The sequence below is a fragment of the uncultured Marixanthomonas sp. genome, from assembly GCF_963974425.1.
GTDB lineage: Bacteria > Bacteroidota > Bacteroidia > Flavobacteriales > Flavobacteriaceae > Marixanthomonas.
Genome location: NZ_CAXBCK010000021.1, coordinates 1 through 57671 on the forward strand (window position 1 = coordinate 1; position 57671 = coordinate 57671).

51 protein-coding genes, 1 pseudogene and 1 riboswitch (1 of these 53 running past the window's edge) are annotated in these 57671 nt (G+C 36.1%); of the genes and pseudogenes, 35 read left to right on the plus strand and 17 right to left on the minus strand.

What is annotated here, in order from left to right; genetic code table 11:
• On the minus strand, positions 1-975 hold a 975-nt coding region (locus AACZ92_RS07655; protein ID WP_339699283.1), incomplete at its 3' end, for a M23 family metallopeptidase.
• Positions 976-1095: 120 nt separating this feature from the next.
• Between AACZ92_RS07655 and alaS the strand changes: the two genes are divergently transcribed.
• The 4 genes from alaS (at position 1096) to AACZ92_RS07675 (ending at position 7785) form a co-directional block, all read left to right on the plus strand.
• Entirely contained in the window at positions 1096-3705 is a 2610-nt protein-coding gene (gene alaS, locus AACZ92_RS07660) for an alanine--tRNA ligase (protein WP_339699285.1), read from the plus strand.
• An 87-nt stretch (positions 3706-3792) separates the two neighbouring features.
• Positions 3793-4740: a GSCFA domain-containing protein gene (locus tag AACZ92_RS07665; protein WP_339699287.1), complete on the plus strand. Its 948-nt coding sequence runs from the start codon at positions 3793-3795 to the stop codon at positions 4738-4740.
• A gap of 239 nt (positions 4741-4979) precedes the next feature.
• Positions 4980-6524 (plus strand): choice-of-anchor J domain-containing protein, encoded by a 1545-nt coding sequence (locus AACZ92_RS07670; protein ID WP_339699289.1) that lies wholly within the window; start codon positions 4980-4982, stop codon positions 6522-6524.
• 352 nt (positions 6525-6876) lie between these two features.
• A complete protein-coding gene (locus tag AACZ92_RS07675) occupies positions 6877-7785 on the plus strand; it encodes a DUF302 domain-containing protein (RefSeq protein ID WP_339699292.1) in 909 nt (302 codons plus the stop codon).
• A gap of 56 nt (positions 7786-7841) precedes the next feature.
• On the opposite strand, the gene metK is transcribed toward AACZ92_RS07675, so the two are convergent.
• Entirely contained in the window at positions 7842-9095 is a 1254-nt protein-coding gene (gene metK, locus AACZ92_RS07680) for a methionine adenosyltransferase (RefSeq protein ID WP_339699294.1), read from the minus strand.
• Between the two features lie 287 nt (positions 9096-9382).
• A riboswitch (SAM riboswitch) is annotated at positions 9383-9503 on the plus strand.
• Between the two features lie 117 nt (positions 9504-9620).
• Between metK and AACZ92_RS07685 the strand changes: the two genes are divergently transcribed.
• The 14 genes and pseudogenes from AACZ92_RS07685 (at position 9621) to AACZ92_RS07750 (ending at position 25363) form a co-directional block, all read left to right on the plus strand.
• On the plus strand, positions 9621-10913 hold the full coding sequence (locus AACZ92_RS07685; RefSeq protein WP_339699297.1) for an O-acetylhomoserine aminocarboxypropyltransferase/cysteine synthase family protein: 1293 nt from the start codon (positions 9621-9623) through the stop codon (positions 10911-10913).
• 60 nt (positions 10914-10973) lie between these two features.
• Positions 10974-13101, plus strand: a pseudogene (locus AACZ92_RS07690) (alpha/beta fold hydrolase).
• Positions 13102-13112: 11 nt separating this feature from the next.
• Positions 13113-13532, plus strand: coding sequence for an OsmC family protein (locus tag AACZ92_RS07695; protein WP_339699300.1), 420 nt, complete (start codon positions 13113-13115; stop codon positions 13530-13532).
• A complete protein-coding gene (locus AACZ92_RS07700; protein WP_339699303.1) occupies positions 13529-14701 on the plus strand; it encodes an aminotransferase class I/II-fold pyridoxal phosphate-dependent enzyme in 1173 nt (390 codons plus the stop codon). The genes AACZ92_RS07695 and AACZ92_RS07700 overlap by 4 nt, the downstream gene beginning before the upstream one ends.
• On the plus strand, positions 14698-15714 hold the full coding sequence (locus tag AACZ92_RS07705) for a homocysteine S-methyltransferase family protein (RefSeq protein ID WP_339699305.1): 1017 nt from the start codon (positions 14698-14700) through the stop codon (positions 15712-15714). Before AACZ92_RS07700 ends, AACZ92_RS07705 begins: the two co-directional genes overlap by 4 nt.
• 2 nt (positions 15715-15716) lie before the next feature.
• A complete protein-coding gene (gene metH / locus AACZ92_RS07710; protein ID WP_339699308.1) occupies positions 15717-18419 on the plus strand; it encodes a methionine synthase in 2703 nt (900 codons plus the stop codon).
• The gene (metF, locus tag AACZ92_RS07715) at positions 18416-19372 is read left to right on the plus strand and encodes a methylenetetrahydrofolate reductase [NAD(P)H] (protein ID WP_339699311.1); all 957 of its coding nucleotides are present in this window, start codon (positions 18416-18418) and stop codon (positions 19370-19372) included. Before metH ends, metF begins: the two co-directional genes overlap by 4 nt.
• Before the next feature lie 62 nt (positions 19373-19434).
• Positions 19435-19851, plus strand: coding sequence for an Rrf2 family transcriptional regulator (locus AACZ92_RS07720; RefSeq protein ID WP_339699427.1), 417 nt, complete (start codon positions 19435-19437; stop codon positions 19849-19851).
• Positions 19852-19921: 70 nt separating this feature from the next.
• Positions 19922-20554: a phosphoadenosine phosphosulfate reductase family protein gene (locus AACZ92_RS07725; RefSeq protein ID WP_339699314.1), complete on the plus strand. Its 633-nt coding sequence runs from the start codon at positions 19922-19924 to the stop codon at positions 20552-20554.
• A gap of 69 nt (positions 20555-20623) precedes the next feature.
• Entirely contained in the window at positions 20624-21565 is a 942-nt protein-coding gene (locus AACZ92_RS07730) for a pyridoxal-phosphate dependent enzyme (protein WP_339699317.1), read from the plus strand.
• A 29-nt stretch (positions 21566-21594) separates the two neighbouring features.
• On the plus strand, positions 21595-22689 hold the full coding sequence (locus AACZ92_RS07735) for an acyloxyacyl hydrolase (RefSeq protein ID WP_339699320.1): 1095 nt from the start codon (positions 21595-21597) through the stop codon (positions 22687-22689).
• 3 nt (positions 22690-22692) lie between these two features.
• Positions 22693-23448: a head GIN domain-containing protein gene (locus AACZ92_RS07740; RefSeq protein ID WP_339699323.1), complete on the plus strand. Its 756-nt coding sequence runs from the start codon at positions 22693-22695 to the stop codon at positions 23446-23448.
• Between the two features lie 26 nt (positions 23449-23474).
• Positions 23475-24584, plus strand: a complete 1110-nt coding sequence (locus tag AACZ92_RS07745) for an acyloxyacyl hydrolase (protein ID WP_339699326.1) — start codon at positions 23475-23477, stop codon at positions 24582-24584.
• Between the two features lie 23 nt (positions 24585-24607).
• Positions 24608-25363, plus strand: a complete 756-nt coding sequence (locus AACZ92_RS07750; protein ID WP_339699329.1) for a head GIN domain-containing protein — start codon at positions 24608-24610, stop codon at positions 25361-25363.
• Here the strand turns inward: AACZ92_RS07750 and gldA are convergent.
• The gene (gene gldA, locus AACZ92_RS07755; RefSeq protein ID WP_339699331.1) at positions 25344-26249 is read right to left on the minus strand and encodes a gliding motility-associated ABC transporter ATP-binding subunit GldA; all 906 of its coding nucleotides are present in this window, start codon (positions 26247-26249) and stop codon (positions 25344-25346) included. The two genes, AACZ92_RS07750 and gldA, sit on opposite strands and share 20 nt — an antisense overlap.
• A 233-nt stretch (positions 26250-26482) precedes the next feature.
• Here gldA and AACZ92_RS07760 point away from each other — a divergent pair, with 233 nt between their 5' ends.
• Both AACZ92_RS07760 and rsgA read left to right on the plus strand, forming a co-directional pair.
• Positions 26483-27568, plus strand: a complete 1086-nt coding sequence (locus tag AACZ92_RS07760; protein ID WP_339699334.1) for a bifunctional 3-deoxy-7-phosphoheptulonate synthase/chorismate mutase type II — start codon at positions 26483-26485, stop codon at positions 27566-27568.
• 30 nt (positions 27569-27598) lie between these two features.
• A complete protein-coding gene (gene rsgA / locus AACZ92_RS07765) occupies positions 27599-28549 on the plus strand; it encodes a ribosome small subunit-dependent GTPase A (protein ID WP_339699337.1) in 951 nt (316 codons plus the stop codon).
• A 10-nt stretch (positions 28550-28559) separates the two neighbouring features.
• Here the strand turns inward: rsgA and AACZ92_RS07770 are convergent, their stop codons facing one another.
• Positions 28560-29537 carry a polyprenyl synthetase family protein gene (locus AACZ92_RS07770; protein WP_339699340.1) on the minus strand — a complete coding sequence of 326 codons (978 nt, stop codon included), beginning with the start codon at positions 29535-29537 and terminating at the stop codon, positions 28560-28562.
• A gap of 96 nt (positions 29538-29633) precedes the next feature.
• On the opposite strand from AACZ92_RS07770, the gene AACZ92_RS07775 reads away from it, so the two are divergent.
• Together AACZ92_RS07775 and AACZ92_RS07780 are read left to right on the plus strand one after the other, a co-directional pair.
• The gene (locus AACZ92_RS07775; protein ID WP_339699343.1) at positions 29634-30515 is read left to right on the plus strand and encodes a choice-of-anchor J domain-containing protein; all 882 of its coding nucleotides are present in this window, start codon (positions 29634-29636) and stop codon (positions 30513-30515) included.
• A gap of 72 nt (positions 30516-30587) precedes the next feature.
• Complete coding sequence (locus tag AACZ92_RS07780; protein WP_339699346.1) at positions 30588-31937, plus strand: aryl-sulfate sulfotransferase; 1350 nt, start codon at positions 30588-30590, stop codon at positions 31935-31937.
• A 5-nt stretch (positions 31938-31942) separates the two neighbouring features.
• Here the strand turns inward: AACZ92_RS07780 and rlmN are convergent, their stop codons facing one another.
• The 9 genes from rlmN to dtd form a co-directional block, all read right to left on the minus strand.
• Positions 31943-32983: a 23S rRNA (adenine(2503)-C(2))-methyltransferase RlmN gene (rlmN, locus tag AACZ92_RS07785; protein WP_339699349.1), complete on the minus strand. Its 1041-nt coding sequence runs from the start codon at positions 32981-32983 to the stop codon at positions 31943-31945.
• A gap of 126 nt (positions 32984-33109) precedes the next feature.
• Positions 33110-34771: a T9SS type A sorting domain-containing protein gene (locus AACZ92_RS07790; RefSeq protein WP_339699352.1), complete on the minus strand. Its 1662-nt coding sequence runs from the start codon at positions 34769-34771 to the stop codon at positions 33110-33112.
• A gap of 140 nt (positions 34772-34911) precedes the next feature.
• Entirely contained in the window at positions 34912-35961 is a 1050-nt protein-coding gene (queA, locus tag AACZ92_RS07795) for a tRNA preQ1(34) S-adenosylmethionine ribosyltransferase-isomerase QueA (protein WP_339699430.1), read from the minus strand.
• A gap of 82 nt (positions 35962-36043) precedes the next feature.
• Entirely contained in the window at positions 36044-37276 is a 1233-nt protein-coding gene (locus AACZ92_RS07800; protein ID WP_339699355.1) for a 3-phosphoshikimate 1-carboxyvinyltransferase, read from the minus strand.
• Positions 37277-37286: 10 nt separating this feature from the next.
• Positions 37287-37514 carry a hypothetical protein gene (locus tag AACZ92_RS07805; protein ID WP_339699358.1) on the minus strand — a complete coding sequence of 76 codons (228 nt, stop codon included), beginning with the start codon at positions 37512-37514 and terminating at the stop codon, positions 37287-37289.
• The gene (locus AACZ92_RS07810; protein WP_117158832.1) at positions 37514-37840 is read right to left on the minus strand and encodes a nucleotide pyrophosphohydrolase; all 327 of its coding nucleotides are present in this window, start codon (positions 37838-37840) and stop codon (positions 37514-37516) included. Before AACZ92_RS07810 ends, AACZ92_RS07805 begins: the two co-directional genes overlap by 1 nt.
• A gap of 184 nt (positions 37841-38024) precedes the next feature.
• Complete coding sequence (locus AACZ92_RS07815; RefSeq protein WP_339699360.1) at positions 38025-40049, minus strand: transglutaminase; 2025 nt, start codon at positions 40047-40049, stop codon at positions 38025-38027.
• Positions 40050-40065: 16 nt separating this feature from the next.
• A complete protein-coding gene (locus AACZ92_RS07820) occupies positions 40066-41973 on the minus strand; it encodes a DUF3857 domain-containing protein (RefSeq protein ID WP_339699362.1) in 1908 nt (635 codons plus the stop codon).
• Between the two features lie 36 nt (positions 41974-42009).
• Positions 42010-42462, minus strand: a complete 453-nt coding sequence (gene dtd, locus AACZ92_RS07825; protein WP_339699365.1) for a D-aminoacyl-tRNA deacylase — start codon at positions 42460-42462, stop codon at positions 42010-42012.
• Positions 42463-42769: 307 nt separating this feature from the next.
• On the opposite strand from dtd, the gene AACZ92_RS07830 reads away from it, so the two are divergent.
• The 4 genes from AACZ92_RS07830 (at position 42770) to dnaG (ending at position 47384) form a co-directional block, all read left to right on the plus strand.
• The gene (locus tag AACZ92_RS07830) at positions 42770-43336 is read left to right on the plus strand and encodes a sigma-70 family RNA polymerase sigma factor (RefSeq protein WP_339699368.1); all 567 of its coding nucleotides are present in this window, start codon (positions 42770-42772) and stop codon (positions 43334-43336) included.
• Complete coding sequence (locus tag AACZ92_RS07835) at positions 43323-44108, plus strand: hypothetical protein (protein WP_339699371.1); 786 nt, start codon at positions 43323-43325, stop codon at positions 44106-44108. Before AACZ92_RS07830 ends, AACZ92_RS07835 begins: the two co-directional genes overlap by 14 nt.
• A gap of 82 nt (positions 44109-44190) precedes the next feature.
• Complete coding sequence (locus AACZ92_RS07840; protein ID WP_339699374.1) at positions 44191-45252, plus strand: hypothetical protein; 1062 nt, start codon at positions 44191-44193, stop codon at positions 45250-45252.
• 170 nt (positions 45253-45422) lie between these two features.
• Positions 45423-47384, plus strand: coding sequence for a DNA primase (gene dnaG / locus AACZ92_RS07845; protein WP_339699377.1), 1962 nt, complete (start codon positions 45423-45425; stop codon positions 47382-47384).
• Here dnaG and AACZ92_RS07850 read toward each other — a convergent pair whose 3' ends face one another.
• Both AACZ92_RS07850 and nadE read right to left on the minus strand, forming a co-directional pair.
• The gene (locus AACZ92_RS07850; protein WP_339699380.1) at positions 47385-48020 is read right to left on the minus strand and encodes a response regulator transcription factor; all 636 of its coding nucleotides are present in this window, start codon (positions 48018-48020) and stop codon (positions 47385-47387) included.
• 146 nt (positions 48021-48166) lie between these two features.
• Complete coding sequence (nadE, locus tag AACZ92_RS07855) at positions 48167-48961, minus strand: NAD(+) synthase (protein WP_339699383.1); 795 nt, start codon at positions 48959-48961, stop codon at positions 48167-48169.
• Positions 48962-49113: 152 nt separating this feature from the next.
• Here nadE and gldB point away from each other — a divergent pair, with 152 nt between their 5' ends.
• The 3 genes from gldB to AACZ92_RS07870 are packed head-to-tail and all read left to right on the plus strand — an operon-like array spanning position 49114 to position 50770.
• Positions 49114-50070 carry a gliding motility lipoprotein GldB gene (gldB, locus tag AACZ92_RS07860; protein ID WP_339699386.1) on the plus strand — a complete coding sequence of 319 codons (957 nt, stop codon included), beginning with the start codon at positions 49114-49116 and terminating at the stop codon, positions 50068-50070.
• Entirely contained in the window at positions 50070-50405 is a 336-nt protein-coding gene (gldC, locus tag AACZ92_RS07865; RefSeq protein ID WP_339699389.1) for a gliding motility protein GldC, read from the plus strand. Before gldB ends, gldC begins: the two co-directional genes overlap by 1 nt.
• Positions 50405-50770, plus strand: a complete 366-nt coding sequence (locus tag AACZ92_RS07870) for a GTPase (protein ID WP_339699392.1) — start codon at positions 50405-50407, stop codon at positions 50768-50770. Before gldC ends, AACZ92_RS07870 begins: the two co-directional genes overlap by 1 nt.
• Here the strand turns inward: AACZ92_RS07870 and yihA are convergent.
• Positions 50745-51350 (minus strand): ribosome biogenesis GTP-binding protein YihA/YsxC, encoded by a 606-nt coding sequence (yihA, locus tag AACZ92_RS07875; protein WP_339699396.1) that lies wholly within the window; start codon positions 51348-51350, stop codon positions 50745-50747. The two genes, AACZ92_RS07870 and yihA, sit on opposite strands and share 26 nt — an antisense overlap.
• Before the next feature lie 5 nt (positions 51351-51355).
• Positions 51356-52120: an alpha/beta hydrolase gene (locus AACZ92_RS07880; RefSeq protein WP_339699398.1), complete on the minus strand. Its 765-nt coding sequence runs from the start codon at positions 52118-52120 to the stop codon at positions 51356-51358.
• Between the two features lie 315 nt (positions 52121-52435).
• Here AACZ92_RS07880 and mraZ point away from each other — a divergent pair, with 315 nt between their 5' ends.
• The 6 genes in view from mraZ to mraY are tightly spaced (at most 4 nt apart) and all read left to right on the plus strand, a layout consistent with a single transcriptional unit that may run on beyond the window.
• A complete protein-coding gene (mraZ, locus tag AACZ92_RS07885; protein ID WP_339699401.1) occupies positions 52436-52909 on the plus strand; it encodes a division/cell wall cluster transcriptional repressor MraZ in 474 nt (157 codons plus the stop codon).
• Entirely contained in the window at positions 52896-53792 is an 897-nt protein-coding gene (gene rsmH, locus AACZ92_RS07890) for a 16S rRNA (cytosine(1402)-N(4))-methyltransferase RsmH (protein ID WP_339699404.1), read from the plus strand. Before mraZ ends, rsmH begins: the two co-directional genes overlap by 14 nt.
• On the plus strand, positions 53792-54109 hold the full coding sequence (locus AACZ92_RS07895) for an FtsL-like putative cell division protein (protein ID WP_339699407.1): 318 nt from the start codon (positions 53792-53794) through the stop codon (positions 54107-54109). Before rsmH ends, AACZ92_RS07895 begins: the two co-directional genes overlap by 1 nt.
• 4 nt (positions 54110-54113) lie before the next feature.
• Positions 54114-56114, plus strand: coding sequence for a penicillin-binding protein (locus AACZ92_RS07900; RefSeq protein ID WP_339699410.1), 2001 nt, complete (start codon positions 54114-54116; stop codon positions 56112-56114).
• Positions 56111-57574, plus strand: coding sequence for a UDP-N-acetylmuramoyl-L-alanyl-D-glutamate--2,6-diaminopimelate ligase (locus AACZ92_RS07905; protein ID WP_339699413.1), 1464 nt, complete (start codon positions 56111-56113; stop codon positions 57572-57574). The genes AACZ92_RS07900 and AACZ92_RS07905 overlap by 4 nt, the downstream gene beginning before the upstream one ends.
• A 2-nt stretch (positions 57575-57576) precedes the next feature.
• Positions 57577-57671 carry the beginning of a phospho-N-acetylmuramoyl-pentapeptide-transferase gene (gene mraY, locus AACZ92_RS07910; protein WP_339699416.1) on the plus strand. The gene runs 1141 nt beyond the window's last position, so 95 of the gene's 1236 nt are visible here — the first part of the coding sequence; it begins with the start codon at positions 57577-57579; its stop codon lies beyond the right edge, outside the window.

Genomic DNA, 57671 nt, shown 5'->3' on the forward strand with positions numbered 1-57671 from the left:
GCTTATCCTGTTTTTGTCTTGCTGTGCTTGTTTTTGCATTTCTGCAAATTCTTCAGGTGTCAAGTTTCCGTAGTAAAAGTTAATAGGGTTTATACGTTCGTCATCTTTAAAAACTTCATAATGAAGGTGTGGTGCTTCAGAACGCCCAGTACTTCCTACAAAACCTATTAAATCACCTCTTTTTACTCGTTGACCTTTTCTAACATTGTATTTGTAGAGATGTGCATAAAGACTTACATAGCCATAACCATGATCTATACGTATGTGATTGCCATAACCCGTAGCAGCATTGTCGGCACGACTTACCACTCCATCACCAGATGCATAGACAGGTGTGCCTCTAGGCGAGGTAAAGTCCATTCCGTAATGAAACTTTCGGGCTTTAGTAAAGGGGTCGGTACGATACCCGTAGCCTGAAGCCATACGGGTAAGGTCTTCGTTTTTTACAGGTTGAATGGCAGGAATAGCAGCCAGTAACTTTTCTTTTTCTTCGGCAAGCTGCGATACTTCGTCCAAAGATCGCGATTGCACCACAATCTGCTTGGTCAATATATCTAGTCGTTCGCTAGTGTTGATTATTAGTTTTGAGTTATCAAACCCTTCTAAGTTTTTATAACGGTTTATTCCACCAAATCCAGCTTTTCGCTGCTCTTCTGGGATCGGATTGGCTTCAAAATAAACACGATAGAGATTGTTGTCGCGTTCGGCAACTTCAGAAAGTACGTTTTCAGCCTCGGACATTTTTTTGTTCAGCAGCTCGTATTGCAACTCCATATTAGCCAATTCCCGCTTTAAGGTTTTCTCTTTGGGTGTTTCTACATACGGTAAATTTATATACACTAAAAACACTAAAAAACCCGCCAATAAAGTACCAAGAAGGCTTAGTAGTACTATACCAAGCTTACGGCCTTTCTTTTTTTCAATTTTACGATAGGAGAGGGTTTCACTATCGTAGTAATATTTAACCTTAGACATACGTTAAAAAATCCTATTTTTGCGGTTGATGGGCAGCGCTAACCATTGGATAACGATTTACAAATATAGAAATTGTTTTGCGTTTTGCCTTAATCACTAATTTTGAATAAAATATAACGCATGAAATCTAAGGAAATACGATCCGCATTTTTTGAATTCTTTAAATCGAAACAACATACAGTTGTTCCCTCAGCCCCTATGGTTATTAAGGACGACCCTACCTTAATGTTTACCAATGCGGGAATGAATCAATTTAAAGAGTTTTTCCTCGGAAACAGTGATCCTAAAAATACTCGGGTTACCGATACCCAAAAATGCCTTCGCGTTAGTGGAAAACACAACGATCTGGAAGAAGTAGGGATGGATACCTACCACCATACTATGTTTGAAATGGTTGGTAATTGGAGCTTTGGCGATTATTTTAAAGAAGAAGCGATTGCTTGGTCTTGGGAATTATTAACAGATGTTTTTAAAATAGATAAAGACAAACTCTATGTAACTATTTTTGAAGGTGACAAATCTGAAGGATTAGCTAGAGATACTGAAGCCTACAACTTTTGGAAACAACATATAGCCGAAGACCGTATTTTAAACGGAAATAAGAATGATAATTTCTGGGAGATGGGCGAGCAAGGTCCATGTGGTCCTTGTAGCGAAATACACGTCGATATTCGTTCTGATGAAGAGAAAGCGAAAGTATCTGGAGCCGAGTTAGTGAATGCAGATCACCCACAAGTGGTAGAAATCTGGAACTTGGTTTTTATGCAATTTAACCGAAAAGCTAATGGTAGTCTAGAAAAACTACCTGCACAGCACGTAGATACAGGAATGGGTTTTGAGCGCCTATGTATGGTGCTTCAAGAAAAACAGAGTAATTACGACACCGATGTATTTACACCGTTAATTCGCGAAATAGAAGCTATTACCAATACCAAGTATGGTAAAGATGAAGAAAAGGATATAGCCATTCGAGTTATTTCAGATCACGTTCGTGCCGTGGCTTTTTCTATTGCAGACGGGCAGTTGCCTTCTAATACAGGAGCAGGCTATGTAATACGTCGTATTTTAAGACGCGCCATTCGGTATGGGTTTACATTTTTGAATAAAAAAGAACCGTTTATCTATAAATTAACGGATACGTTGGTAAAGCAAATGGGTGACACATTCCCAGAGCTCGTTTCTGAAAAAAACTTAATAATCAATGTAATTCGTGAAGAAGAACAATCTTTTCTACGCACCCTAGATCAAGGATTAGTCTTGCTAGAGAATGTAATTTCAAACGCTTCTAGTATAACCATTTCAGGTAAAAAAGCTTTTGAGTTATATGACACCTACGGTTTTCCTATTGATTTAACCGCCTTAATTTTAAGAGAGCGTGGGTACAATTTAGATGAAAAAGAGTTCGAATCTGAATTGAAAAAACAAAAAGACCGTTCTAGAGCTGCTACAAAAGTGGAAACTGGCGATTGGGTTGTTTTGCGTGAAGATGATGTGGAAGAATTTGTAGGGTATGATACCTTAGAAACACAAGTTAAAATTACACGCTACCGTAAAGTTGAGAGCAAAAAAGAAGGTGAAATGTATCAATTGGTCTTCAATTTAACTCCATTTTATGCTGAAGGTGGAGGACAAGTAGGAGATAAGGGATATTTAGAAGCGCCAAATGGCGAAGTAGTTTATATTGTAGATACCAAAAAGGAAAACAATTTAATAATTCACTTTGCGAAAAATTTACCACGTAATACCGAAGATACTTTTAAGGCGGTTGTAGATGTAAAACAACGAAACCGTACGGCTTCTAACCATACAGCAACCCACCTTTTACATCAAGCACTTAGAACAGTATTAGGTGATCACGTAGCTCAAAAAGGCTCGATGGTACATAGTAGAAACCTGCGTTTTGATTTTTCACATTTCAGTAAAGTAACAGATGAAGAATTAAAACAAGTTGAAGATTTTGTAAATGCTCGAATTAATGAAAATCTTGCTTTACAAGAGCAGCGAGGCGTACCTTATAATCAGGCGATAGACGAAGGTGCAGTAGCATTGTTTGGCGAAAAGTATGGCGATGCGGTGCGTACTATCCGTTTTGGAAATTCAATGGAGCTTTGTGGCGGTACGCACGTACCTAATACAGGTAATATTTGGCATTTTATAATAACATCAGAAGGAGCGGTCGCAAGTGGAATAAGAAGAATTGAAGCGATAACAGGGGATGCTGCTAAAAACTACTTTGTAGATAGAAGTAATGATTTTGCTGAAATTAAGAAGACATTGAACGCTCAAAACCCTGTTAAGGCAGTAAGTAATTTACAAGAAGAAAATGCTGCACTTCAAAAACAGGTTCAAGAATTATTAAAAGATAAAGCCAAAAACTTAAAAGGCGATCTAAAAAATGAGCTTGAAACCGTAAACGGTATTAACTTTTTAGCGAAAGAAGTAGATTTAGACGCTTCTGGAATGAAAGATTTAGCTTTTGAAATGGGTGGCGAGATAGATAACCTTTTCATTTTATTCGGATCAAAACAAAACGGGAAAGCATTACTTACGTGTTATATTTCAAAAGAATTAGCTGCTGATAAAAGCTTAAATGCAGGACAAATAGTACGCGAACTTGGAAAACACATTCAAGGTGGCGGTGGCGGACAGCCTTTTTTCGCAACAGCTGGGGGTAAAAATCCAGATGGGATTGATGAAGCTTTATCTGCTGCTAAGCAGTACCTCAAATAAGGTTCGCAAAGACTTTGATTAAGTAAGCACTAGGCAGTTGCAGTGAGCAGTACTGCCAATTGTTACTGAAAACTGATTACTTAAAAAATGAAATTACAAACACAAATAGCACTAACCCCGCAACAGAATCAGATAGATTATACATCTAAAAACCTGTTGATGGGGTCTTGTTTTACTGAGAACATTGGAAGGAAACTCCAATATTATAAATTTCAGAACCTTCAAAATCCGTTTGGGATTGTATTTCATCCAGTTGCGATTGAAAAGCTAGTGACACGAGCCATTAATGAAGATTTATTTACTGAAACAGATGTGTTTCAACATAATGAGCAGTGGCATTGTTTTGAGGTGCATTCAAAGCTATCAACGAATAATAGAGATGCTTTTATTTCAAATTTGAATGATAGCTTAAAAAATTTAAAAACCTACCTTGAGCAAGCTTCCCATATTATTTTAACCTTCGGGACAGCTTGGGTCTATCGGTTTATAGAAAGTGATTCGATTGTAGCCAATTGTCATAAAATTCCGCAGAAAAAGTTTTTAAAAGAACTGCTTTCTGTTGAAGAAGTTTCTGCCGCAATAGAAAATACTCTTACACTTGTTAAAACTGTAAACTTTAAGGCTACGATTATTTCTACCGTTTCGCCAGTTCGGCACATTAAAGACGGTTTTGTAGAAAATATGCAGAGCAAAGCACATTTACTTTCTGGTTTACACGAGGCTATTTCTGGAGAAAAACAAGCTTTTTATTTTCCTTCTTTTGAAATTATGATGGACGAACTGCGCGACTATCGTTTTTATGAAGAAGATATGCTTCACCCAAATAACCTGGCTGTTTCCATTATTTGGAAACGCTTTAAAGAAGTTTGGATTGCTTCAGAAGCCGAAGACCTTCAAAAGGAAATTGAAACCATTCAAAATGGATTAAAACATAGAGCTTTTAATCCTTCGGGTGAGGCGCACCAAAAATTTCAGATTAATCTTCAGAAGAAAATAGAAAAACTTCAAACAGAATTCCCTTTTATTAAATTCTAGGTTAGAAATACCAATCTGAGACATCTAACAAGCACTAGACAGTTAATATTAATTTTTGATATTATTTTATGGGCTTTAATTCGGTTTTTAGTTAAAAATTGAGGTTTTATAGAGGTTTTTTTACACTTAAAAAAGAAGTCTCTAATGAAAATAGTTAAACTAATTTTCTTTATCTATTGGCATAATGATTATAGGTAGTTTTGAGAGGATGAAAAGTATTTAACTCAAAAAAAAAGAAAATGAAAAAAACTATTACACTACTTCTAACCCTTATGTTGATTATTCAAGCTAATGCTCAGATTTTTAGTTCAGGATTTGAAAACAATAATGGTACACCCTTATCTGAATACACCACAATTAATAATGATGGTTTATCAGTGCCCATTTTTGCACCAGTTCAAGACTTTAATACTGAAGCTTGGATTCAATTTTATGACGGTTACGATAATAAAATTGCCTTTAGTACTTCATGGTATGACCAACCTGGACAATCTGATGACTGGCTAATTACACCTACAATAGATATTCCAAACTCTGGAGAGCCTACCCTTTATTGGAAAGCAAAATCGTACGATATTCAATTATTAGAGGACTATGAAGTTAGAGTTTCAACCACAGGAAATGATATGGCAGACTTTACAGATGTCATTTTAAGTGTTGAAGGGGAGCAACCTTTTGACTATAACTCAAGATCTTTAGATCTATCTGCATACAAAGGGCAAACTATTTATTTAGCTTTTGTTAATGTTACTTTCGATGGTTTCTTTTTGGCGTTGGACGATTTGTATATAAGTGAATCTGCAAACTGTGCTTTACCAGATGTTACTGGAGTTACAAGTAGCGATGTTACTGAAAATAGCTTTACTGTTTCTTGGACGGCCACTACAGATATATCAATGTACGATACAGGTCTTACCACATTTACAGAGTCTGTTTCATCTACAGGAGCACAAACTGAATTGACCAAAAGCTATACTGATTTAACACCAGGAACTAGATATCAATTCTTCTTAAAAAATGCAGATTGTGGTTCTGGTTGGGCTACACCTACATCAATTTGGACGGCAGCACTTCCTCCATATTCTTACGATTTTGAATTTACCGAAGAAAATTATGGTGAGTATGATTCTGACGGGTGGTCATCAAACACTTGGATTAATGGAAGTGGTGAAGGTGCACAAAATGAAACAGGGTATGTGTTTAATAATACGAGTACCTCTTTCGCAAAAGACGACTGGATATATTCTTACCCTATAAAAGTAAATGCAGGGGAAAGAGTAGAAATTCGCTATTACTCTCAATTAGGAACAGAAGAAGCAGATGATGCAACATTAAATATTGCAGCTGCTACTGCACCAAATAAAGATTCAAACATACAAGAATTGAGCAGTCACACTGTTTCTGGTGGGGATTACGTGGAGTACACTTCAGAGTTTATCGCTTCTGAGGCAGGAGTATATTATTTTGGATTTGGAAATGTAACTCCTATTGTTTCTGAAAGTTCAGCTTTACGATTAGATAATATACGTATTACTTCAGAACCACTATCTGTGGAGGATAATACAGCTTCAGTAACGACTATTTACCCTAACCCTGTAAAAGATCGTTTATTTGTAAACTCTGAAGAAGCTATTCTTGATATTCAGGTTTACACAATAGGTGGAAAATTGATTTCGGAATACTCAAATACAAATGAAATTGATTTCTCATCTTATTCTAATGGTATCTATTTAGTTAAACTGGTAACTGAAAATGGAACTTCAGTTAAGAAGGTAATTAAATAACGCCTTCTAAAATTTATAGCCAAGCAGCTATATTTTATCTAAACCTTCAAGTAAAGAGTTTAAAGCTTTTATTTGAAGGTTTTTTTTATGGTACAAAGAATATACAGTTACTTCTTCTACCTGGCAATAGTACGTCAACGAACGTATTTTATTCAATATCATAATAACAAGTACACAATAAAATAGAAGCTGTACAAAAAGCCAAACGATATAATATTATTCAAGTTTTCAATAAATAGTTAGATGTTCACGTTATCTACGTAGTGATAAATTCTTGTTAAGGGTAGACATATATCTTAACAAGATTGTTCATTTTTGTATTTTAACCCAAATAACAAATTAAAACTTGAATATGAAAAAGCTTTTAATACTTGCTTTAGCGATTACAACTTTTGCGTGCAGTAATGATGATAACAATGCGCAGGTGATTAATAACCCACAAACTCCGGGGCTTGCCTATGCAGTGAGTGAATCTGATTTTACAACAACCTACAGTTTACTGCGAAGTGAATTACAGGCAAATCCTAATATATCAATAATAGCAGAGGTAAACCATACAGCCAATGCACAAAATATCGATAAAGATTTACGAAATACACGTGTTATTTTCTTCGGAAATCCCACGTTGGGAACCCCACTAATGCAGGAAAACCAATTAGCTGGGTTAGATTTACCTCAAAAAATGTTAGTCTATCAAGATAATGACAATAATGTTTTTGTTTCATACAACGGAACGGAGTATTTAGCTGCAAGACACTCGGGTGTTGGCGGGGCTCAAACACTACAACAAATTAAAAGCGCCCTTGCTAATTTTACTGAAGATGCTACTAATGGTTCAGTTTCAGAAAACTCCAGTAGTGGAATTACCAATAAGCAAGGAATTATAACATTAGTAAGTAACAATGATTTTAATACTACTTATAATAACCTAAGAAATGCAGTTGTTGATAATGCTGCTCTTACTCTTTTTGCAGAATTAAATCATCAAGAAAATGCACCTAATGAAGGAGATCTAAATCCTACACGGGTAATTATCTTCGGAAATCCAGAGTTGGGAACTCCTCTAATGCAAAACGCACAAACTACAGCGATTGATTTGCCTCAAAAAATGCTAGTTTGGGAGAAAGAGGATGGAACTGTGAATATTTCCTATAATGATTCTGATTTTCTACAAGAAAGACATGGAATTACTAATAACGATGGACGTTTAGATCAAATTAAAAGTGCATTAAATAACTTGGCAATAGACGCAGCAAATTAATTAAAGAGAATAGCTATAAAATAAAAGCGGCTTCGTTTAGAAGCCGCTTTTTATTTTTAGAGATTAAATGCTTTTCTCACAGTATCCACATAATCCAGTTTCTCCCAGGTAAAAAGCTCTACTTCTTTCTTGATAGTTCCTTTGTAAGGACTTTCAAAAATTTTGGTTACTGTTTCTGGAATACGTCCCATATGTCCATAAGCAGCGGTTTCCACATAAATTGGATTACGTAATTTTAAACGTTTTTCAATAGCTGCAGGGCGCATATCGAAAATTTCAGCTACTTTTTTAGCAATTTCACCATCGGTTAAATCAATTTTAGAAGTACCGTGTGTATTGACTAATATTGAGGTAGGTTTTACCACACCAATAGCATAACTTACTTGAATTAATACTTCTTCAGCAACGCCAGCAGCTACCAAGTTTTTAACAATATGTCTTGCCGCGTAGGCAGCACTTCGGTCAACTTTACTTGGGTCTTTACCACTAAAAGCACCCCCACCATGTGCACCTTTACCGCCATACGTATCAACAATTATTTTTCTACCCGTTAAACCAGTGTCTCCGTGAGGACCACCAATTACAAACTTTCCAGTCGGGTTTATGTGGTAAATAATATCATCATTGAACAGTTTTTGAACATACTCAGGTAGTTTTGCTTTTACCTTCGGAATTAAAACTTCAATAATATCCTTTTTAATTTTGTTCAACATCTTTTCATCTTCATCAAAATCATCGTGCTGAGTTGATAAAACAATAGAAACTATTTTTTGCGGAACATTGTCGTCGCTATATTCAATAGTTACTTGACTTTTTGAATCAGGACGCAAATATGGAATTTCGGTTCCATCACGGCGCAATTTTGCTAATTCAATAAGAATCGTATGCGAAATTTCAAGTGCTAACGGCATATAATGCTCCGTTTCATTGGTAGCATAACCAAACATCATTCCTTGGTCACCAGCACCTTGCTCTTCTTTGTCTTCGCGATCAACTCCTTGATTAATATCTTGTGATTGCTCGTGAATCAATGAAATTACGCCACAAGAATCACCGCTAAATTGATAGGCTCCTTTTGTGTAACCAATTTTATTGATTATATCCCTTGCAATATGTTGTACATCTAGGTAGGTGTCACTTTTCACCTCTCCGGCAAGTACTACCTGTCCTGTTGTTACCAAGGTTTCACAGGCTACTTTCGATTCGGGATCGAAGGCTAAAAAATGATCTAATAATGCGTCGCTAATTTGATCTGCAACTTTATCTGGGTGTCCTTCAGAAACACTTTCTGAAGTAAATAAGTACGCCATAAAGGTCTTTTTAAATTTTTATATACTGAAGATTTGACGAACGCGTCGAAGGAAGTTTACACTGCCTTTAGCATTTTTTAATCTGAAATGTTCTAAGTGAAAATAGTATTCAGAAAAACATTCAGAAGAGGTTGCAATCAGTCAAATCTTTCCTCTTTCAGCGGACAAAGATAGTATTAAAAATAGATTTTTAAAAAGAAGCAATTTCAAAATAAAGTTAAATTAATTTGGAATATCAAAAAATGTTTAGCAATCTTTGTACTCACAAAGTTCAAATCTTTATTGAAATGTTATCAAGAAAGGCTGAGGGAATAGACCCTATGAAGCCTTAGCAACCCTTTCACTTGAAAGAAGGTGCTACATTCTACAAAAATGTCCAAATATTGGAAATTTTTTGATAGATAACGACAAGACAATTTTTTAAAATTGTTTACTCACTTCTTAATAACATTTTTCTTATAAAGTACGCCAATAGGCGCATTTTGACTTTTGGTTTAATTTATCATTAACTAAAAAAAAAGAAAAATGAGTACACAAAAATTAGCAACACAATCGTTGCACGCAGGACACGACGTAACGGCGAATGGAGGAACCCGAGCGGTGCCTATTTACCAATCTACCAGTTACGTTTTTAAAAACAGCGACCACGCTGCCAATTTGTTCAACCTTTCGGAACCTGGGTTTATTTATACCCGAATTAACAACCCCACGAACCATATTCTGGAGCAGCGTTTAGCGGTATTGGAAGGAGGAATTGCAGCCGTAACAACCGCTTCGGGAACTTCGGCAATTGCTACAACATTGCTCACGTTATTGCGGGCTGGAGACCATATTGTAGCATCTAGTAGTTTGTATGGCGGAACGTATAATTTACTGAATGTTACCCTGCCAAGATTGGGTATTACAACTACATTCGTAGATGCAAATGATACTGAAAATTTCAACAAAGCGGTTCAAGAAAATACCCGAGCGATTTTTGTTGAATCGTTAGGAAACCCAAAATTGGATGTATTGGATATTGAAGCTATTTCTGAAATTTCGAAAGCGAATAAAATCCCGCTACTAGTTGATAACACAGTCGCTACCCCAGCTTTGCTAAACCCAATTAAGTACGGAGCCAATATTGTAATTCATTCGCTTACCAAATACATCAACGGAAATGGGACTGCTTTAGGCGGAGCAATCATCGATGCGGGAACGTTTGATTGGACCAACGGAAAATTCCCTGAATTCACCGAACCATCACCTGGATATCACGGTTTAGTTTATTCTGAAGCATTGGAAGAAGCTGCATTTATCGCCAAGGTTAGAATTGAAGGATTACGAGATTTCGGTGCGGCATTGAGCCCATATAACGCGTTTCAAATTTTACAAGGTCTGGAAACCTTGGAAATCCGAATTAAAAAACATAGTGAAAATGCGTTAGAGCTTGCTAAATGGCTTCAGAATAGGGAAGAAGTAGCTTGGGTAAATTATCCTGGACTTTCAGAAAGTAACTACTTCAACCTTGCTCAAAAGTATCTACCAAACGGTCAAAGTGGGGTAGTTACTTTTGGTTTAACAGGTGGTTTTGATGCTGCTAAAAAGTTTGTAGATGCCACTGAACTATTCTCTTTGTTGGCCAATATAGGCGATACCAAATCTTTGATTATTCATCCAGCGAGTACAACACATCAACAGTTGAGCGATGAGCAGCAAGAAACTACAGGTGTTACCAAAGATTTAATACGGCTTTCAGTAGGGTTAGAAGCGTTTGATGATCTTACTGATGATTTAGAACAAGCTTTTAAAGCGATTACCAAAACAGTCTTAGTTTAATTTTAGTTATAGAAAACGGCAGTGAGATATGCCATTCCACTGCCGTTTTAAAATAATCTTATGAAATTACAAACTTTACATATAAACTATACAACTCAAAACGAAGCTTTTTCGGGCATAATACCTATAAGTTTTGAGCTTTTCGGACCTCGTTTAAGCGAAGCACCTATTATTTTGGTAAACCATGCATTAACTGGAAATAGTTCAGTTACCGAGGAAAACGGCTGGTGGAATCAGCTTATTGGCGATGAAAAGTGTATCGATACAAAGCATTATACAGTTCTTGCTTTTAATATTCATGGAAATGGTTACGACGGATTTCTACTTGAAAACCCTGAAGCATTTTCAGTATACGATGTTGCAAAGCTTTTTTTACATGCAATCAATCAATTGAAAATTGAAAAGATACGTGCTGTTATTGGAGGTTCGCTTGGCGGAAGTATAGCTTGGCAAATGGCGGTGCTGCGACCTAATCTGTTTGAAAATATCATCCCGATAGCTACCGATTGGAAAGCGACCGACTGGTTATTGGCAAATTGCCGAGTTCAAAAACAGATTTTAGAACATTCTGAAAATCCTGTTCACGATGCAAGGATTCATGCTATGACGTTGTATAGAACCCCGGAATCCTTTAAACAGAAATTTAATCGTAGTCTGAACGAAAAGTTAAATGTATTCAATGTTGAAAGTTGGCTATTGCATCATGGTGAAAAGTTGAAAAACCGATTTCAGTTAGAGGCTTATAAAACGATGAACCATTTGTTAACCACCGTTAACATTGCAAAAGAAACGGGAAATTTCCTTTCTGCAGTAAAAAACATAAAAGGGAATGTTCATTTAATAGGCGTTGACACGGACCTTTTCTTCACAAATAAAGAAATTAAAGACACGTATCAAATCTATAAAACCATAAAAAGCAATGTTTATTATCACGAAATAAATTCGATACACGGGCACGATGCTTTTTTAATTGAATTTGAACAGTTACAAACCATTTTAGAACCCATTTTTCAGAAAAAGAACACAAATTATGAGTACCATAACGATAGACAAAAGAATAGAAGAGAAGTCACTTCAGTTAATTGATTTGGAAAATATCAAAAAGAAAAAAGTGAATGTGGTGATCTTCGGTCACGGCAACGTGGGCGCACGCTTGGTCGATCAAATTATTAAGTCGCAAAAGGAAATTTCAAGAAGGCGCGATTTAGACTTGACCATTTTTGCGGTGGCAAACTCTAAAACGATATTATTTGATAAAAAAGGTGTAAAAGCAAATTGGCTGGAAGAAAAAAAAGAGAAAGGAACACCTTATACCGTTACTGATGTAATAAAATTTTCAGAAGAACATAATCTGGAAAACTTGATTGCAATTGATAATACGGCAGATTCAAACTTTGTTTTTAATTACGAAGCATTAGTGGAAGGTGGTTTCAGTTTGGTTTCTTCCAATAAAATAGGAAACACCATCGATCTGGATTTTTATAAAAACCTACGAAAAACCCTTTCAGAAAAAAAGAAAGAATATTTATACGAAACAAATGTAGGCGCCGGCCTTCCGTTAATAGATACTATAAAATTATTGCATCTTTCCGGAGAGAATATTACGCGTATTAAAGGTGTGTTTTCAGGTTCTTTAAGTTACATTTTTAATGAATTTTCAGAAGGAGAAAAAACCTTTAGCGAGGTGTTGAAAGAAGCTATAAACAATGGTTTTACTGAGCCTGACCCAAGAGAAGATTTATGTGGAAATGACGTAGGTCGAAAACTTCTCATTCTAGCCCGAGAACTAGATTTGCACAACGAATTGGAAGATATTTCTATTCAAAACTTGATATCCAAACCCTTAAGAAGTATTTCAAAGTCAGCCTTTTTTAATCAATTGCAAGAGTTGGATGTTCCCTTTCATATAAAGCGAAAAAACTTGGCGAAAAACCATGTTTTGCGGTACATTGGTGACTTACACGGAGATTTATCAAAAGAAGATGGAGCTATTCTAAACGTTAATCTGGTGCCTGTTCCTAAAAACAGTGCATTGGGGCAATTAAAAGGAAGCGATTCCATTTTTGAAATCTACACTGAAAGTTACGGTAAAAACCCAATTGTAATCCAAGGGGCTGGAGCTGGAGCGGCCGTCACGGCCAGAGGTGTATTTGGTGATATTCTTCGTTTAAGCGATAAATTAAACTAAAACGAAAAATTATGAAAGTAACATTGAACAGAGTAAACGACAATTATCATTTTGAAGGAAAAGGCGCATCGGGACTTCCGGTACATATTGACAATAAAACTGGTGATGAAGTGCATGGTTCTAGCCCGATGGAGTTATTGTTGATGGGCGTTGGCGGATGTAGTGCGATTGATATTGTCTTAATCTTGAAAAAACAAAGACAAGAAATAACGTCTTATAACATGGAAGTAGAAGGGAAGCGTAAGGACCTAAAAAGCGCGAAACCTTTTGAAGCCATTCACACCACTATTTATTTAGAAGGGACCATTGATGAAGAAAAAACCAAACGTGCCGCGGCTTTAAGCTTTGAAAAATACTGTTCTGTTTCCTTAACATTAGAAGGAAATGTAGCCATAACGTACGATATAATTTTGAACGGAAAAAAACTATGACACATTTTGAAACCGACGCTATTAGAACACAATTGGAGCGCTCTCAGTTTAAAGAGCACTCTAATCCATTGTATGTAACGTCAAGCTTTGTATTTGATGATGCTGAAGATATGCGTGCCTCGTTTGCTGAAGAAAAACAGCGGAATATCTATAGCCGGTTTACAAATCCTAATACCTCAGAATTTGTAGAGAAAATCTGTAAAATGGAAAAAGCCGAAGCAGGCTACGCCTTTGCCACAGGTATGTCTGCTGTTTTTTCAACGTTTGCCGCTTTATTGAATAGTGGTGACCATATTGTTTCGTGCCGAAGTGTCTTTGGTTCAACACACAGTTTATTCACCAAGTTTTTACCCAAATGGAATATTGAAACTACTTTTTTTAAAACAGATGAAGTAGATTCGATAGAAAACTGTATTCAAGAAAACACTAAAATATTATATGCTGAAACACCAACCAATCCGGCAGTTGCTATTTTAGATTTAGAAAAACTAGGGGCCATTGCCAAAAAGCACAACCTGATTTTAATTATCGATAATTGCTTTGCAACGCCATACTTACAGCAACCTATTGAATTTGGAGCCGATTTAGTGATTCATTCCGCTACAAAATTAATTGATGGACAAGGTCGTGTATTGGGCGGTGTTACCGTAGGTCGGGCCGATTTGATTAGGGAAATTTATTTGTTTTCGAGAAATTCAGGTCCGGCATTATCACCCTTTAATGCCTGGGTGCTTTCAAAAAGTTTGGAAACCCTTGCCGTGCGGGTCGATAAACATTGCGATAATGCATTTCAACTGGCTGCTTTTTTAGAAAATCATTCTGCCGTGCAATCCGTTTGGTATCCTTTTCTTCCATCGCATCCACAATATGAAATTGCAAAAAAGCAAATGAAAAAAGGTGGAACCATTGTAAGTATCGAATTAAAAGGCGGTATTGACGTTGGCAGACAGTTTTTAAATAATTTGAAAATGTGCTCGCTCTCGGCCAACTTGGGCGATACCCGAACCATAGCGACGCACCCCGCTTCAACAACACATAGTAAACTTTCTGAAGAAGACAGACAAGAAACCGGTATAACCAATGGTCTGGTTCGCATTTCAGTAGGGTTGGAACATATAACAGATATTATTTCAGATATAGAACAAGCACTTCAAAAAATCAAGTTATGAGCACGTTGGTAAAAGCATTAGAAGACCGTATTTTAATATTAGATGGTGCCATGGGTACAATGCTTCAGCAGTATAATTTTTCTGAAGAAGATTTCCGTGGCGAGCGGTTTAAAGATTTTCATATTTCAGTAAAAGGAAATAACGATTTACTGTCATTGACCCAGCCTCAAGCCATTGCCGAAATACATAGAAAGTACTTTGAAGCCGGAGCCGATATCGTGGAAACCAATACATTTTCATCAACCACTATAGCCATGGCCGATTATGAAATGGAAGATTTGGTATATGAATTAAATTATGAGGCTGCTAAAATTGCCAAAACCGTAGCCGATGAAATTACAAAAGCGAACCCTGATAAACCCAGATTTGTAGCTGGTTCTATTGGGCCAACCAACAAAACGGCAAGCATGTCACCCGATGTAAACGACCCTGGTTTTAGGGCGATTTCTTTTGACGAACTTCGAGTTGCCTACAAACAGCAAACCGAGGGCTTATTAGATGGAGGAGCAGATATTCTCTTGGTCGAAACGGTATTTGATACGCTAAATGCTAAAGCAGCTTTATTTGCTATTGAAGAAGTAAAAAACGAACGAAATATCGACGTTCCCATTATGGTAAGTGGAACGATAACCGATGCTTCGGGACGAACCTTGTCTGGACAAACTGCTGAAGCATTTTTAATATCCATTTCGCATATCCCTTTATTGAGCGTTGGTTTTAATTGTGCGTTAGGGGCTGAGCAATTATTGCCTCATCTGGAAGTGATTTCAAAACAAACCGGTGCGGCAACTTCCGCCCATCCCAATGCAGGACTACCGAATGCTTTTGGGGAATACGACCAAAGTCCCGAGGAAATGGCTTCATACATCAAAGAATATTTAGATAAAAAGCTGGTCAATATTGTTGGCGGGTGTTGTGGTACCACGCCCGAACATATTAAAGCAATTGCAACCGTAGCTTCAACATATCAACCAAGACCTTTCAGTAATGTGAATAACCTACAAACAGCTTAATTATGGAGGGAATCGCTACAAAGCTTATTACAAAACAGTTGAAACTTTCTGGGTTAGAACCTTTGGTAATCACACCAGAAAGTAATTTTATCAATGTAGGAGAACGAACCAATGTGGCCGGATCGCGTAAATTTTTACGATTGATCAATGAAGATAAATATGATGAAGCGTTAACCATTGCCAGACATCAAGTAGAAGGCGGCGCACAAATTATCGATGTGAATATGGACGATGGTCTCATAGATGGGGTGCAGGCGATGGTCAAATTCCTCAATCTTGTTATGGCAGAACCCGATATTGCGAAGGTTCCTATAATGATCGATAGTTCAAAATGGGAGATTATTGAAGCCGGACTGCAAGTGGTGCAAGGCAAATGTATCGTGAATTCCATTAGCTTAAAAGAGGGCGAAAAAACCTTTATTGAACAAGCAACGTTAATAAAACGCTACGGCGCCGCAGTAATTATTATGGCTTTTGATGAAAAAGGGCAAGCAGACACTTACGAACGGCGCATTGAAATTGCAAGACGTTCGTATGAACTGCTGGTGAATATTGTTCAATTTCCGGCAGAAGACATCATCTTTGATTTAAACATTTTTCCTGTCGCCACCGGAATGGACGAACACAGAAAAAATGCCATTCATTTTATTGAAGCAACACGTTGGGTAAAACAAAACCTGCCACATTGTAGCATTAGTGGAGGTGTGAGCAATGTTTCATTTAGTTTTAGAGGGAATAATCCCGTACGAGAAGCCATGCACTCTGTGTTTCTATATCACGCCATCGATGCTGGAATGAACATTGGTATTGTAAACCCTACCTTGTTGGAAGTGTACGATAATATTCCAAAAGATTTGTTACAGCGTGTAGAAGATGTCATTCTCGACAGGCGTGATGATGCCACTGAACGGTTATTGAGTTTTGCTGAAACGGTGAAAGGAGCATCCAAAAAACAAGAAGTTGATCTTTCTTGGCGGGAGCAATCACTTCAGGAAAAAATTACCCACGCCTTAGTAAAAGGAATTGACACTTATATTGTAACGGATGTAGAAGAAGCTCGAAAAATTGTGTCCAAACCAATTAAAGTAATTGAAGGCCATTTAATGACGGGGATGAATGTAGTGGGCGATCTTTTTGGCAGCGGAAAAATGTTTTTGCCTCAAGTGGTAAAGTCCGCGCGGGTAATGAAAAAAGCCGTTGCGTACTTGTTGCCGTTTATTGAAGAAGAAAAAGATGGTACGAATGACTACGCAAAAGGTAAAATTTTATTGGCCACAGTTAAAGGCGATGTACACGACATTGGCAAAAATATTGTTGGTGTAGTCTTGGCTTGTAACAATTATGAGATTATAGACTTGGGTGTTATGGTACCGCCCGATAAAATTATAAGCGAAGCTAAAAAACACAACGTAGATGCTATTGGTTTAAGTGGTCTCATTACACCTTCATTGGACGAAATGGCTTTTCTGGCTTCAGAAATGCAGCGACAAAACTTTACCGTTCCATTACTTATTGGCGGAGCCACCACGAGCAGGATACACACCGCTGTAAAGATTGATACCCAATATGAAAATGCTGTGATTCATGTAAATGATGCGTCTAGGGCGATAACCGTGGTGGGCGATTTGTTGCAAAAGGAAACAGCTATAGATTATAAAAACAATTTAAAAACTGAATATGCTTCTTTTAGGGAAGCGTTTCTGAAACGTCAAAAAACGAAAACGTATCTTCCTGTAGATGAAATAAGGAAGAATAAATTTAAAATAGATTGGAACACTTCTGAAATTGTAAAACCTAAAGAATTGGGCGTACAGACACTAGAAAATTTTGATCTTTCCAAGCTTGAAATGTATATAGATTGGACGCCTTTTTTCCGAAGTTGGGATTTACACGGCAAATTTCCGGCAATTTTAAAAGATGAGCTAGTCGGTGTTCAAGCCACTGAATTGTATAATGATGCACAAGAAATGCTTCAGAAAATCTTTTGTGAAAAGATACTAGAAGGCAAAGCTATTTTTGGTCTGTTTGAAGCCAATACGATCAATGACGATGATATTCAAGTTAGTTATTCTTCCGAAGGAAAAAAAGAAACTACGTACTTTAGAACGCTTCGTCAACAAAGTAAAAAAGCCAAAGGAAGACCAAACATTGCGTTGGCAGATTTTATAGCCCCTAAAGAAAGTGAAAGACAGGATTACGTAGGCTGCTTCTGTGTTTCAGCTGGGTTTGGTGCACACGAAGAAGCAGAAAAATATAGAAAAGATTTAGACGATTACAACGCTATTATGATAAAGGCATTGGCCGATCGTCTTGCCGAAGCGTTTGCTGAATATTTACACGAGAAAGTTCGGAAAGAACATTGGGGATATTCAAAAAACGAAACCTTAACCAATGAAGAGTTGATTAAAGAAACCTATAAAGGCATTCGTCCTGCACCGGGTTATCCAGCGTGCCCCGATCATTTGGAAAAAGAAACCATCTGGCAACTTTTAAAAGTAGAAGAAACGATAGGCGTCCAACTTACCGAAAGTTTGGCGATGTGGCCTGCAGCATCGGTATCCGGCTATTATTTTGCCAACCCTGAAGCACGGTATTTTGGAGTGGGGAAAATCAAAAACGATCAAGTAAACGATTTTGCAAAGCGGAAAAATATTCCAGTTGAAAAAGCTGAAAACTGGTTAAAATCGAATAGAGCAGACTCATGAAAGTAACAGAACACATAGAAAACAAAAACGGAAACACACAGTTTTCATTTGAAATATTACCGCCATTAAAAGGTAGAAATATACAGTCGGTTTTTAATAGTATTGATCCGCTAATGGAATTTAAACCACCATTTATAGATGTAACCTATCATCGAGAAGAATATGTTTATAAAGAAATGGAAAACGGATTATTGCAAAAAAAGATAGTCCGAAAACGTCCTGGTACGGTTGGTATTTGCGCTGCGATTCAAAATAAATATAAAGTAGATGCTATCCCCCATGTATTGTGTGGCGGGTTTACCAAAGAGGATACAGAGAACTTTTTAATCGATTTGGACTTTTTAGGAATAGACAACGTCATGGCTCTAAGAGGTGATGCGGTGAAATCTGAAGTATATTTTAAACCCGAAAAAGACGGACATTGTTATGCCGAAGGACTTGTAGATCAAGTTATACAGTTAAATAAAGGGAGGTACTTAGACGGTGAAACGGTAAACCAATCAAAAACTGATTTTTGTGTAGGCGTTGCAGGGTATCCTGAAAAACATATGGAGGCCCCAAGTCTACAAAGTGATATTGCCTATTTAAAGAAAAAAATAGAGAAAGGGGCATCCTACATTGTTACACAACTGTTTTTTGACAATGCAAAGTTTTTTGAATTTGTAGCAGCTTGCCGAAAAAATGGAATTACTGTCCCTATTATTCCAGGGTTGAAACCTATTTCAACAAAAAAACAACTTACTATATTGCCACATCGGTTTCATGTTGATTTACCAGAAGCACTTACAAAACAAATATTAAAATGCAAGGACAATAAAGCTGTGCGTCAGGTAGGTGTAGAATGGTGCATTGCCCAAAGTAAGGAGTTAATTAAAAGCGATATTCCTTTTTTGCACTATTATTCAATGGGAAAAAGTGATAATATTAGAAAAATCGCTTCAAATCTTTTTTAAAAATCTATGTGTACAATATAAATTATGATAATTTTATAGTTTTTTATTATATTTCATATAAAATGTTATCTCGAAAAACCAAATACGGAATTAAAGCTCTTACCTTTCTTGCAAAGCGTGAAGAAGATGAACCTGTGCCTATTTCTGTAATTGCTGAATCAGAAAATATTTCTCAAAAATTTCTGGAAAGTATATTGCTTAGTATGCGTAAGGCTGGTTTTTTAGGTTCTAAAAAAGGAAAAGGTGGCGGTTATTATCTACTGAAAGAAGCAGCTGAAATAAAAGTTGCGGAAGTTTACAGAATATTGGAAGGCCCAATCGCAATGGTGCCTTGTGTGAGTTTGAATTTCTATGAAAAGTGTGATGACTGCCCTGATGAAGATACATGTTCGGTACATAAATTAATGATTCAAGTACGGGACAACACCCTGAAAATTTTCGAAAACACCACCGTTGAGGATATTATTATAAGAGCATAATGGTGCTTAATTATAAATTAAAAAGCTTTATATTTGTAAAATCTACTAATCCCATAGGGTAAAAAGGATTATGAAAAATATTTCTTCAAAAAACATACAATTTTTTAATCAAAATTTACGGTACGAACAACCTTCGGAAATTATAAATTTTGCATTACAATTTTCCGAAAACCCTTGGCTTACTACTAGTTTTGGCCCTTATTCTGCAGCCTTGTTGTATGCCGTAATACAGCAACAAAAAGATTTACAAGTTGTTTGGTGCGATACGGGTTATAATACAAATGCCACATATAATCATGCTAATTCTTTAATTGAAAGTTTGCACTTAAACATTGAAATTTTCACCCCGAAGTATACCACCGCGTTTATAGAGAGTATGATTGGCGAACCTACCATTGATAATCCAAAACATGAATTTTTTTCAGAAAAGGTGAAGTTAGAACCCTTTCAAGAAGCATTGGTAAAATACAAACCAGATGTTTGGTTTACCAACCTTAGAAAACATCAAACGGATTATCGAAAATCGATTGATATCTTAAGTTTTACCGAAGATGGTATTTTAAAAGTATGTCCTTTTTATCATTTTACAGATGCTCAGATGTTAGACTATATGAAGAAACATAATCTTCCAGCAGAATTTGATTATTACGATCCTGTAAAAGCACTTGAAAATAGAGAGTGCGGCATTCATTTACAAGGTTAACTTCAAAGTGGTTTCTAGAGGTGATTCTGAAAAAAATATGCTATTTTCCCTTTTCAGAAATACTATCATATGATTCCATCTAAAGAAGAAGTTGTTGCTACCTACACTAGAGTCAAACCTTTTGTTCACCAAACGCCTGTACTCACATCATCTTTATTAAACAAATTAGCTGAAGCCAAACTGTATTTTAAGTGTGAAAACTTTCAGAAAACGGGTGCTTTTAAAATGCGTGGTGCTATTAACGCTATTCAGCAATTGTCTGAAGCTCAAAAGCAGGCAGGTGTAGTGACACATTCCTCTGGAAATTTTGCACAAGCGTTATCTTTGGCGGCGAAAAACTTGAACGTAAAAGCCTATATCGTTATGCCTTCAAACGCTCCACAAGTTAAGAAAGATGCGGTGCTGGAATATGGGGGGATAATCACCGAATCTGAACCAACCCTAGACGCCCGTGAAAAGGAAGCAAACCGAATTCAAAAAGAAACAGGAGCGACCTTTATTCATCCTTCTAACAACACAGATGTAATTTTAGGACAGGGCACCGCGGCGATGGAGCTGTTGAGTAAACATCAAGATTTAGATTACATCCTTACTCCAGTAGGTGGCGGCGGATTGATTGCTGGAACAGCATTGGCTGCTCATTACGGAGCTGAAAAATGCCGAGTAATAGGCGGTGAACCATACGAAGCTGACGATGCGTGGCGTTCATTGCAAACCGGAAAAATTGAAACCAATGAAACCGCAAACACTGTTGCTGATGGTTTACGTACTAACTTAGGTGACAAAAACTTTCACATTATCAATAAATTGGTTACTGAAATTATACGTGTTGAAGAAACGGAAATAATAAATGCTATGCGTTTAATTTGGGAGCGTATGAAAATAGTAGTAGAACCTTCCTCGGCAGTTCCACTGGCTGCGGTGCTTCGGAAGAAAATAATTTTTGAAAATAAAAAAATTGGTATAATTATCTCTGGCGGAAATGTAGATTTAAAAAACCTACCCTTTTAAAACTGAAAAATTGCGTTACTTTGCCGTCGATGAATAAAAACCTACTTATAGCGTTTCTTTTTACCCCACTTTTTCTCTTTTCACAAGAAGAAACACGTCCGGGCTTTTTTATAGATGCCAATTATTTTTACGGCACCATTGTTCGGCACAATAAGGATATTGCTCACTTAGTGACAAATCACCCTCAGGGGGTTATTTTAGGGTACAATAAAAAAACATTTGGTTCAAAACGCTGGCATCGGGAATACAATTATCCCGATTGGGGTTTGTCTTTTGTGCACCAGAATCCAGGTAATGAAACACTTGGTGAAAATTACGGTCTCTATGGTCACTTTAATTTCTACTTTTTAAAACGAAACATTGTTTTTAGGATAGGGCAAGGGATTGCCTACAATACCAATCCGTTTGATTTAGAAACGAATTTTAAAAATAATGCCTACGGAAGTGATTTTTTAAGCTCAACCTATTTATTGCTTAATTACAACAAACAAAATATATTTAAAAATATTGGGTTACAGGCAGGTTTGGCATTAGTACATTATTCTAACGGAAATTTTAGAGCTCCCAATTCTAGTACCAATTCATTTACATTCAATCTTGGATTGCAATATGAATTTAAAACAGAAGACCCTGAATATATAACTGATGTTATAGGTGAAAAGGTTACAGAACCGATAAAGTTTAACCTCGTGTTACGAAGTGGAATTAATGAAAGTGATTATGTAGGGTTAGGTCAACATCCTTTTTTAGTGGTTTCTACTTTTTTGGACAAGAGGATAAGTTATAAAAGTAAATTTCAAGTAGGGGCAGACGTGTTTTTTTCAGAATTTTTAGAAAAACAAATAGATTATTTAGTGGCTTCTCAACTTGATAGGTCTTTAACTGGCGAGGAAGATTATAAGCGTGTTGGTGTTTTTGTAGGTCACGAACTTACATTAAATAAATTGGCCGTTGTTTCTCAGTTTGGCTATTATGCCTATTATCCATACGATTTTGAAGGAAGAACATACATTAGGGCAGGTTTAAAATATTATCTCACAGACTCTATTTTTGGAGCAACTACTTTAAAATCGCACGGCGCCAAAGTAGAAGGAGTTGAATTTGGAATCGGATTTAGAATATAAACAATGAAAAAATCAATTTATATAATCTTTCTGTATCTGCTAGTGGTTTCTTGCAATTCGGAGAATGCTCCAGGTTGCTTTCAAACTGTTGGTGACATTGTCACTGAAGAGTTTTCTGTAGACGATTTCAGTAAAATAAGGATAGAAACCGATGTCGCTCTACAACTAAAACAAGGGACTACTCAACAAGTATTAATTAAGACCGGGGAAAACTTACTTTCCGATATTTCCGTAAGTATAGAAAATAAAACGTTGGTGATACGAAATAACAACACTTGCAATTTGGTACGCGATTATGACAATGTTCAAGCTATTGTAACCACGCCAAATATTTCAGAAATAAGAAACGCTTCGTCTCGCGATGTTTCTAGTGAAGGAGTATTGGTTTTTCCAAAGCTTACGCTAACTAGTAATAGCTCAGGAAGTATAGAGGATGTTCGTAAAAGTGGTGATTTCTATCTAAATCTTAAATGTGAAGATTTTGTAGTTTCGGCAAACGGGCAAAGTGTTTTTTATATTTCAGGAACTACACAGCAAGCAAATTTGGTATTTAGTGATGAATTTCCAAGATTTGAAGGTGAAGATTTTAGCATTGATACTTTGAAAATTAGACAGAGAAGTGCCAATAAAATGATAGTCAGTCCTATAGATAAAATATCGGGAGTTATCCAAGGCACGGGTGACGTTATTTCGGTAAACAGGCCTTCAGAAATAGATGTAGAAGAGTTGTTCACAGGTCGTTTAATCTTTAAGGATTAATGTATATTTATGCCTTGTCTGAAAATATGAAACAACAACTTTCCGTACTTATAGTTATTCTGTTTACCTTCAGTGTCTTTTCACAAGAAAAAGAACAAAACCCCTTCTCTTTAGAAGCAGATTACTTTTACGGTAGTATTTTAGAGCACAATCCCGATATCTCACATTTAATTACAGGGCATCCAAGAGGTTTTATTCTATCTTATAATAGAAAAACCTACGGATTTAATGAATGGGAACGCCGTTATCAGTATCCGGATTGGGGTTTTACTTTAGCTTATCAAAACTTAAAAAATGAATATTTAGGCGAAAACATTGGCTTGTATGGTCATTACAATTGGTATTTTTTTAATAGAAACCTTGTCATACGTTTGGGCCAAGGTATTGCTTACGCAAGCGATCCATATGATCCAGAAACTAACTTTATTAATAACGCTTATGGAACGCGTTTTTTAAGTAGCACGTTTTTAAAAGCCAATTATGTTCAAGAAAACGTGTATAAAGGAATTGGATTCCAGGCAGGGTTTGGTATAATCCATTACTCTAATGCTAATTTACGAGCACCAAATAATAGTACAAATACATGGGCATTTAATGTTGGACTTAGCTATTTGTTCGATCACGAAAAATTTCCGGAGTATATTGTAAAAGACGATCCACCAAGCTCTTCCCACGCCGAAAAGCTAAAGTATAATTTTGTATTCCGCTTTGGTTGGAATGAAAGCGATGTCGTGGGCCAAGGGCAGTATCCATTTTATGTGGCTTCGGCATTTGTAGATAAGCGCATTAACTATAAAAGTACATTGCAAGCAGGTGTAGATGTATTCTTTGCTGATTTTTTTAAAGAATTAATATATTACCGCTCTATTGCATATCCAGAAGATAACCTTAGCGGAGATGAAGATTATAAACGAGTTGGACTGTTTATAGGGCACGAACTTCGTTTTAATAAAGTAGCCTTTGTATCTCAATTAGGTTATTATGTTTATTATCCATTTGATTTTGAAAATAGAGTATATAATCGACTTGGCCTAAAACGATATTTTTATAATGATAAAATTTTTGCTTCAGTAACCGTAAAAGCCCATTGGGCGAAGGCCGAAGGGGTTGAATTTGGAGTAGGTATCCGTTTATAATGATTACTGAAATGATCCAGAATATGAAAAAATCGATCTTTATAATTTTATTATTAGCCTTTTTTGGGTGTGATTCCGATAAAGGTTTGAACTGTTTTCAAGCTTCCGGAGATATAATTCAAGAAGAGTTTACTGTTGAAGCATTTAGCCAAATTATTGTTTGGGAACGCACGCAGCTTTTTATAAAACAAGGTGATACACAAAAGGTTATTGTTGAAACCGGTGAAAACCTTTTAAACGATATTGAAGTACAAGTGGAAGATGGTGTGTTAAACCTCTACAATAATAATGGCTGCAACTTAGTACGCGATTACGGATTGACAAAAGTATATGTAACCACCCCAAACATTAACATGATAAGAAACAGTTCGGGATTAGCTGTGGAGGGTTTAGGCACATTATCATTCTCTAATTTAACCTTGATTAGTGAAGATCAAGAAAATGAAGACGAATACCATATTGATGGAGATTTTAAGCTCGATCTTCAAGTTGAAAACTTGCAAATAGTAGCCAATGGCCTATCCAATTTTTTCCTTACTGGGACTGCAGATAAAGCTAACTTTGGCATTTACGCTGGAGATGTGCGCATACAGGCGGCAAACCTCTTAATTAATCAATTAACCGTTTTTCATCGCGGTACACAGGAAATGATTGTAAACCCTCAAGAAGCTATTCGTGGGAAAATAGTGAGCTTAGGAGATATAGTAGCAAAAAACCGTCCTCCCATTGTTGAGGTAGAAGCGTTATATAGAGGACAACTTATTTTTGATGAGCAGTAAGATCTACAAAGAGCTTTTCTAAGTTTGTGTTTTTCTGATGAAGTTGAAGAATCTTTAACCCATTATCGTGGGCAAAGTCAAACACAGAGCTTCGCATATCTTTTTCCGAAGAAAAATAGATGTTATAAATAAAATATCCGCCAGGGTTTTCAACTTTTGTAACATTGGGTATTTGTTGTAAGGCAACCGTTTCAACTCGATAATCAAACTCCACCTCCACAATTTGTTGTTGACCAGATTGTAGTTCACTTAGTTTTTTGTCCAGTACAATTTCACCTTTATTGATGATAATTACGCGATCGCAAATTGCTTCTACTTCTTGCATAATATGAGTAGACAGCAGAACGGTTTTTTCTTTTCCAATGCTTTTTATCAATTCCCGTATTTCAATTAACTGATTTGGATCCAGTCCAGTAGTGGGTTCATCGAGAATAAGTACTTCGGGATTGTGTAAAAGTGCACTGGCAATACCAACCCGTTGTCGGTACCCTTTAGATAGTTGCTGTATTTTTTTATTTGCCTCGGGTAGAAGGCCGGTACGTTCAATAATACGCTCTATTTCACTTTTTGGTGTATTGTATATTTCAGCTTGAAAGTTTAAAAACTCTCGTACATACATATCTAAATACAATGGATTGTGTTCCGGCAGATAACCTACGCTTTTTTGAATGTCATGATCTTTTTCTGAAACGTTAAATCCATTAACCGTAGCTATTCCTTCCGAAGCAGGGAGATAGGTTGTCAATATTTTCATCATCGTAGATTTTCCAGCACCATTTGGACCTAAAAATCCCACAATTTCCCCTGCTGAAATATCAAAAGAGACATTGTTGAGCGCTTTTTGTTCGCCGTAGTTTTTGGTAATATTTGAAACGTTTATTGACATATATCTTTAAAAACAAAATTACATAAATTTATTGCTGTGAAAGATTTAAAATTTATATAAAACCTTTTTAAAATGATTATTTATTAGCTACTTTAGCGCCAAACAAAAACACGTATGTACAATCACTCTCTTTATTGGTGGCATCTCTTTAAACTGTAACCTATCGGGATTATTGTACTTAATATAATTTATATATAAAAGTCCCATTATGGGGCTTTTTTTATTTTTAAACTATGCAAAACAGCAAAAAACTACGCAATTGGTTAGATGCATTTGGACTTGATCATCCATTGGTCATTGCAGGTCCTTGTAGTGCCGAAACCCAAGAACAAGTGTTAAAAATAGCACATCAGTTAAAAGATACTGATACTACCGTACTCCGCGCTGGAATATGGAAACCGAGAACACGGCCGGGAAACTTTGAAGGCGTTGGAGCCTTAGGACTGAAATGGCTTCAAGAAGCGAAGGACCAAACAGGTATGTTGACCACCACCGAAGTAGCGAATGCAAATCATGTAGATTTGGCATTAAAGCACGATATTGATATATTATGGATCGGTGCCAGGACCACCGTTTCTCCTTTCGTGGTTCAAGAAATAGCAGATGCATTGCAAGGAACCGATAAAACGGTGTTAATTAAAAATCCTGTAAATCCAGATTTAGCACTTTGGTTAGGTGCAGTAGAGCGTTTTTACAGTGCAGATATTCAAAATTTAGGAGTGATTCACCGAGGTTTTTCTACTTATGAAAAAACTAAATACCGAAACAATCCCGAGTGGCAAATACCTATTGATCTTCAAAATCAGTTTCCAGATTTACCGTTGATTTTAGATCCTTCACATATTGCTGGCAGGCGAGATATTATTTTTGAATTATGCCAAACAGCATTAGATTTAAACTACGATGGTTTGATGATCGAAACACATTACGACCCCGATAATGCTTGGAGCGACGCCAAGCAGCAAATTACACCGCAAACATTAGATCAAATGACGGTCGATCTTCGTATTCGTAAAAAAGGAGACGATAAAGTCGCTTTTAACAATGAATTGAGCAAATTACGAGCGCAAATAGATGTGATTGATGATAAAATTGTGCAAATGATGGGTAAACGGATGAAAATTGCAGATAATATAGGAGAACTTAAAAAAGACCATAATGTTGCTATTCTACAAGTAAAACGATGGAACGAAATTTTAGGTAGGATGATTTTAGCCGGAGAACATAACAAACTTAGTGAAGAGTTTGTTTTACGCTTATATAAGGCTATTCACCAAGAGTCTATTGGCCACCAAAAGAAAATATTCAATAAACAATAACTTCCAATTAATTTTCTGACTTTTGTACCCATGAAAGGCACTGTCTATAAATCTACTGGAAGTTGGTACACTGTAAAATCTCAGCAGGGTGATTTTTATCAATGCCGTATAAAAGGGAAATTTAGAATAGGAGGTATAAAGAGTACAAATCCTGTGGCTGTTGGTGATCATGTCGTTTTCAAAATAGAGACAAAAGGCGACGAAACCGTTGGTGTTATTCATAAAATTGAATCGCGCGATAATTATATTATCAGAAAATCTGTCAACCTTTCTAAACAGACTCATATTATTGCTGCGAATATTGATGTTGCCTTTTTGTTAGTAACTTTTAACAACCCACCCACGTTCACCACGTTTATAGATCGTTTTTTAATTACAGCCGAAGCGTATCATGTTAAGGCTGTTTTGCTTTTCAACAAAATAGATTTGTACAATGAAGACGAGTTACTAGAAATAAAATATCTTGCTGCTTTATATAGAGATATTGGTTATGAATGTATTGGCATTTCGGCAAAAACTGGAAAAAATGTAGATAAGGTAAAAGCAGTAATGCAAGATAAGGTGAGTGTGTTTTCAGGTCACAGTGGTACAGGAAAATCTACGTTAGTTAATGCTATTGAAACTAACCTTGGTTTAAAAACTGGTGAAATATCTGAACAACACAAACAAGGTCAACATACGACAACCTTCGCTGAAATGTATGATCTATCCTTCGGTGCTCAAATTATTGATACACCCGGAATTCGTGGGTTTGGTGTAGTTGAAATAGATAAAGAAGAGCTGGGTGACTATTTTCCAGAATTTTTTGAACGTAAGCAAGAATGTAAATTCAATAATTGTCTTCATGTAAATGAACCTCAATGCGCGATAAAAGATGCCTTGGAGAATCAAGAAATTGCGTGGTCTCGTTATAAAAGCTATTTGCAGATTTTAGAAGGGGAAGACGACGGATACCGAAAGGATATTTATAAAAAGGAGTAGTATCAAAAACCTATTTTTTCCGTTCTATCACATAATTTACCATCAACTCTAACGAGTCTTTATAAGGTGATTTTGGATATTCCTGAAGAATTTGCAGCGCACGTTGCTGATAGTCTTTCATTTTTGAAACAGCATATTCAAGACCGCCAGAATCTTTAACAAAAGCAATGACTTGCTTTACTCTTTTTTTGTCTTTATTATGGTTTTTTACTGAATTGATAATCCACCGTTTATCTTTGGGCGGAACCGTATTTAACGTGTAAATTAAAGGAAGCGTCATTTTTTGCTCTTTAATATCAATCCCGGTGGGTTTACCTATCTTTTCTTCTCCATAATCAAAGAGATCGTCTTTTATTTGAAAAGCAATCCCGATTAACTCACCAAACTCACGCATGGCTTCTACTTCTTCTTTGGGTGCATTTACAGATTGCGCTCCCATAGCACAACAAGCAGCAATGAGTGTAGCTGTTTTTTGGCGGATAATATCAAAATAAATGGCCTCGGTAATATCGAGACGTCTTGCTTTTTCAATTTGAAGCAGTTCGCCCTCGCTCATTTCACGAACAGCTACTGAAATTATTTTAAGCAAATCGAAATCTTCGTGATCAATAGAAAGCAATAACCCTTTTGAGAGTAGGTAATCACCAACTAAAACAGCAATTTTATTTTTCCACAGCGCATTAATGGAAAAGAACCCCCGTCGACGGTTGCTGTCGTCCACTACATCGTCGTGTACCAAAGTTGCGGTATGGATAAGCTCAATAACCGAAGCGCCACGATAGGTGCGTTCTTCCACTGTGCCGTTGCCCGTCATCTTTGCGATAAGAAAAACGAACATAGGTCGCATTTGTTTCCCTTTTCTATTTACTACATAGTGGGTAATGCGATTGAGCAAAGCCACTTTTGATGACATGGCTCCCGAGAACTTTTTTTCAAAAAGTTCCATTTCAGTTTCAATGGGAAGTTTTATTTGGGAAACGATTTTCATTGGTGTTTCAAAAATAAGTTAAAATGGGAAAATAGTTGTGTTGAATAATACCTTTTATGTAGTTTAGCAGCTTAATTAAACAAAATTATATTTATTATGAAAAAAATTACTTTATTAGCAGCTTTTTTTGCTGCTTTTGCTATGAATGCGCAGACAGTTTTATTTGAAGATGACTTTGAAAGTTACGATAACTTTATCATTGAAGATGTTGGGGATTATACTTTAGTAGATGTAGATGGTTTGCCAACTTATGGGTTTCAAGATATAAGTTATGATAATTCTGGATATACAGGTGCTTTTATTGTTTTTAACTCAACGGCTACTAACCCTCCTTTAGAGCCTAGTGCTGATTCTGATTGGAGTGCTAGAAGTGGAGAAAAGGCAATGGCATGTTTTGCTGCTGTACCTGATGGAGCTCAATTTAACGATGATTGGATAATCTCTCCGGCTATCGAATTAGGAGCATCAGGAAACACAGTTGAGTTTTGGGCTAAAGCGGCCGATGCCACTTACTCTGATGAAAGGTTTAATGTAGGTGTATCGACTACTGGTACTGAGCCAGGTGATTTTTCTTTTTTAGCAAGCGATTTACAAGCTCCTGCTATTGAGTATACAGATTTTAGCTTTGATTTAGATTTCTTAGCTGGAGAAACTGTATACATAGCTATAAATGTAGTGAGTCAAGATCAGTTTGGATTTGTAATGGATGATTTCAAAGTAACTTCTGATGTATTAGGAGTTAATGAAGAAACCTTCAATGGATTTGAATATTTTGTTGACAACAGCAATTTAAATATTTCTGCAGATAGAGCTTTTGAAAACGTAAACTTATACAATGTTTTAGGACAAGAAGTTATCTCTAAAAAACTTTCTAACACTAGTGAAGTAGTTAATATTGCTTCTTTAAACTCTGGTGTGTATATTGCTACAGTTACTATTGAAGGAGCTAAAAAATCTTTCAAAATAGTTAAGAAATAAATTTTTTTAGATTTGTATTTAAAGCACTTAGGGTTAATCTTTAAGTGCTTTTTTTAATTTACAGTAATTCTTATGAAGCTTTCATTCCCTATATCTTTAATTTTTTTTTCTTGCTTTCTTTTTTTTTCCTGTAAAAAGGATGACTCTGTTACTTTACCTGAAATTGAAGAGCAAGAGGTAGTTCTTAATAAGGATATAACTATTTATAACAGTAATTCCTTTTATGAAGGCTACACTTTAATTGCTCCATTATCATCGAATAGCATCTATTTAATTAATATGGAAGGGTTTGTTGTTAAAAAGTGGGAATCAGAAAATAGAGGGATAGCAAACTATTTAACTGAAGAAGGTAACTTAGTAAGATCATACATAGTTCCTAATCATACTTTTTCCTTTGCTGGAACAACTGGCGGGATTGAAATTTTTAATTTTGAAGGTCGAAAAATTTGGAATTGGGAATATAGTACATCTGAATATAGTATGCATCATGATATAGAAATTCTTCCGAATGGAAATATTTTAGCTTCAGTTTGGGATAGGAAGACTTCAGAGGAAGCCATTAGGAATGGGAGGGACCCTAATTTACTTTTTAATAGAGAAGTATGGCCTGATAGAATTATAGAAGTAAAACCTCTTGGGAATAACAATGCCGAGATAATTTGGCAATGGTCTATTTGGGACCATTTAATTCAAGATTTTGATAATTTAAAAGAAAATTTTGGTATAGTATCTGAGCACCCTGAATTAGCAGATATTAATTACTCTAATGGTGAAGCTAATTTCAACCATGTAAATTCTCTATCTTATATAGAAGAATTTAATCAAATTGTCTTCAGTAGTAGAAGGTTTAACGAGTTCTTTATTATTGACCACTCTACTAGCACTCAAGAAGCAGCTTCTCATACTGGGGGGCAATATAATAAGGGAGGTGATTTTTTATACAGATGGGGTAATCCTAAAGCATACAAAACGGGTACTGATGAAAACCAAAAATTGTTCGGGCAGCATGATGTTACTTATATCGCTAATAAACCAAACAACTCAGGAAATTTTTTAGTTTTTAATAATGAAAAATTTGAACATCTATCATCAGTAGATGAAGTTAAAATTTCCCAACAGGCCGATGGTATGTACAACTTACAACCAAATGTAAATAACAATCCATTGCATGTAGCGTGGTCTTACGTTAATACAGAAATAAACTCTCCTATTTTATCTGGAGCAAATCGATTGCAAAACGGAAATACTTTAATCACTTCAGGTACGAAAGGCTTACTAATTGAAATTGATAGCGAGAGCAATGTTGTATGGGAATATACACTTCCATCAGAAGATAAGAGGATTTTTAAAAGTTCACGATATTCAATTGACCAACCTCCTTTTAATGGAGAAAGACTTCCTATTTTAAATGAAAGTATATAAATAAATTAGCTTTTATTAGCCAATTGCCCACAAGCGGCGTCAATATCTTTTCCGCGGCTTCTACGTACCGTAACGGGGATCTTGTTTTTTTCTAGTTTATTAATATACATATCGAGTGCCGAGTTTGCAGCTTGTTGAAACTCCCCATCATCAATCGGGTTATACTCAATCAAATTAATTTTACAAGGAACCGATTGGCAAAACTGTACCAAGGCATCTACGTCTTTTTCAGTATCATTTATATTGTTCCAAACTATATATTCGTAGGTAATGCGACGGTTTGTTTTGGCATACCAATATTCTAGCGATTCGCGCAGGTCTGGTAACGTAAAGCTTTTAGCAAATGGCATAATCTGTTCTCGCGTTTCCTGAATAGCAGAATGTAAGGAAACGGCCAGGTTGAATTTAACCTCGTCATCGGCCAGTTTTTTTATCATTTTAGGAACACCCGATGTGGAAAGCGTAATTCGTTTAGGTGACATGCCTAAGCCTTCTTCAGAAGTTATCATTTTAACGGACTCTAAGACGTTTTTATAGTTCATCAATGGTTCGCCCATTCCCATATATACAATGTTAGAGAGTGGTTTGTCGTGGTAGAGTAAACTTTCTTTGTGAATTGCAACCACTTGATCAAAAATTTCATCGGGATTTAAATTCCGCATGCGTTTTAATCGAGACGTGGCACAAAATTTACAATCCAAACTGCAACCAACTTGTGAAGAAACACACGCTGTTGTTCGTGATTTAGTCGGGATTAATACCGACTCTACCACAAACCCATCGTGCAATTTAACGGCATTTTTAATAGTGCCATCGTTGCTTTTTTGCAAGCTGTCCACTTCAATATGGTTTATCACAAAGTTTTGCTCTAAATGCGTACGAGTTTCTTTTGAGATATTCGTCATATCCTCAAAATTATGGATGCCTTTATTCCATAGCCACTCGTAAACTTGGTTGCCTCGAAAGGCTTGATCGCCAATGCTTACAAAAAAATCACGTAACTCTTGTTTTGATAATGCGCGGATGTCTTTTTTTTCTGAAACCATAAGATCGCAAAATTAAGGTATAGAAATTTGTTTATGGAATGTTTAAGAAGTATTTGTGTTTTAATACTTGTGCTGAGCGAAGCCGAAGGACTGGATACTACATGCTGGACGTAAAACTACCAACAACTACCTCCTGCTAACAACAATCTTTTTGGTAATACTAGAATTAGAGTCTAAATCTGTCAATTGTAAAAAGTACATGCCTTCAGCAGCCTGAGCTACCGAAATGGTATTCATGGTACTGGAGACAGATCCTTGACTTATTTGTTGACCCGTTACGCTATAAAAATGATACGATAGATTAGGGTAGCGGCTGTTCATTACCGTGATGGTTTCAGAAGCTGGGTTGGGAAAAATTTTTAACTCTCCTGTAATATCAAAATCTGGAACATTCAGTAAGTTTTGTATGGTTTCTAGTTGGGTTTGCCCTGTTTCGTTAGGATCCAACCATTCTTTAAGCCGCTTATCAGGTGTCGATCCGGTATCCCAAGAAACAGCCAATCTTCCGTAGATGTCATACTCATTATTGTTTTCTAAGCCGTCACAAGAAGAATTACCGGCATATAATTGCCCAATTATTTTTCCGTTTTGATTAAATAATGGGGAACCGGACGAACCACTTTCGGTTGTTCCTATTTCCCAGCCCTTTCCTTCGCCTACAGATGCTCCGCCAATTAACCATACTTCGGTACCATTGGCAGTTTCATGTATCGCTCCCGAATTATCTCTACATATTTTCATAATATCACCATTGGGATGATGAATGCCTATTCCATATAATGGTAGTTCGTCCGTAATGTCCCAACCCGCAAAAGCAACATCCCAAGAAGAGGGAACTTCATTGTATAATTCTACTAAGGCAAAATCACTGATATTGTTGGCTGCTTTCAGTTCTGCTCCACTTATAGTAAAATTTGTCTGAAGATCTGTGCTAGGTTGATCTTCTCCGCAAATAGGACTCGGACTCATCCAGTTAAATCTGACAGACCAAAAAGCGGGGTCGCTATTGTCTAGACAGTGATTTCCAGTAAGTAAATAGGGTGTTTTGTCTTTATTGGTATTGTTTATAAGAACAGCGGAGCATAAATAGCCATTTCCTAAATTAAGGAGTGCAACTGCCTTTTTCAGAATATCTTTTTGACTATCGAAGTCTTCTCCTATAGAGCAATTAACATCGTAATTACAATCTCCAGAATCGTTTAAGCCTCGAATTCCATCCATGTATCGCTCAACTTTACCCATTCGGTATCCGTGTATAATACTACTTATATTTAAAAGTACTTCTTCATTTACAGATGAAGGTTCATAATATTCCAACCAAATTTTGTCTCCATTTATAAACCAAGAACCCAATTGTTGGTTGTTGCGATTTTGGTTTGTGGTTAATGGTAGTAATACATCAGTTTTATCGTCATTATATAAAAACAGCTTGGCGCCAGAGGGAACGTAAAAATCATCAAAATTAATACTCAAATTAACAGCATTGGGCGAACTAATTGCAATACGCCATAATTTATCACCATTGTCTAAATAAGTAACAGTACCGTCTTTATGAACATCTATTTTTAAACTTCGCTTGATGCCGTATCGCCACGGGAGGCTTTTATCACGGTCGTTTATACTGTCTTCACGATGAAGAGCCAAAAGGTCTAGAGGAGGAAGGTTGATGGTGGTCGCCTCATCAGTATCTTCTATATTCCAGCTAATAGGGGTGTTCACGGTAGTTTCTTGAGAAAAAACCGTAAACATAGAAAAAATAAAAAAGAATAAAAAAGTAGTTTTTTTCATACACTATTGATATTGATGCGACTACAATACTACAAGTTACTTTTTTATTTTGAAACAAGAAAATCATTAGCCTCTTTAAAAGCAAAAATCCTGATTGTTACATCAGGATTTTTCAAAAGTTTAAATAGTTGTTTACCTATTTATATGATAAGCATGGCATCACCATATGTGTAAAATCTGTATTTTTCTTTTACAGCTTCAGCATAGGCTTCTTTTACAAAATCATGACCTGCAAAAGCGGCTACCATCATCAATAATGTTGATTTTGGTGTATGGAAATTGGTTACCATACAGTTTGCAATACTGAAATCATATGGAGGGAAAATAAATTTGTTAGTCCATCCTGCATACGGATTAAGCATACTGTTTGAGGATACTGAACTTTCTAAAGCACGCATTACGGTTGTTCCCACGGCACAAACTCGTTTTTTTCTATTAATTCCATTATTAATAGTATCAACAGAGCTTTGTGGCAATGCAATTTCTTCAGAGTCCATTTTGTGTTTAGAAAGGTCTTCTACCTCAACTGGGCTAAAGGTTCCTAAGCCAACGTGTAAAGTAACTTCGGCAAAGTTGATTCCTTTTATTTCAAGGCGCTTCAATAAGTGTTTTGAAAAGTGCAACCCAGCGGTTGGTGCAGCAACGGCCCCTTCTTCTTTAGCAAAGATAGTTTGGTAACGATCTGCATCTTCTGGTTCTACATCTCTTTTAATGTATTTAGGCAATGGAGTTTCGCCTAATTCTGTTAATTTATTTCTGAATTCTTCATACGATCCATCAAACAAAAATCGAAGTGTACGCCCGCGCGAAGTAGTGTTGTCTATAACTTCAGCTACTAACGATTCGTCATCACCAAAATATAATTTATTACCAATTCTTATTTTACGAGCAGGATCTACCAAAACGTCCCAAAGTCGGGTTTCTGGGTTTAGTTCACGCAAAAGGAAAACCTCAATACGAGCTCCTGTTTTTTCTTTGTTTCCAAATAATCGTGCCGGAAAAACCTTGGTGTTGTTCAATACCATTACATCGTCTTCTTCAAAATAGTCGATGAGGTCTTTAAACATCTTATGCTCAATGGTTTTCTCTTTTCGGTTTAAAACCATTAATCTGGCTTCATCACGGTTAGATGCTGGATATTCTGCCAAAAGTTCTTCTGGCAATTCGAAATTGAAATTAGAAAGTTTCATTCCCATAAAAAGTGGTGTTTTGTCTTGAAAAGCTGCAAATATACAACCTCAACATAGGGGTTGTCAAGTAAATAAGCAATTATTATTTAAAATTGACGTTTATACCTACTTTTTGGATGTCTTCCCAATAGGTTGGAAACGATTTTGAAACCACTCCCGCGTCATCAATTTTAATATTTCTTTTTAAAGCTAAAGGCGCGAAAGCCATTGCCATACGGTGATCGTTGTAGGTTTGGATGGTTACGTGTTCTTTATTTTTTTCTGAAACCATTAATTCTAAAGTATCATTGCTGACCGAAATTTTAGCTCCTAATTTTTTCAATTCGGTTTGTAAAGCAAGCAATCTATCTGTTTCTTTTATCTTTAAGGTATGCAATCCAGTTAATTTACAGCCTAAACCTAGTCCAAAACACGTAACGGCAATAGTTTGTGCAATATCAGGCGCATCTGCAAGATTTAATAAAACGTGGTCGGCAATTGGTTTGTTGTTTTTTGAAAGGGTGATGGAGGCATCTTTTTCATTAAATTGTGTGGTGACACCCAACGTTTCATAAATGGTCGCTAAAATAGAATCACCTTGTAAACTATCTTTAAAATAGCCTCTTAGGGTTATGTTTGATGCTTCAGAAAGAGCTACAATACTATAAAAATAGGATGCTGAACTCCAATCAGATTCTATTAATATCGCTGTGTTTTTAATTGCTGAAACTGGCTTTACTTCAATGCTGTTTTCTGAAAAATTACAAGGGATTCCAATTTTTTGAAGCAAAGCAACTGTCATATGTAGGTATGGAGCTGAAGTGACAGATTTTTCAATATGTACTGTAAGTCCATTTTGTAAGGATGGTGCTATCAATAACAAAGCTGAAATATATTGACTGCTTACATTTCCGGCAATAGAAATTTTTTGCTTTATAATCTTTTTACCTGAAATAGAAATAGGTGGATAACCATCTGTTTTAAGATAATTTATTTCGGCTCCTAAACCTCGCAACGCATCGACTAATATTTTTATGGGGCGTTGTTGCATGCGTGCGCTACCGGTTAATACAACCGAAGCATCAGGTTGAGTGGCAAAATAGGCTGTTAAAAAACGCATGGCGGTCCCAGCGTGGTGAATATCCACTTTGCCTTGATGTGATAGTAATGCTTTTTGCAACACCATCGTGTCATCACTTTCTGATAGGTTCTCCGTTTTAAGATTGGGAAAAAGTGATTGTAATATCAATAATCGATTCGATTCACTTTTGGAGCCTGAAACTTGTATGGTAGCTGAAAGCTCTTTGGTGTTTTTGCTTGTGAGTACAGCTTTCATAAAACGCAAATTACTTTTTCAATTTATTTTTAAACTTTCCGTAGGTTACAAAAAAACCATACAGGAAACCTGTTAATAAGCTTCCGCCTATTAATAAATATGGGTTTCGTTCATCGAAAAAGTTAGAAGTAAATCCTTCAAAAGCCCATTTAATGAATATAAAGATAACGACAAAGGCAAGCCCTAAGTATAGTACAGACCTCCAAAACCCTTTGTGATTGATTATTTGTTTAAACATTACTTTAATTTTTCATTATTGTGATGGCGATCGTGGTCACGCTTGGTTTTAATATCTAACTTTTTATGGAAAGCTTCTTCTAGGTTTACCCCAGTTTGGTTAGCTAAACATAAAACGACAAAAAGTACATCTGCTAGCTCTTCGCCTAAGTCTTTACCTTTATCACTTTCTTTTTCGCTTTGCTCTCCATAACGGCGAGCAATGATGCGAGCTACTTCGCCTACCTCTTCAGTAAGCTGTGCCATATTGGTAAGTTCGTTAAAATAACGGACTCCGTGCTCATCGATCCATTTGTCAACTGCTTCTTGTGCATTTTCAATGTTCATTGGGTATGTTTTAAATTCAAAAATACTTCAATTTCATTGAGTTTAGGAGTAAATTTCAACCCTATTTTTATATACGGAGTTATATTAAAATTTTTACTCTTTAAAAAAGACGAAAAATAGGTTTTGTTATTTGGTTATTGGTTAAAAATTAGTCACCCGATAATCAATTACAATCAAACTTACATTATGCTTTAGTAAGCACTATCTTCTCATGTTCTTTATCAATCATCAGCTTAAAAAATTCTTTGATATTACCATAATCATGAGCAGGCATAGTAGCAGTATTTAAAGCAAACTCTACTGATATTTGTAGTTTACCGCCAAGATTATTGATCATGTATTTAAACATTCCGGAATTTTCTCCTAAAGCAAATGCGGCACTTTCTGGAACAGATTCGATTGTATAGCCTTCAGGAATATCAACGGTTACAATATACCTGTCTTTTACAGGGTAATTAAAATCAATTGGATAACTGCGTTCATTTAATTTAAATGGATTTTCATCCATAGCTAAGAATAATAATGGAGAAAAGTATAATTTACCACCTATTTCTTCTACAGCATCAAAGTTTTCAAAATCATATTTCAATGAAACGGGTTGGTACAATTTCTTTAAATTTTCAAAAGTAATATTTGAAATTTCAGTCTCTCCATTATTTTCTTCTAATTTTTTACGGATATCTTCTTCTTTAGCGTTTATAAAACTTTTACGTTGGCTTAAAGCATAATGACCTGTAAATCGGTTTTGCGTAGATCCAGTAATAGAATAATCGTCTTTATTGATGGCCAAATTCATCATAGTACTCTGCACGGCGTGTTTAGATGGATATAATGAAACCCAAGAAGAACTACGGTCTTCTCGTACAATTCTTCCTTGCCAGTTTAGTAACTCTGGTTGTAAAACATTAGGCTCTCCTTCTTTTATAGTAGCGTCAAAAAGCACCGTGTTATTCCCGTTTTCAACTGCTGCTATTACATAATTAAATCCGTTGCGTGTTGGAAATAAAGGAATTCCATGTGATTTTGTACTTACCAAAACTGGATTAGCGTTAAGGCCTGCATACCGGAGCATGGTAACTAATAATAAATTTATATCGGCTGCATTTCCGGAACCTTTTTTATAGGCATCTTTTGTGCCTTCTTGAGTAAAAAGACCTCCAAGCTCATTCCAATTCATTTTACCTTTCGCAAACTCATATACTTTGATCATTTTTTTTGTGGGCTCACTGATACCGCTTAAAAGGTTGTCTATATCATCATCAAAATAACTATCTCTTTTTAACTGATCTCCAAAAGCATTGGAGTCATATACCGATTTTGAAACGTCTTCCCAAGTTGTCGTAAACATATTTAATGAAGATCCTGGAAACTTGGTGTAGGAAAGTTCAAACTTTAGAGAGGTAGTGTAGTTATTAATATTTCCTGAAAAAGCCTCTTCTTTTAAAGCTGGCACTTGCTCCATTGAAACCTCATAACTGTTTTCTCTATACTCAATCTCTACTCGTTGCGTTCTTGTGTTTTGTCTCACACCGCCAAAACCTGAAGCTACAGATGCACTAGAGTTAAAATACATACTCCGTGTTTGCCCATCTTCTTTTATTTTAAAAGGTACCCAGCCTTTTTGATGCATTTTATAATTGAAATATTCAGGTACGGCGAAGCGCATCTCTACTTTATTGACTGGTATTTGCTCCTGAAACCTATACTCATCGATGTTTGTTACAAACGGTGATTTTATTGTGTATTTGTATTCAATTACGCAGCCTTCTGTAACGGCTGGCATAGTGAATTTCGTAACTTCTAAAAATTCATTAACTTCTTCTTCAAAAATACCATCGTTACGTAATTTTTCATCTTTAACTTTACCGTCTTCTAAAAAGAAAGTATACCCTTTTAATCCTGAAATTTCTTCGTCTGAACTTCCACTGCTTTGATACAATCTTACTTTTTTATTGGCCCAGTCAAAACCTTCTTTATTGTATATTTTTACTCGTTCAAAAACTTCGGTTAATAAGTAAAAGTCATCGGTTTCAGAATACTCAAACCGGGTTTTCATTTCTCGGTATAAAATAGCAGCATCTGCTGTTGAATCCGTTGGGTGTTGTTTCTCTAATAGTTCTTTTTTAGAGACTTTCCCAAATCTGAAATCTTGAGAGTAAGTAAATTGTAAGCAACTTAGCGTAAAAATAAGAGTAAAAATAAATTTCATAAGTATAGTGTAATGATTAGCTATTCTGATTTAATAAGATTTTTGATTGGTCCATTTTAGAAACTCTTCGTAAAAAAGACCGGTATTTTTTATAATCTGAAGCAGGAAAAGTGCCTTTTTTTAAGATAAAGGTGCGCCTGTATTCAATAGTATTTTCTGAAATTTTTGAAACTGAAAAAGCATAGCTTCCAAATTTATTTTCAATGCTTACAGCTTCGGGGAGGCTGTCAATATTAAGTGTTTCGGAAATGTTTATTGTTAATGTGTCGGTTTCGGTAAAGCCTTCAGCTATTCTAAGTTTTTGTTTTCTATCTGTAAAACGAGGTGGTACAGATACCGATTGTGAAAACATGTTGAGTCCAAAAAGCAAATCATTACCTATTGATGAACAATAGCTAGGCATGTTTATGGAGAGCTGTTCAGTAAATAAAATTTTATCTTTATTATTATCAAGCACTATGTTTTCTATGTTAAATCCATTGATGTGGGACCATCTGTTTTTATACTGCTTCTCTAGATCGTCTGCATCTAAATTCTTAAGGTGATATTTTTCATCATACTGCAAACCAGTGTAAACTCCTTTAAAATCTGCTTGTATTGTACCTGAAGGACTAACTGTGATAGTCCCCGAATTTTTTTTAACATTGTCCTTAAAAGTGTAGGCTTTTGTATGAACAATTTTACCTCCTTCTGGTGTAACCATTAATACATCCCGGTCATCGCTAAAATTTCCGCCGTATCCAAACGGAGTGTCTTGGCTGGTGCATTCTAACCAAACAATTTCATCTCCCTTAGGCACACCTAAAATTACGTGGTTACCTTGTATTCCAGCAAAATTAGAATCGAGATCTATCTCTTCATTTCCAGCATAGAGGACGGTATAATAGGAAGGTACACCCACGACATCCAATAAGGCTTTTGTATAATTAGTTAAGGCCTTGCAATCGCCATAGCTTAATTTATCAACATCTTCTGCTAACATAGGTTTCCAACCGCCAATTCCAATTTGAATACTTATATAACGCACTTTGTTTTGAAGGTATTCATAAATCTTTTTTGCTTTTCCTAAGTTAGTTGTTTCGCCGGAGACTAATTGTTTTGCTCTTGCAATAGTGGCTGGGGATAGTTCACTTACTCCTGTTAAAAGTGTTTTGTCCATCCAAGCACCAAATTCCTTCCAATCTTTTCCATATCCAGCGACACCTTTTAGGTAAAAATTATTTAGAGCAAACTTTACGTGTGGCAAAATATTTCGGTATGAAGGGCTATATTCTTCCCTTTTAATTGCTTCTAAATTTTCTGCTTTACAGATAAAAGAGTCTGGAGTTTCAGAAATTGAAATATCATATCCTTCAAGGTTCTTTTTTAAAACATTGGGCTTATTAGAAGGGTTGTATTTTACCGTAAACTCACTATTTTTTGTAGAAGTGTAATACCCTCCGATGGGAAACCAACGCGGTATGTGTGCAGTGGTATTACTTTGGGTAACCGACTCGAAAACCAACGTATAAGGGTATGTTGTTGGAGTGTAATCTAAATATAATACTCGATCATCATTATAAATTGAAAACCCATCTGAAGCACTGATGTCGCGAAAATCACGTTTTTTAAAATGCTCCAGTTCATTACCCATGGCATCATAGGCCCAAGCTTCGATATCCTTTATTTTAGCGTCATCATCATAATACGCATAGGCGTCTAGATTGTTGTCGCCCTTTTTATTTAGCACCATAATGGCTCTATGGTTTTTATAAACCATCTGGTCATTTTTGGTAATATCTATTTCTATTTTTTCATCCAACAATACACTATTGGCGTTTTTAGCAAGCGTTGAGGATAAGGCAGCAACGGAATATTGGGTTTCCTGCGCAAAAACGGAAATGGTAGATAGAATAACTACGCCTAGAGCAATAAAGTTTCGCATGGGCGCAATATACACAATTGTTAAAAAAATGTGAAATTATTCTTTATTTTTTGAATCTATATTAATAGTTATAGGTCCATCGTTAATTAAAGCAACATCCATCATGGCTCCAAAAACACCTGTTTTTACTACTTTATTGAGTTCTTTTTCGAGTTGCTTAATGAATTTCTCGTATAAGGGGATTGCCACATCTGGCTTAGCTGCTTTTATAAACGAAGGGCGATTTCCTTTTTTTGTACTTGCATGTAAGGTAAACTGACTTACCACCAAAATGTCTCCGTCAACATCTTTAACAGAAAGATTCATCGCATCAGCTGTATCTGAAAATACCCGTAGCCTTGTTATTTTTCTACACAACCAATCAATATCTTCTTGGGTATCTTCATCTTCAATGCCTAAAAATACCAAAAATCCTTGATTAATTTTTGAAACAACTTCCCCTTCTACCGTGACAGAAGCTTTTTTAACACGTTGCAATACTGTTCTCATAATCGAATTATAATTTATGAGTCAATATACATGTTAATTGTATCTTTTCCTGCCTTTCAGTTAGGTTGGTCTAAAATTGATGTTATTAATATCTTGCGAGTCAATCTACAGTTTTCTTTAAATTAGATATTCTTTGAATTCTTTTTGTTGATAATAATGCAGTTATTAAAATTTCTACCTTAGTATATTTCTACATCTTTACTAACTGAATACTGAATACTGAATACTGAATACTTTTTTCACCCTTCAGGCAACCCTTTTAATTAATATTGCGTCTATATAAATAGAAAGCCATGCGAAGCATATTGTGAAACTAATATCCTTACATAAAAATTACACCGTGCTCATAAAAAAAGCACGAAAAGACAACCGGAAGGCTCAGCACCAGTTGTACCAATTATTTGCACCTAAAATGTTAAGTGTTTGTAGACAGTATCTGAAAAATAATGATTTAGCTGAAGAGGTCATGCTTAACGGATTTTACAAAGTGTTTTCAAAATTAGATTCATTTAGCGATCAAGGTAGTTTTGAAGGTTGGATTCGGCGCATTATGGTAAACGAATCTATCAGTGAATTAAGGAGACATAAGAAACTCTATTTTAAAGATGAAACGGTTATTGAAAATTCACTAGAGTATGCAACTTCTATCGATACTGAATTTGCGGTGGAAGAAATTCAAAAAGTGATAGACAGTTTACCCGAAGGGTACAAAACGGTATTTGTTTTATATGCTGTGGAAGGGTACAAACACAGTGAAATAGCCGAATTATTGCAGATTAGCGAAGGCACATCAAAATCGCAACTATCAAAAGCTCGCAAGATGCTTCAAAACAATATTAATAAACAAAATGACGTGAATTATGGAGCCCAATAAACTTGAAGAAAACATTCGCGAGAAATTACAAGAAAGGGAAATACAACCTTCTAGCGAGTCTTGGGAAAAGTTGAATGCTCGTTTAGGAAAACCCCAAAAAAAGGAAAGCTACTTTATTTGGTATGCTGTAGCAGCTAGTTTGGTGAGTATTTTGGTAATTGGGGCATTGTTCATTAAAGATGACGTGGCTTCAGGTTCTGAAAACTTAGTGAAAACACCGACAAATAAAGAAAAAATAGATGCTGAGGAGCAACTAGAAATTATTCCGCAAAAAAGTATTTCAGAAGATATCGCTGTTGAAGAGAATACCAAGACGGAGAAAAAAGTGGAGCAACCAGCTTCTAAAAAGCAACTTGTAAATCAAAAAATACAATCAAAACAAGCTGTTGAAATTTCTCCTGAAAAAGAAGAAGCTATAGCTGAAACCAACACCAATTTTAAAGAACAACCTATTCCGAAGAACAAAGTAGTAGATAAAACTAATGAGCGCTTTATTGATAATAAGGTTGACGAAGTAGTGGCGCAAGTAAAAGAAATTCAAAGTAAAAACCACGAAGTAACTCCTGAAGAAATTGATGCGCTTTTAGCTAATGCGCAACGGGACATAAAAACCAGACAAATACTCAATCCTGAAACTCAAAAAGTAGATGCTGCAGCCCTGCTTTTAGATGTAGAGCTCGAGCTCGAGCGAAGTTTTAGAGAAAAAGTATTTGATGCCTTAGGTGACGGATTTGATAAAATTCGAACCGCTGTTGTAGAACGTAATAATTAAAATAATTCATTCATCAATCACGCCAGAGGCAATCCCTTTCATAATCGGGAGGGAGGCCGAAAGGCACTAAATCACACAAATCATGAAAATAATTACCTATTGTACCGCCATCACGGTATGGGTGTTGACTATGGTCTCAGCACAAGCACAAGAAAACAATCTTGCAGATGATATCGCTATTTTAAAAGCAGCCCAAGAGCAAATTGTAACCGAAGAAAAACAAGCGCTAAAAAACGAAGTGGAAGACATTAATCAGCGGTTAGAAAAAGACGAAGTATCCTTAACCGAAGCAGAACAGTTAAAAGGAAAAGCTGCTGAAAAAAGAGCGTTGAACATTGAAAACCGCTTGGCGATTATCGATAATAAAATTGCGTTGCTGGAACGAAACGGCGGCAGTGAAAATTTAGCCGATGACTCTGAACGAGTTGTTTTAAGTATTGGATCGGGCGACGATGAAGATTCTTATATTTTCTTAGGAAAAAAGAACAAAGCAAAAAAATACGACCGTAGAACAACCAGTGCTTTTATGTTTGCATTTGGTTTAAATAATGCGATAACCGAAGGGCAATCATTAGACGATTCAGACTTTAAAATTGGTGGAAGTCGTTTTGCTGAAATCGGTTGGGCTTGGAGAACCCGGGTGTTTAAAAACACCAATTGGTTGCGTGTAAAATATGGTTTCTCATTTCAATTCAATGGATTAAAACCTACTGATAACCGTTACTATGTAGATACAGGTGATCAAACGGAGTTGCAAGAATTCCGGTTAGATTTGGATAAATCGAAGTTTCGAATGGATAACTTAGTATTCCCTGTTCATTTTGAGTTTGGCCCTTCAGAAAAAATTGAAAAAGATGAATATTTTAGATATAATACCTACAATAAAATTAAAGTAGGGCTAGGCGGGTATGCAGGTTTTAACCTTAGCTCACGTCAAAAGCTAAAATATTCCGAAGATGGAGAAGATGTAAAAGAAAAGCTAAAAGCAAGTTATAATACAAACAATTTTATTTACGGGCTTAGCGGTTACATTGGCTGGAAAGGAACAGCGATTTATGTAAAATATGATCTAAACACCATTTTTAAAGATAACCCAATCGATCAAAGAAATGTTTCTTTAGGACTTCGTTTTGATGTCGATTAATTTGTTAATTAGCTGTATTTTTGAAGGCTTCTTTTTTTGAAAAAGGAGCCTTTTTGTTGATAAGAATATGGATGTTGAAATTCTTAACTCAGTATATTTCTACATCTTTGAATACTGAATACTGAATACTGAATACTGAATACTGAATACTGAATACTGAATACTGAATCATGATATCAAAAACCACCATAGACAATGTATTTGAAACCGCTCGTGTAGAGGAGGTGATTGGTGATTTTGTACAATTAAAGAAATCAGGTAGTAACTTTAAGGGCCTTAGTCCGTTTAGTGATGAGCGTACGCCCAGTTTTATGGTTTCTCCGGTAAAACAGATTTGGAAAGATTTCAGTAGCGGAAAAGGAGGGAACGTAGTTGCTTTTTTAATGGAGCACGAACACTTTACCTATCCTGAAGCTATAAAATACTTGGCCAAAAAGTACGGTATCGAGATTGAGGAAGCTCAACAGACCGACGAACAAAAGCAACAAGCCGACGAACGCGAAAGCCTATACTTGGTAAGCGAGTTTGCAAAGGATTATTTTAAGCACGTTTTGTTTAAAACTGAGGAAGGTAAAGCTATAGGTCTTAGTTATTTTAAAGAACGAGGCTTTACTGAAGAGACCATTAAAAAATTCGATTTAGGATTTTCGCCCGATAGTTGGGATGCATTTACCAACCACGCTATAAAAAAAGGATACAAACTCGATTATCTTGATAAAACAGGCTTAACGATAGTAAAGGGCGAGAAACAATTCGACCGATTTAAAGGTAGGGTTATGTTTCCTATTCGTAGTATGAGTGGTCGTACCTTAGGCTTTGGGGGGCGAATTTTAACAAACGACAAAAAAGCAGCTAAGTATCTAAACTCTCCCGAAAGTGATATTTATCATAAAAGTAAGGTACTATATGGTATTTACCACGCAAAACAGAGCATTGCCAAAGAGGATAATTGTTATTTGGTGGAAGGCTATACCGATGTAATTCAGTTTCACCAAACGGGGATTGAAAACGTGGTATCATCATCTGGTACTGCTTTAACTCCTGAGCAAATCAGGTTAGTAAACCGGCTTACTCAAAACATTACTGTTTTATTCGATGGAGATGCGGCAGGATTACGAGCTTCACTTCGCGGTGTGGATTTAATTTTAGAACAGGGAATGAACGTAAAAATCTGTACGTTTCCTGAAGGAGAGGATCCAGATAGTTTTTCTCGAAAAAATTCGCTGGAAGAATTAAAGTTGTATTTAGATGAAAATTCCCGAGATTTTATTTCGTTCAAAGCTTCGTTATTGGCCCACGAAGCAAAAAATGACCCTATAAAAAAAGCCGACACCATTCGTGATATGGTGTTGAGCATTTCGAAAATACCTGATGTAATTAAGCGGGAGATTTATATTAAGGAATGTTCTCGAATTATGGATATTTCGGAAGAAGTGCTTTTTAATACATTAGCTCAGTTGGTTAATAAGGATAACCGGGATGCTTCTAGAAAGAAACGAACTGAAAAGCAGCCCATGCAAGTTGTTTCTTCAGAAAAAGAAAAAGCAGAAAAGATTGATGTCCAGTTCGAGTTGGAACGTAAAATCATCGAGTTGCTATTACTGTATGGAACTAAGGAAGAAGATTTTGAAGAATTAATACTTGATACCGATGAAAAGGGCGATGTTACTTTTAAACCCGAAATGCAAACGACAACGGTGTTTCAGAAAATATTTTTAGATCTTCAAGAAGATGAAATTGAATTTACCAACGAAGCATTTAAAGATTTATATTATGATATTATAGATCGGTTAACACGTGAAGAAGATTTAAAAGTAGATGCTTTTGTAAATAGTTTACAGCCTGAAAAAGCATCGGCTGTTACCGATATTTTGATGGAAGAAGAAAAATACAGCCTGCACGATTGGGAGCGTAATGAGATTTATGTAAAAGAAAAGTCGCATTCTGTGTCACAGGTGGTGAGTGAGACAATTTTAAATTTACGGCGTGAATTAGTAAACCAAAAGATTAAAGAGCTTTCAGATGCTATAAAAGAACAAAACCCAAAGGGCTCACAGGTAGACCTGCAAGATGTTGTGGATTACATTACGCTAAAAAAAGTGATTTCAGAAAAATTACGTAGGGTTTTATAATTACCCAAATTGAAACATACGAGACTGGTGTATTAAATCGGCTAGATTATCTACTTTTAGTTTCTTAAGCAACCTCGTTTTATAAGTACTTACTGTTTTTTCGTTAATATTAAGTGCATTAGCGATATCCTTATTTCTTTTTCCTCTAGAAAGTAAGTTTAAAACTTCGATTTCGCGAGACGAAAGCTTTTTATAACGGCTAATCGCACTGCTTTCACCTACATTACGACTTGTAAACGTAGAAGTAAGCTCTTCGTTTAAGAAAATTCCACCTTTTGCAATTTTACCAAGTGCATCTAAAAACACTTGTGTTGAAGCTGTTTTTGGCACATAGCCTGCTGCTCCAGATTTTATGGAACGAAGCGCATAGATTTCTTCTGGATGTGTTGAAAAAATTAATACCCGTGTTTGTGGGAAAGATTCTTTAATGCTTCGTAAAGCGTTAATGCCATTAATTTGAGGCATGTCTATTTCCATAATTAGAATATCAGGACTATGTTCCTGTAAACTTTTGTAGAGCTCTTCTCCGTTGTTAACTTTTGCAAGTATTGAGAATTCATCTTTTTTCTTTTTCAACATACAAGAAATCCCTTTACGGGTAACTGGATGATGATCTGCAATGACAATTTTTTTCATTAGTCTCTTTGTTATTAAAACCTTAATAATTCTATAAGGGAGCAAAAAGTGTGAGGTTTGTAATAATAATACTACAAATCAAAACTAAAAAAAAGATTGTCAGTATGAGGGATTATTCGTTCAACGTACAGAAAACTCGTTGAATACTATAAAACCTTGTAGGAATTAGGAATATTGCATACAGGAATAGGATTCATTTTGTGCTGGTTAGCGCTATTTAAGCGTAAGTAAATACTAAAAACCTCTTGTTTTCTTCCTTCAAAATCGGTTGGTTTTTTACCATTTTCTTTCATTTTCATAGCCCATTCCAATTCGTCATAACTAGCGCCTATTTGGTCCTCATCGGTACGGCTATCACCAAAAAGACCGTCGGTAGGTGCTGCCTCTAAAATAGATGTCGGAACTTTTAAATACCTTCCTATTTCATAAACTTCGCTTTTAAGTAAATCGGCAATCGGGCTTAAATCTACGCCACCATCTCCATATTTTGTGTAAAAACCAACGCCAAAATCTTCTACTTTATTACCAGTTCCAGCAACCAAATATCGATGTAATCCTGCAAAATAATATAAGGTGCTCATACGTAATCGCGCACGGGTGTTAGCCAAGGCTAAGTCTAAAAAAGTAATATCGTTGGTTTGTGGTACTTCGGTCTTAAATTGCTCAAACACCGAAGTAAGGTCTACTTTAACATCACTTACGTTAGCATAATTTGTTTTTAAAAAAGCAATATGTTCTTGCCCTCGAGTAACTTGGCTTTGAGCTTGGTGGATTGGCATTTCTAGGCATAATGTTCTTAACCCTGTCTTAGCACATAAAGCGGATGTTACAGCAGAATCAATACCGCCGCTTATACCTACTACAAAACCATCCATATTGGCGTTTGTAGCATATTCTTTTAACCAATTTACAATGTGATCTACTACTTTTTCCGTTTGCATAATACTTTTTATTTATTGGCAAACTTTAAAGTGTGAATGCAGAACACCCTAATATTTTGAACTATAAAGCCTACCTTTGCACACAAAAATAAACTAAAGTTAAAATTAAAAAAAGGAGATAACGTTAAACAGTTGTCAAATTGTAGTTGTATATGAAATTTTACGCGTTGTTATTTGTAGTAATCCTTTTTGCGGCTTGTGATTCAAAAAGTAAAAAAGAGAAAGAAATCGAAGCCATTTCTATGGATGTAAAAACGGTTCGTTTTGATAAAGAATTTGCGGCGGCATCTGTTCAAGATATTCCGAAGCTTAAAAAACAATATCCACAATTTTTTCCGAAACAATTTGCAGATAGTATTTGGGCACAAAGAATTCAAGATACCTTGCAGCAACAATTAGACGCTGAGGTCGCAAAGAAATTTCCTGATAATTCTGAGATTGAAGAGCAACTCATTCCCTTATTTCAACACATACAATATTATTTTCCTGAATTTACGGCGCCAACGGTTTTTACAGTAACTTCAGATGTGGATTATAATAATAAAGTAATAGTAACTGATACAATGTTAGTTGTTGCACTCGATACATATTTAGGAAGCGATCATCATTTTTATGAAGGCATTCAGCAATATATTTCTAAGGATTTAAAATCGTCTCAACTTGCCCCAGATGTAGCCTCGGTTTATGCTCGACAGCTCGTTTCAAAACCGCAAAAACGAGATTTATTAGCTCAGATGATTTTCTTCGGAAAAGAGCTTTATTTAAAAGATCTTTGGCTCCCAAATATCCCTGATTCAGAAAAAATAGGCTATACAGAAGCCGAATTGCAGTGGGCGCAAGAAAATGAAGAATACATGTGGCGATATTTTGTAGAAAAAGAGCTTTTGTATAGTACCAACCCTAAATTACCAGCACGATTTATAAATAAAGCTCCATTTTCAAAATTTTATTTGGAAATTGATAACGAATCGCCTGGAATGATAGGCCGTTATCTTGGCTGGCAAATTGTGCGTGCTTACATGAAAAACAACTCCGTTGACCTTAGGAAAATGTTGCAAGAACAACCAGAAACGATATATAATAATTCAAAATATAAACCAAAAAAGTAATGTCAAAAAACACTTCAGAAATAAACATAAACATCGACCTTGACGAAAATAAAGTTCCTGAAAAATTACAATGGTCCGCTCCAGATGGTGGTGTGGAAAATGAAGAAGCAAAAGCGATTTTTTTAAATGTTTGGGACAGTGAAAAAAGAGAATCTTTACGTATCGATCTTTGGACTAAAGATATGCCTTTAGATGATATGAAAGTATTCTTTCACCAAACCTTAAGTGCAATGGCAGATACTTTTGAGCGTGCTACAAATGATGAGAAAATGAGTGCTACTATGCGGGATTTTTGTGATTATTTTGCTGAAAAACTAGAGCTTAAAAAAGAGTAGTGCGACTCATTTTTGTGTACAATGCAAATTCAGGCAAAGGCAATGCCTATTTAGATGGTTTGCATAAAATTATTAGTCCGTCAACATATGCTTGTAGCCTTTGCGAATTGACCTATGGTGTTTTTTTAGAAAAAAAAGAGTGGAAACTATTTCGGAAACAGGAGCATGTAGAAATGGATTTTTATCACAGAGATCAATTTTTAAAAAAGTTTAAATCTAAGTGGTTGCCTAAATATACGTTTCCAATAATTCTTTCAGAAAAAGAGGGAGAACTAGAAGTTTTTCTTTCTTCAGAAAAATTAAATACTATGGAAACTGTTGAAGTTCTTATTGAAACAGTTAAGAAAGGTCTAGCGTCTCATTAACTTGCCCAATGTATTGTAAAACTTCGTCACGCCCAATTGCGTTGGTCGAAGAGGTCACAAAAAATTGTGGCATTTCCATCCAAGTTTCAAGCATTTTTTCTTGATAGTCTTTTAAGTTTCGCTCTAATGCTTTGGGCTTTAACTTATCGGCTTTGGTAAAAATAATGGCGAAGGGTTGTTGGTTTTCACCCAACCATTCCATAAACTCAAGATCGACAGGTTGTGGTTCATGACGACAATCTATCAATACAAAGCCCATGATTAGTTGCTCTCTATTTTTAAAATACTCAGTAATAAATTTTTGAAAAGTCTTTTTACTTTTTTTAGAAACCTTCGCGTAACCATAACCAGGCAAATCGACTAAATGCCAGCTTTTATTAATCAAAAAATGATTGATAAGCTGTGTTTTACCTGGACGCCCCGACGTTTTTGCAAGATTTTTTCGCTGCATTAGCATATTGATAAGGGATGACTTACCAACGTTAGACCGGCCAATAAAAGCATATTCGGGTAAACGAGATTTAGGACATTTGGCAACATCGCTGTTACTCATTACAAATTCTGCCGCTTTAATCTTCATATAGCTTAAAGATTTCGTTTTTGTAACCAGGCATACAGAAGTTTGTTAAACTCATCTGGATGTTCCATCATGGCTGCGTGGCCACATTTGTCGATCCAATATAAATCGGAATCTGGTAATAGTTCGTTAAATTCTGTGGCGACTTCAGGAGGGGTTACGTTGTCATTTTTGCCCCAAATAATACAGGTTGGTGTTTCCATTTTAGGGAGATCCTTTGCCATATTATGTCTAATGGCGCTTTTTGCAATGGCCAAAGTTCGTATTAATTTATTTCGATCGTTAACCGAAGCATATACTTCGTCCACAATTTCTTTAGTAGCAACAGCGGGATCGTAGAAAACATTTTCAGCCTTCTTTTGGATATATTCGTAATCGCCTCGTTTTGGGTAGCTTTCGCCCATAGCGCTTTCATATAAGCCAGAACTTCCGGTAATTACGAGTGCCTTAACTTTTTCAGGATATAATTTTGTGCAAAGCAAACCTATGTGGCCGCCCAATGAATTTCCTAGCAAAATAACTTCATCAAAACCTTTATGGTCAATAAATTCTGAAACGTATTTTGCGAAATTTTTCACGTTCGTTTTCAGTAAGGACATGCTGTAGATTGGCAATTCGGGAATGAGGATTTTGTAGCCTTTTTCAGGGAAAAAGTCAGTCACTCCGTCAAAGTTACTCAGCCCACCCATGAGTCCGTGTAAAACAACAACTGGCGTGCCTTCACCCAGTTCTATATATTTAAATTTTCCTTCTTCGTGTATTTGGTTCGCCATTCAATACTGAAATTATTAGAAGCAAAAGTAATCAAAATTATAGAACAATAGCTTTCTTCCTAACATACAGTGTAATATTAATTTCTATAAAGAACTCTTATTCTTTATAGAAATTTTAATAAACAACTTAGCATTTTTCTCAGAAGTAGAAATTGCTAATATGCTTTGATTAAAAAGGTTATTAACAATAAAGCAGCTCTCGGTACTGAAAAATTAGTAAGTGGTAAAACTTATCAACAAAGTGGTAAAAAGTGGTAAAAAGTGGTAAAACTTCTTTATATTTGAAACTAATAATAGCCAAAAAGTAACCCCTTAGTGCTCAATTTAATAGGTACATACGAATGCAAAGCAGACTCGAAAGGTCGGGTCATGATGCCGTCTGCGCTAAAAAAGCAATTAGCTCCAGTAACCCCGAGTGGGTTTGTGGTGAAGCGAGCTGTTTTTCAGCCGTGCCTTGAATTGTACCCGATGGATGAGTGGAATGAGTTGATGGCGAAGATGGGTAGGTTAAACCGATTTAACCGTAAAAACAACGATTTTATCCGTCGTTTTACCGCAGGAGTTAAAACGGTTGAGCTTGATGCTACAGGTAGACTGTTAATACCAAAAGACTTGATGTCTTTCGCTGGCTTGAGTAAAGAATTAGTGCTCTCTTCGGCAATAAACATTGTGGAGATTTGGGATAAAGAAAAATACGAACAAGCTATTAACGATGCTGCCAGTGATTTTGCAGACCTGGCTGAGGAGGTAATGGGTGATGTCAACGATGATAATCATGGAATATCATAATCCGGTATTATTAACCGAAACGGTTGATGGGTTAAACATAGATCCTGATGGGGTGTATGTAGATGTGACCTTTGGCGGTGGTGGGCACTCGCGAGAGATATTAAAGCATCTTGGTGAAAATGGAAAATTGATAGCCTTTGACCAAGACAAGGATGCGCTTGAGAATGCTATCGACGACCCGAGATTTTTGTTGATTAATGAAAATTTCAGATTTCTCAAGCGCTTCTTACGCTTTTACGGCTATAAAGAAGTTGACGGGATTTTAGGTGATTTTGGAGTTTCATCGCATCAGTTTGATGTAGCAGAACGTGGTTTTTCAACTCGTTTTGAAGCCGATCTAGATATGCGGATGAATCAAAAAAGTGAGTTTTCAGCATTCAACGTGGTTAATAATTATGATGAAAAGCAATTGCGAAGCGTGTTGTCTCAATACGGTGAGTTAAGAGCAGCAGCCGGAATGGCTCGTGTAATCGTTGAGGCAAGAAACGATGGAGAAATAAAAACCAGTGAGCAGCTTAAAAAGGCATTGGGACGTTTTTTGCCAAAGCATAGGGAGAACAAAATATTGGCTCAAATTTATCAAGCTATCCGTATAGAGGTAAATCAAGAGTTGGAAGTTTTAAAAGAATTTTTATTGCAAACACAAGAGGTTTTAAAGCCTGGGGGGAGGTTGAGTTTAATAAGCTATCATTCCTTAGAAGATCGGTTGGTGAAGCGTTATATGCGTGACGGCCAGTTTCAAGGTCAACCCGAAAAAGATGTGTTTGGCAGGGTAGAAGTTCCTTTTAAAAGAGTGGGGAAATTTATAATTCCTTCCGAAGAAGAAATAAAAGAAAATAATCGTGCTCGTAGTGCAAAACTTCGAGTAGCAGAAAAAATATAATGAAAAAAAACTTTTACAACATAATAAAGGGGAAGTTTTTAGTGAACGATGATGCGCTTAAAAATTGGCGCTTCATCTTCTTTCTGTCATTATTGGCGCTAGTTATGATTGCGAGTTCGCATAGTGCAGATAAAAAAGTATATCAAATAGCGAAGCTTAACAATGAAGTAAAAGAATTAAAAAGTGAATATCTGGACATCCGGAAGCGGCTCATGCAAACCCGAATGGAAAGCAAAATTGAAGTGGCGATGGCGAAAAGGGGATTGAAACCCTCGGTTACGCCCCCTCAAAAAATTAAAATTATAAACAAAGAATAGTACGGTGGCCATAGAAGAAAAGAACATATTAAACCGCCTTTATATTATCGCAGGATGTATGTTCATCTTCGCGATTGCTGTTGCTGTTAAAATGGTGAACATTCAATTTGTAGAAGGTGAAGAATATCGTGAGTTGGCTCTTAAAAATACCACACGTAACTTTGTAATTCCTGCAAATAGAGGAAATGTATACGCTGAAGATGGTAGTTTGCTAGCAACTTCGGTTCCTAAATATGATATTCGGTTTGACGCTGTCACCGTTTCTTCTGAAAACTTTAAAAACAATATTGTGCCTCTTTCTAAAGAAATGGGTAAGATGTTTAATCGTCCAGCTTCGTACTATCAGAATGTTTTCAGAAAAGCACGCGCTAATAAAAACAGATACTTATTAATCGCTAAAAATTTAGGTTATTCAGATTATATAAAACTGAAGGGCTTCCCTCTTTTTAAACTAGGACCATACAAAGGCGGAATTATAGTAGAACAGCGCACCGTTCGTGAACACCCATTAGGTAAAGTAGCTGAACGTCTTGTGGGTAATCAAAAAAATAATAGTCCTGGAGTGTATGAAGTTGGCTTTGAAGGTGCTTTTGATGAGTATTTACGTGGAAAAGAAGGAAAACGTCTAAAACAAAAAATTGCCCGCGGACAATGGAAGCCGGTTTTTGATGAAAACGAAGTAGAGCCTCAAGATGGGTATGATGTTATTTCGACGATAAATGCAAATATTCAAGATATTGCTCACCACGCATTGTTAAAGCAAATGGAGCATTACGAAGCCGAACATGGTTCTGTAATTGTGATGGAGGTTAAAACTGGTGAAATAAAAGCAGTTGCTAATCTCGGTAGAACTTCCAACGGAAATTATTATGAAAAGTTAAACTATGCTGTTGGCGAAAGCCATGAGCCGGGTTCTACTTTTAAGGTAATGACAATGATGGCTGCTCTTGAGGATGAAAAGATTGATACAACAACGGTAGTTGACACCAAAAAAGGTAGAAAGCGATTTTACGGTCGTTATATCCACGATTCAAAACACGGAGGGTATGGTGAGATATCTGCGGCTAAATCGTTAGAAGTATCTTCCAATATTGGTCTAGCAACTATTATAGATGAAGCTTATTCTGAAAATCCAGAACAGTTTATAAACCATTTAAAAGAATGGCGTTTAGATAAAAAAATAGGTATAAAAATAAAGGGAGAAGGTAAGCCAGTAATCCCAGGACCGGGACATGAATTATGGAGCAAAAATGCACTTCCCTCGATGGCGTACGGTTATAATTTAAGATTAACTCCTCTTCAGACTTTAGCTTTTTATAATGCAATCGCTAACGATGGTATTATGGTGAAACCAAGGTTTATTAAAGAAATAAGAGCTTGGAATCAAGAAGTGGAAACGTTTGAGACAGAAGTTGTCAATGAAGAGATTTGTTCAGAAGAAACATTAAATGAAATTCGAGACATTCTTAAAAACATTGTAATACGAGGAACAGGAAAACCTTTGTATTCCAAATATTTTTCGATGGCTGGAAAAACTGGAACCGCTCGTACCGAATACTGGATGGATGATTGGGAAAAAGATCGTCGGTATATTTCATCTTTCTCAGGATATTTTCCAGCAGAAAATCCAAAATATTCTTGCATTGTAGTGATTCACAAACCGAGTACTAAAAAAGGGTATTATGGAGCAGATGTTACGGGGCCAGTATTTAAGCGTATCGCTCAAAAAATATTTACTGAATCGCCATTAATTGCCGAAATAGCTAATGTAGATGAAGAAGACCCAATTTTAGAAAAAGATTACGAAACCTATTACCCAAAAGCACAAGCACACTATACTAAAGTTCCTAATGTGAAGGGAATGGCAGGAATGGATGCGGTTTCATTATTAGAAAATTTAGGCTTAAAAGTACAAACAGTAGGAAACGGCACTGTAGCCGATCAATCTATAGCCTCTGGTGAAGCTTTAAAACGCGGCCAGCAAATAACATTAAAATTATCGTGATAGTATTAAAAGACATACTCTATAAAATTTCAATCGAAAAAACGATAGGAAGCACAGCTGTGGCTGTTCGGAATATAGAATTCGATTCACGAAACGTTGGGCTTAATGATGTTTTTGTTGCCATAAAAGGAACGGTATCAGATGGTCACGAATTTATTTTAAAAGCTTCAGAACAAGGAGCGCTGGTTATTATTTGCGAAACACTTCCTGAAACTATTATCAATGGAATAACCTATGTTCAAGTAGCTGATTCACATAAGGCATTGGCGATTTTGGCTGCCAATTATTATGAAAACCCTTCTGAAAACATAAAACTGGTCGGCATTACAGGAACGAACGGTAAAACCACCATTTCAACCTTATTGTACGATTTGTTTACAGCAGCAGGTTATAAAACAGGGTTGATTTCTACTGTAAAAGTGATGGTAAGTGGTGTTCGTTACGAAGCAAAACGAACCACACCAGATTCGCTTACCATAAACCGTTATTTACAAGAAATGGTTGAAGCTGGTGTTGAATATTGCTTTATGGAAGTGAGCTCCCACGGGATTCATCAAAAACGTACCGAAGGCCTTCACTTTGCAGGTGGAATTTTCACCAACCTTACACACGAGCATTTAGATTATCACAAAGATTTTAAAGAATACCGAGACGTTAAAAAGAAATTCTTCGATCAGTTGCCAAAATCGGCTTTTGCCTTGACGAATGCAGATGATAAAAATGGAGCTGTTATGCTTCAGAACACAAATGCAAAAAAATATACCTACGCCTTAAAAAGCTACGCAGATTATAAAGCGCAAATCCTAGAAAATAATTTCACCGGCTTGTTGCTGAAAATTAACAACAATGAGATTTGGGTAAAGCTAATTGGAGCCTTTAATGCCTACAATATGTTGGCCATTTTTGGAGCTGCAGATATTTTAGGGATGGAAACGTTGGAACTGCTTCAACTTATGAGCACATTAGAAAGTGTAGATGGACGGTTTCAGTATCTAATTTCAGAAAAAAAGATAACTGCTATTGTTGATTATGCACATTCGCCAGATGCTTTAAAAAATGTGTTGGAGACCATTAATAGTATCCGTACAAAAAATGAAGAATTGATTACCGTAGTAGGCTGTGGAGGTGATCGTGATGCGACCAAACGCCCTATAATGGGCAAAATAGCTGCCACATTAAGTACAAAAGTGGTCTTCACTAGCGATAATCCACGCACGGAAGACCCTGATAAAATTGTAGAAGAAGTAGAAGCGGGTGTTCCTGCTGAGCATTTCAATAAAACGGTTTCGATAACCAATAGAAAGCAAGCGATTAAAAATGCTTGCCAAATGGCAAATGAGAACGACATTATATTAATTGCTGGGAAAGGACATGAGACGTATCAAGAAATAAATGGAGAGCGAATCGATTTTGACGATTTTAAAATAGTAAACGAATTTTTAACCGCCCTAAATAAATAACCATGCTGTATTACTTGTTTGAATATTTAGAGAAAGAATATCAGCTTCCTGGAGCGAGCCTTTTTGGGTTTATCACCTTTAGAGCAGCTTTGTCGGT

Coding starts and splice junctions, on each gene's coding strand:
- AACZ92_RS07675 (WP_339699292.1), top strand. CDS start 6,877: ATGAAAAAGCTTTTAATACTTGCTTTAGCGATTACAACTTTTGCGTGC.
- gldC (WP_339699389.1), top strand. CDS start 50,070: ATGTCAAAAAACACTTCAGAAATAAACATAAACATCGACCTTGACGAA.
- AACZ92_RS07820 (WP_339699362.1), bottom strand. CDS start 41,973: ATGCGAAACTTTATTGCTCTAGGCGTAGTTATTCTATCTACCATTTCC.
- AACZ92_RS07695 (WP_339699300.1), top strand. CDS start 13,113: ATGAAAGTAACATTGAACAGAGTAAACGACAATTATCATTTTGAAGGA.
- AACZ92_RS07815 (WP_339699360.1), bottom strand. CDS start 40,049: ATGAAATTTATTTTTACTCTTATTTTTACGCTAAGTTGCTTACAATTT.
- AACZ92_RS07840 (WP_339699374.1), top strand. CDS start 44,191: ATGAAAATAATTACCTATTGTACCGCCATCACGGTATGGGTGTTGACT.
- metK (WP_339699294.1), bottom strand. CDS start 9,095: ATGGCGTACTTATTTACTTCAGAAAGTGTTTCTGAAGGACACCCAGAT.
- queA (WP_339699430.1), bottom strand. CDS start 35,961: ATGAAACTTTCTAATTTCAATTTCGAATTGCCAGAAGAACTTTTGGCA.
- AACZ92_RS07700 (WP_339699303.1), top strand. CDS start 13,529: ATGACACATTTTGAAACCGACGCTATTAGAACACAATTGGAGCGCTCT.
- dnaG (WP_339699377.1), top strand. CDS start 45,423: ATGATATCAAAAACCACCATAGACAATGTATTTGAAACCGCTCGTGTA.
- AACZ92_RS07670 (WP_339699289.1), top strand. CDS start 4,980: ATGAAAAAAACTATTACACTACTTCTAACCCTTATGTTGATTATTCAA.
- AACZ92_RS07685 (WP_339699297.1), top strand. CDS start 9,621: ATGAGTACACAAAAATTAGCAACACAATCGTTGCACGCAGGACACGAC.
- alaS (WP_339699285.1), top strand. CDS start 1,096: ATGAAATCTAAGGAAATACGATCCGCATTTTTTGAATTCTTTAAATCG.
- AACZ92_RS07880 (WP_339699398.1), bottom strand. CDS start 52,120: ATGGCGAACCAAATACACGAAGAAGGAAAATTTAAATATATAGAACTG.
- AACZ92_RS07725 (WP_339699314.1), top strand. CDS start 19,922: ATGAAAAATATTTCTTCAAAAAACATACAATTTTTTAATCAAAATTTA.
- AACZ92_RS07790 (WP_339699352.1), bottom strand. CDS start 34,771: ATGAAAAAAACTACTTTTTTATTCTTTTTTATTTTTTCTATGTTTACG.
- rsmH (WP_339699404.1), top strand. CDS start 52,896: ATGGAATATCATAATCCGGTATTATTAACCGAAACGGTTGATGGGTTA.
- AACZ92_RS07770 (WP_339699340.1), bottom strand. CDS start 29,537: ATGAAAATCGTTTCCCAAATAAAACTTCCCATTGAAACTGAAATGGAA.
- rsgA (WP_339699337.1), top strand. CDS start 27,599: ATGAAAGGCACTGTCTATAAATCTACTGGAAGTTGGTACACTGTAAAA.
- AACZ92_RS07835 (WP_339699371.1), top strand. CDS start 43,323: ATGGAGCCCAATAAACTTGAAGAAAACATTCGCGAGAAATTACAAGAA.
- rlmN (WP_339699349.1), bottom strand. CDS start 32,983: ATGGTTTCAGAAAAAAAAGACATCCGCGCATTATCAAAACAAGAGTTA.
- AACZ92_RS07850 (WP_339699380.1), bottom strand. CDS start 48,020: ATGAAAAAAATTGTCATTGCAGATCATCATCCAGTTACCCGTAAAGGG.
- AACZ92_RS07750 (WP_339699329.1), top strand. CDS start 24,608: ATGAAAAAATCGATCTTTATAATTTTATTATTAGCCTTTTTTGGGTGT.
- AACZ92_RS07780 (WP_339699346.1), top strand. CDS start 30,588: ATGAAGCTTTCATTCCCTATATCTTTAATTTTTTTTTCTTGCTTTCTT.
- gldB (WP_339699386.1), top strand. CDS start 49,114: ATGAAATTTTACGCGTTGTTATTTGTAGTAATCCTTTTTGCGGCTTGT.
- dtd (WP_339699365.1), bottom strand. CDS start 42,462: ATGAGAACAGTATTGCAACGTGTTAAAAAAGCTTCTGTCACGGTAGAA.
- nadE (WP_339699383.1), bottom strand. CDS start 48,961: ATGCAAACGGAAAAAGTAGTAGATCACATTGTAAATTGGTTAAAAGAA.
- AACZ92_RS07745 (WP_339699326.1), top strand. CDS start 23,475: ATGAAACAACAACTTTCCGTACTTATAGTTATTCTGTTTACCTTCAGT.
- AACZ92_RS07720 (WP_339699427.1), top strand. CDS start 19,435: ATGTTATCTCGAAAAACCAAATACGGAATTAAAGCTCTTACCTTTCTT.
- AACZ92_RS07740 (WP_339699323.1), top strand. CDS start 22,693: ATGAAAAAATCAATTTATATAATCTTTCTGTATCTGCTAGTGGTTTCT.
- AACZ92_RS07775 (WP_339699343.1), top strand. CDS start 29,634: ATGAAAAAAATTACTTTATTAGCAGCTTTTTTTGCTGCTTTTGCTATG.
- AACZ92_RS07895 (WP_339699407.1), top strand. CDS start 53,792: ATGAAAAAAAACTTTTACAACATAATAAAGGGGAAGTTTTTAGTGAAC.
- AACZ92_RS07735 (WP_339699320.1), top strand. CDS start 21,595: ATGAATAAAAACCTACTTATAGCGTTTCTTTTTACCCCACTTTTTCTC.
- metF (WP_339699311.1), top strand. CDS start 18,416: ATGAAAGTAACAGAACACATAGAAAACAAAAACGGAAACACACAGTTT.
- AACZ92_RS07805 (WP_339699358.1), bottom strand. CDS start 37,514: ATGTTTAAACAAATAATCAATCACAAAGGGTTTTGGAGGTCTGTACTA.
- metH (WP_339699308.1), top strand. CDS start 15,717: ATGGAGGGAATCGCTACAAAGCTTATTACAAAACAGTTGAAACTTTCT.
- AACZ92_RS07800 (WP_339699355.1), bottom strand. CDS start 37,276: ATGAAAGCTGTACTCACAAGCAAAAACACCAAAGAGCTTTCAGCTACC.
- AACZ92_RS07810 (WP_117158832.1), bottom strand. CDS start 37,840: ATGAACATTGAAAATGCACAAGAAGCAGTTGACAAATGGATCGATGAG.
- AACZ92_RS07730 (WP_339699317.1), top strand. CDS start 20,624: ATGATTCCATCTAAAGAAGAAGTTGTTGCTACCTACACTAGAGTCAAA.
- yihA (WP_339699396.1), bottom strand. CDS start 51,350: ATGAAGATTAAAGCGGCAGAATTTGTAATGAGTAACAGCGATGTTGCC.
- AACZ92_RS07760 (WP_339699334.1), top strand. CDS start 26,483: ATGCAAAACAGCAAAAAACTACGCAATTGGTTAGATGCATTTGGACTT.
- AACZ92_RS07705 (WP_339699305.1), top strand. CDS start 14,698: ATGAGCACGTTGGTAAAAGCATTAGAAGACCGTATTTTAATATTAGAT.
- AACZ92_RS07665 (WP_339699287.1), top strand. CDS start 3,793: ATGAAATTACAAACACAAATAGCACTAACCCCGCAACAGAATCAGATA.
- gldA (WP_339699331.1), bottom strand. CDS start 26,249: ATGTCAATAAACGTTTCAAATATTACCAAAAACTACGGCGAACAAAAA.